The following is a 55,520-nucleotide window of genomic DNA, read 5'->3' as shown; positions in this document are numbered from 1 at the left end:
TCTTCTACGCCACCCAGTGGTGGAGCAATTTCAACCCGAGCTATCCCGACACGTACACTTTCGAGAAGCGCAATGTCTCCGCCGGTGAGCAGGTCACCGCCGGCAGCGGCACCGACACGGCCAAGACTTGCGGCAATTCCGGCATCGCCCAGGTGGCGGCGGATCTGATCGACTTCAACGTCAATCAGAACGCCTGGGTCTCGTCGATGATCCTTTACAAGTTCGGCCTGTTCGGCATCGACTGGGACGACACCCCATGGATGGACAACAAGGCCTCGTTCCAGCGCGGCATCAACCAGGCGGTGCGGCGCACGGCGACCGAGCTTGCCGACAACCTTGGCCGTGTGCGCACGACCTCGCAGATCGACACAAATCTCCAGGACGCTCGCGGCCAGCTGCAGTACGACGAGTCCATCTGGTACATCAGCCGCAACGGCATGACCGCGACCACGCCCAGCATGTACCGCCGAGCGATGGGCAATCTGCGCTCCTTCAACGCCCGCCTCGCCACCTGCCAGGCGACCTTCGATGCCCGCGCCGACAATCTGAAGCAATATATCGACCGTATCGCCAGCGATATCGGCTCGACCTCGGCCATCCTCAAGGAGCGCGCCGAGAACCACAACAATGGCTGGTTCGACTTCCGCGCCGATGACCGCTACTGGTTCGCCTATGGCCAGCTCTATGCCTATTATGGCCTGATGAAGGGCGCCCAGGCCGACTTCGATGACGTCCTCAAGGAAAAGCACCTGCAGAGCCTGTGGGACACCATGGACGCGCAATTCGTCTCGGCCTTGCGCATCCAGCCTTTCATCATCGCCAACGGCCGCGAGGACGGCTGGCTGCTGCCGACGCATCTGACGACGATGGGCTTCTACGTGCTTCGGGTGCGTTCGAACATGGTCGAAATCAGCAACGTGCTGACGCAGTAGGGCAGTTCAGCCGCAATGCATTTCGCCCAAAAGTGGTTCCGGTTTTGGGAGAACGACATGCATAAAGCAAAAGGCAAAAGCGCGATGCGCTTTGGCAAGCCGATGGCGAATTTGCGCCGTCGCCTCTGTCGCATTCCGTGCATTGTGCGGCTGTTTTGAGACGGCGGAAGCGCCCCTGCTCTGGCTTCTATACGGCGCGGCAAGCGGAGCCAGTAAGAACCGAGGACAGGTCGGCCGGCCGCAGAGGAATTTTCTCTAGAGGAAACATAGTTGCATGAAAGTTGACGCCATGGCAGCGACAGGGTTAGAACTGCCCGCGCGCCCGGTTCCAACCCGCTTGCGATAGAGATCAACCCGTCCCCTCCACCGTCCAATCCAGAGGAAAGCCGTCATGGCCGAAGTGAAGTCCGACATCGAGATCGCGCGCGGCGCCAGGAAAAAGCAGATCCAGGAGATCGGCCAGAAGATTGGCATCCCGACCGAACACCTGCTGCCCTATGGCCACGACAAGGCCAAGATATCAGCCGAATTCATCAAGTCGGTGAAGGGCAACAAGGACGGCAAGCTGATCCTGGTCACCGCCATCAACCCGACACCGGCCGGCGAAGGCAAGACCACCACCACGGTCGGCCTCGGCGATGGCCTCAACCGTATCGGCAAGAAGGCGATCGTCTGCATCCGCGAGGCTTCGCTCGGCCCGAATTTCGGCGTCAAGGGCGGTGCCGCTGGCGGCGGCTACGCACAGGTCGTGCCGATGGAGGACATGAACCTCCACTTCACCGGCGACTTCCACGCCATCACCACCGCGCACAATCTTTTGTCGGCGCTGATCGACAACCACATCTACTGGGGCAACGAGCTCGGCATCGACACCCGCCGCGTGGTGTGGCGCCGCGTCATGGACATGAACGACCGCGCGTTGCGTGAGATGATCTGTTCACTCGGCGGCGTCGCCAACGGCTTTCCGCGCGAGGGCGGCTTCGACATCACCGTCGCCTCGGAAGTCATGGCGATCCTTTGCCTGTCGACCGATCTGAAGGATTTGGAAAAGCGCCTCGGCGACATCATCGTCGCCTACCGCCGCGACAAGTCGGCTGTCTATGCCCGCGACCTCAAGGCCGACGGCGCCATGGCCGTGCTGCTCAAGGACGCCATGCAGCCCAACCTGGTGCAGACGCTGGAGAACAATCCGGCCTTCGTCCATGGCGGCCCGTTCGCCAACATCGCGCATGGCTGCAATTCGGTCGTCGCCACCACGACGGCTTTGAAGCTCGCCGACTATGTCGTCACCGAAGCCGGTTTCGGCGCTGACCTTGGCGCTGAAAAGTTCTTCGACATCAAGTGCCGCAAGGCTGGCCTCAAGCCGGCAGCCGCCGTCATCGTCGCCACCGTGCGCGCCATGAAGATGAATGGCGGCGTCAAGAAGGAAGATCTCGGCAAGGAAAACGTCGAGGCGGTGAAGAAGGGCTGCGCCAACCTTGGCCGCCACATCGAGAACATCAGGCAGTTCGGCGTCCCGGCGGTGGTTGCCATCAACCACTTCTATTCCGACACCGACGCCGAAATCCAGGCGATGAAGGACTATGTCGCCTCGATGGGCGAAGAGGCGATCCTGTGCAAGCACTGGGCCAAGGGCTCGGCCGGCATCGAGGAGCTCGCCAACAAGGTGGTGGCGCTGGCCGAATCCGGCGCCTCGCAGTTCGCGCCGCTCTACCCCGACGCCATGCCGCTGTTCGAGAAGATCAACACCATCGTCCAGCGCATCTATCGCGGCTCGGAAGCGATCGCCGACAAATCGGTGCGCGACCAGCTGCATGCCTGGGAGCAGGCAGGCTATGGCCACCTGCCGGTCTGCATGGCCAAGACCCAGTATTCGTTCTCGACCGACCCGAACCTGCGCGGCGCGCCGACCGGCCACACCGTGCCGGTGCGCGAGGTCAGGCTTTCGGCCGGTGCCGGCTTCGTCGTCATCATCTGCGGCGAGGTGATGACCATGCCCGGCCTGCCCAAGGCGCCGTCCTCGGAAAAGATCTTCCTCAACGAGGCCGGCCAGATCGAAGGCCTGTTCTGAGATCTAGCCGTCTCGACGATTAGAGAAGGGCGCCGCAGCAATGCGGCGCCCTTTCTGTTTTTGGCTTTATGCCGCGTTGCGCGCCAGCGCCCGCTGATTGGACCCATAGATCGTATCGCGCTCCGGCAGGACGCCGGTCTTCAGGCATTCGATCCATTCGGCGGTCTTGAGCACCGCGGCGAAGCGCGATTGCAGGATGATCGTGACCACGCGGTGGATCTCTTCGGCCGAGGCGTAGCCGGCGCTGTTGGCGTAAGGCACCGAGCCGGTCGCATCCGACAGGAACTCGACAGCAAAACCCATATGCACGGCGTGTATGATGGTCGACAGATCGCAATTGTGCGTCATGTACCCGACGACCGTGAGCGTATCGATGGCGTTGGAACGCAGCCAGTCCTCAAGGTCGGTGCCGGTGAAGGCGGAGGGTAGCGTCTTCTCGACATAATGGTCGCGGCCGCGCCTGGCAATCTCGGGGTGCAGTTCGCCGCCATGGCTGCCTCTGGCGAAGATCGGCGAGGTCTCGGGCGCCATCTGCTTGACGACCACGACCTTGATGCCGGCAGCGGCGGCGGCATCCATCGCACGCGCCACATTGACGACGCTGTCGCGGAACGGCGGATGCTGGATGGCGAGATTACCGCCATCGTAATCGTTCTGGACGTCGACGACGATCAGCGCCCGGCGCGGCGTGGTGTTGGCTGGGTCAGACATGGTGTTTCCTTTCTGGCTTGAATGCGATGGGACGAAAATAGGCCGGCCGGCGAGCAGCCAAAAGTGGCCCGATTGACATCATTCGAAAGAATTGGGACAATCTCATTTCACTTGCTAGGACCAGCCCATGACCACGCCGATCATTGCCGTCCTCGCCTTCGATGGCATCAGCCCGTTCCACCTGTCCGTGCCGTGCCTGGTATTCGGCGAGGACAGGACATCCCTTGGTCTGCCGCGCTTCGAGTTCCGTATTTGCGGGATAAAGGCCGGCCCGATCCACACCGAGGCCGGACTGACTGTTGCCGCGCCGCACGGGTTGGAAGGCCTCGACGGCGCCGACATGGTCATCATTCCCAGCTGGCATCATCTCGGCGAGCCACCGTCGCCGCTGCTTGTGGAGGCGCTGCGCAAGGCGCATCGGCGCGGCGCCTTGATCGTCGGCCTGTGCCTTGGCACGTTTGCCATTGCCGCGGCCGGGCTGCTCTCCGGCCGCACTGCCGCCACGCACTGGGCCTATGCCGAGCAGCTTCAGGAACTCCATCCCGACATCCATGTCGATCAAACGGTGCTCTATGTCGACAATGGCGATGTCGTGACTTCGGCGGGCGTTGCCGCCGGTCTTGACTGCTGCCTTCACATCGTGCGGGCGCGCTATGGCGCGGAAGCAGCACTCCGGCTCGCCCGCCAGATCGTGCTGTCCCCTCACCGGCAGGGCGGACAGGCGCAATTCATCGAGCGCCCGGTGGCGAAGAGCGCGAATGCCGACCGCTTCACCCAGGCTCTCGACGCGGTGCGCGCGACGCTCGGCGAAACGCACAGCCTCGACAGCGTCGCCGAAGCCGCCGGCCTGACACGGCGCACCTTTACCCGCCGCTTCCAGAAATCGATCGGCACCAGCTTCGTCGAATGGCTGGTCGGCCAACGGATCGAACTGGCGCAGCGCCTGCTGGAAGCCACGGAGAAATCGATTGACATCGTGGCCTTCGAGGCCGGCTTCGGCAGCGCCACCTCGCTGCGCCAGCATTTCGCCGCGAGGCTCAGGACATCGCCGGCGCAATACCGGCGCGAATTCTCAAGGCGGACCGATCAGGGCGAGCGCATGGCGCTGTCGTCCTAGATCGTAGGCTGGACCACGCGCGCCAGCCAATGTTTCAGCTGGCTGATGGGGCATTGATTGCAAATTGCGCGGCGAAAGCCCTGACATAAGCGGGCCGGGTTTCCCCGCGAGCCACATAGGCAGCCAAGTTCTGATATTCATCCAAAATGCCTGACATTCTTAGCCGCAGCAGCACTGACACCATCAACAAATCGCCAGCGCTGAAAGTTTCATCGAGCCAGTCGGCGGCGCCCAAGCGAGCCGAGAGCCTGTCCAGCCGGGCGCGAATACGGTCCTTTACCAACGGCAAGCGCTCCTCGGCCCACGGCTTGTCGCCCTCGATTATTCTGGCGGTTGTCAGTTCGAGGATCGGTGGCTCCACGGTGTTGAGCGCGGCAAACATCCACGTGATCGCGCGCGCACGCGCATCGCGATCCCCGGGCAGCAGGCCTGAATGCTGCTCGGCAAGATGAAAGACGATCGAGCCGGTCTCGAACAGCGACAGAGAACCTTCCTCATAGGTGGGGATCTGGCCGAAGGGATGAATGGCAAGATGGTCAGGCGCCTTCATCTCCTCGAAGGAAACAAGACGGACCTCATAGGGCTGACCCACTTCTTCGAGCGCCCAGCGAACGCGGGTATCGCGCGCAAGTCCCTTGCCGCCATCGGGCGATCGTTCATATGCTGTGATGATGATCGTCATCGCATCCGTTTCCTTGCTTGGGCGAATTTCTTCGGCTTCCTATCGCGAGGACGAATGGGCCTCCCGGAAATCGACATCGGTCTTGAACTATTTTCATTGCTGGGCTCGGATCGCGAATACCCGCTTCCGACCAAATTCGGTCAATCCCGATTTATCCGTTTCCGCCGGGTGACGTCAGCGGCGCTTGACCACCCGGGCCGGATTGCCGACCACCGTGGCATTGGCTGGCACGTCGCGCGTCACCACCGCGCCGGCGCCGACGATGGCGCCCTTCCCGATGCTGATGCCGCCAAGGATGATCGCGCTGCCGCCGATCCAGGCATTGGCGCCGATCGCGACCGGCCTGGCGATCTCCAGTCCCGCTTGCCGTCCTGCAGCCTCCTTGTGGTGTTCGGCGCAGTAGATCTGCACATTGGGACCAAGCAGGGTTCCGTTGCCGATGCGCACGTTTGCCGTGTCGAGGATGGTGCAGCCGGCATTGAGGAAGACGCCGTCGCCGAGAAAGATGTTGAAGCCGTAGGCGCAGTGGAACGGCGCTTCGATGCGGGCGCCCTCGCCCACGCCGCCGAGCAATGCCTTCAAGCCCGGTCCGAGGTTCCCACGCTGCCGCGGCGGTAGCGAATTGTGCGCGAACACCGCGTCGCGCGCCGTGACGCGCAGAGCCTCCAATTCGTCGTCAAGACACGTGTACCATTCGCCGGCCGCCATCTTCGCGCGCTCGCTTTCAGCCATGACGTGGTCTCCAATTGACACCATTGCAAAGCACAAGTGCGGCCAGCAGAAAGGCGCCGATCCAAGTGCTGGTCAAATATTGGACCTATGGTAGCCTGCCCTTTCGCGGCTGTCCTGGCCCGGGGATCGAGGGGGATCGACCATGCTCTACATTCTTGCACTTCTGATCGGCGTCATTGCCGGCCTGCGCGCCATGACCGCGCCGGCTGCCGTCGCCTGGGGCGCATATCTCGGCTGGCTGCCGGTCGCCGGCACATGGGCGAGTTTCATGAGCCACTGGGCCGCCGTCGGCATCTTCTCCATCCTGGCCATCGTCGAACTGGTCACCGACCAGCTGCCGTCGACGCCTAGCCGCAAGGTGCCGCAGCAGTTCGGTGCGCGCATCCTGCTTGGCGCCTTTAGCGGCGCGGTGATTGGTGCCACCGCCGGCGCCACCATCGTCTGCCTGATCGCCGGCGCCATCGGCGCGGTCATCGGCACGCTGGGCGGTGCCGAAGCGCGCGGCCGGCTGGCGGCCGCCTTCGGCAAGGACCCGCCCGCCGCCTTCCTCGAGGACGCGGTGGCGATCATCGGTGGCCTGCTGATCGTGGCGGCGGTGGCATGACGGCGAAAACCTTCGACGCCATCATCATCGGCGCCGGACAGGCGGGGCCGCCATTGGCCGGACGGCTGACGGCCGCCGGCATGAGCGTGGCGCTGATCGAGCGAAAGCTGGTCGGCGGCACCTGCGTCAACACCGGCTGCATACCGACTAAGACCATGGTCGCCAGCGCCTATGCCGCGCATCTGGCGCGGCGCGCGACTGATTATGGCGTGACGCTCTCCGGCCCCGTCGGGGTCGACTATAACAGGATCAAGGCGCGCAAGGACAAGGTCACGAACGACGCCCGTGGCAATCTGGAGACCTGGATCGCCGGCATGAAGGGCTGCACCCTCTATCGCGGCCACGCGCGCTTCGAATCCGCCAACACCGTGCGTATCGGCGACGATCTTCTGACCGCCGACAAGATCTTCCTCAACACCGGCGGCCGCGCTTCGGTGCCAGACCTGCCGGGCATCCACGACATCGACTACCTGACCAATTCCTCGATGATGGATCTCGACGTGCTCCCGCGTCATCTCATCGTCGTCGGCGGCAGCTACGTCTCGCTCGAATTCGCGCAGATGTTCCGGCGCTTCGGCTCGGACGTCACCGTCATCGAGAAAAGCCCGCGCCTGACCGGCCGCGAGGACGAAGACGTCTCCGCCTCCATTCTGTCGATCCTCGAAAACGAAGGCATTGCGGTTCATCTCGGCGCCAACGACATAAGCTTTGCCAAGCAAGGCAACGATATTGCCGTGACCTTCTCGGCCGGCAAGCCGCCCGCGGTCGGCTCGCACGTGCTGCTGGCGCTGGGACGCAACCCCAATACCGACGATCTCGGCCTCGACAAGGCCGGTGTGGAGGTCGACAAGCGTGGCTTCGTCACCGTCGACGACCAGCTGCGCACCAGCATGCCCGGTATCTGGGCGATGGGCGACTGCAACGGCAAGGGCGCCTTCACCCACACCTCCTACAACGACTATGAGATCGTCGCCGCCAATTTGCTCGACAACGATCCGCGCAAGGTCAGCGACCGCATCGAGGCCTATGCGCTCTATATCGACCCGCCGCTCGGCCGCTGCGGCATGACCGAGGCGGCGGTAAGAAAGTCCGGCCGCCGCGCGCTGGTCGGCCAGCGGCCGATGACCCGCGTCGGCCGCGCCGTCGAGAAGGGCGAGACGCAAGGCTTCATGAAGATCCTGGTCGATGCCGACACCAGGCAAATCCTAGGCTGTTCGGTGCTTGGCCCTGGCGGCGACGAAGCGGTGCATTGCGTGCTCGACCTGATGTACGCCAAGGCGCCGGTCGACACGCTGGCGCGCGCCGTGCACATCCATCCCAATGTCTCGGAACTGCTGCCCACCATCGCGCAGGAGCTGAAGCCGCTGGCCTGACGCGCTCATCGTCAAGCTCCCGGCTTTCTGCATTGCTGCATTGCAGCGATGTGCATTGCGCATGCCTCGGCTCCGCGCGCAGTCTGAATTGAACCGATTCAGTCTGGACGCCCCATGCCTTTGCCGATCCTTGCGCTTGCCATTGCGTCCTTCTGCATCGGCACCACGGAATTCGTCATCATGGGCCTGCTGCCGGAGGTCGCCGCCGACCTTGGCGTGACGATCCCCGCCGCCGGCCTTCTGGTCACCGGCTATGCGCTGGGCGTCGTCTTCGGCGCGCCGATCGTCGCCATGGCCACCGCGCATCTGCCGCGCAAGCCGGTGCTGGTCGGGCTGGCCGCTCTGTTCGTCGTCGGCAATCTGTTCTGCGCCATCGCGCCCAATTACTGGCTGCTGATGGCCGCACGCGTCTTCACCGCCTTCGGTCACGGCGCCTTCTTTGGTATTGGCTCGGTCGTTGCCGCGAGCCTGGTGCCGCGCAACAAACGGGCCAGCGCCATCGCGCTGATGTTTGCCGGGCTGACGCTGGCCAACATCCTCGGCGTTCCGGCCGGCACGGCGCTTGGCGAGGCCTTCGGCTGGCGCGCCACATTCATCGCCGTCGTCGGCATCGGCCTGATCTCGGTCGCCGCCATCGCCTGGCTGGTGCCGTCCGACGTCACCGAACCGAGCGGCGGCGGCCTGCGCGGCGAATTGCGCGTGCTGGGCAAATTGCAGGTGTGGCTGGCGATGCTGATCGCGGCCCTGGCCTCGGCCAGCCTGTTTGCCGTCTTCACCTACATCAAGCCCTATCTCACCGACGTCTCCGGCCTCTCCACCTCTGATGTCACCTGGGTGCTCTTGCTGTTCGGCGCCGGCATGACAATCGGCAACATCATCGGCGGCAGGCTGGCCGACTGGAAGCTGATGCCGACCGTCATCGGGACGCTGCTGTTGCTGGCGGTCCTGTTTGTCGGTTTCATGCAGTTCGGCGCGATCGCCAGCGTCGCCATCGGCATCGTCTTCCTGTGGGGCCTGCTGATCTTCGTCGTCGTGCCGCCGCTGCAGATCCGCGTCGTCGAGGCGGCGTCCGAAGGACCAAACCTCGCCGCCACGCTCAACCAGGGCGCTTTCAATGTCGGCAATGCCAGCGGCGCCTGGATCGGCGGCGTGGCCCTTTCGGCAGGCGTTTCCTATGCCCACCTGCCCGTGGTCGGCGCGGTGCTCGCTTTGCTCGCGGTCACCGTGGCGGTGCTGTCGCAGGCCCTGGACCGGCGGATTCCCGTCGCACAGCCCGCCGAGTAGTGCGCCCATAGCGCGACAAATTGGACCAATCGACAATGGCCTCGCCGACGGGCATGGCTTTCCGCCTGCCGAAGGAGAAAGTCATGCAGAAATCGATCGAACGCATCGCCGGCGACAGCGAGGGCGTTTCCTACGAATTCCCGGTGTTCCGCTTCGCCGGCGCGGACAAGGCGGCATCCTCGGCCTATCTGCAGGCGGCACTCCATGCCGGTGAATTGCCGGGCGTCGTCGCCATCGACGCATTGGTGCCGATGCTGGCCAAGGCCGAAACCGAAGGCCGCATCAAGGGCAATATCACCATCGTGCCGTGGGCCAACCCGATCGGCCGCGCCCAATATCATTTCGGCGAACATCAGGGCCGCTTTCACCTGGGCACCCGCACCAACTTCAACAGAGGCTTTCCGCTGCTTGCCGCGCCCGACGCCAAGCTTTTGCCCGACACAACGTTCGGCGGCGCCGACCAGCGGCTGAAGTCACGCCTGGTGCAGCTTTCGCTCGGCCACGACATCGTGCTCGACCTGCATTGCGACGACGAAGGTCTCGCCTACCTCTACGTCCACACCAGCCTGTGGCCGGCCATGGCCGATTGCGCCGCCGCCATGGGCATCGATGCGGTGGTGCTGTGGAGCGAAGACACCGACGGCACCTTCGAGGGCGCCTCGATCATGCCCTACCAGAATGTTCCCGCCGACGTGGCGAAGCTCGACCGCCGTGCCGCCACCACGGTCGAATATCGCGGCATCCTCGATGTCGATGCCGCGCTCGCTGCCGCCGACGCCGCGGGCCTCTACCGGCTGCTGGTGGCGCGCGGCGTGATCAGCGATGCCACGCTCGCCGCGCCCGGCCCTTTCAAGGGCGTCGTCGCCCCGTTGGAGAACATCGACATGATGCCGGCACCCCGGGCAGGCGCCGTGCTCTACGACGTCAAACCCGGCGACCGTGTCGCAAGGGGCACGCGTCTCGCCACCATCGTCCATGCGCCGGGCGAGACCGAAGGCCGCACGGAGGTGTTCGCGCCACAGGACGGCGTCATCCTGACCCGCCGTTCGCGCCGCATCATCCGCGCCGGCGAGGACCTCCTGAAGCTGGTGGGCGACAGGAAGAGCGCCGATGCCAGGTCAGGGACGCTGGAGGATTGAGGAAGCATTTGCTTGGTGTTTGCCGAAGCACCCACCGCTTCGTCATCCACGGGCGGAGCAAGGAGCGTAGCGACGCGGCGCAGACCCGAGGATCCATGCCGCGACTTCAGAGCGCTGCTGCGGTGCAAAATTCTGCTCCGCTGCACCTCCGGCCAGGTCGCGGCATGGATCCTCGGGTCTCCGCGACGGAGCTTCGCTCCTGCTCCGCCCGTGGATGACGTCGGGGAGGCTTCAGTCTAACCCGAGATCGCCTGCCGCGCTTTCGCTTCCAGCCATTCCGCCATCTGCCGGTATGGCACCGGGCCGTGGCTGATGCGGGCGACGCCGAGTTCGGCCAGCCGCTGGCGGGGCGGCACATGCGCCAGCGCTATGATGTTGACCGGCAGCGCCGTGGCTTTGCACAGCGCCTCGATCAGCCCCTCATCGCCAAGGCCCGGCGCGAAGAAGCCGCTTGCTCCGGCCTTTTGATAGGCCTGTGCCCGCTCGATCGCCTGGTCGAGCAGCGCCTTGTCATGCGCATCGGGCTTGGCCTTGAGGAAAATATCGGTGCGGGCGTTGAGGAAGGCCGGGATGCCGGAGGCCTTGACGGCCGCTGCAGCGGCTTCGACCCGCTTCACCTGCACGGCGATATCGTGCAGGCCGGTGCCGCCGACGATCTGGTCCTCGAAATTGAAGCCGATGGCGCCGGACTGCAAGGCGCGCGTCACCGTTTCGGCGACGGTTTCAGGCTCGACGCCGTAGCCGCCCTCGAGGTCCATGGTCACCGGCAGGTCGACCGCGGCCACGATGCGCCTGATGTTGTCTAGCGCCAGCTCCAGCGGGATTTTCTCGCCATCGGCGTAGCCGAAGGCGGCCGCGACCGGCCAGCTTCCGGTGGCGATCGCCTTGGCGCCGGCTTTCTCGACGATCTTGGCCGAGCCCGGGTCCCAGGCGTTGTAGAGGACGATCGGGTTGCCCTTGACGTGGAGGGAATGAAACGTCCGCGCGCGCTCGATCTGCTGGGTCATTGATGTCTATCCCGTCTTCTCGATGTTGGACGCGCAGTTTAGGCAGGACCACCGGCGGTGGCGATGTGCCATGAGCCTGAGAAGCGGCGGCCACCGAACAGACTTTTCAAATCAGTTGCGTATCTGGTTTTTCGCCGCTATGGATTTCGCCATGAACATGCGTTCGACCAAGACCATTTGGTGGTGGGCCTGCTGACAGCGGCCTGTTCGAACGCGCGTGCGTGAAAGAGAGGGTGGCCGCAACGGAATGTCCGGGCGGCCATTTGTTTTTCCAAAGCCAGTCCCGGGTCCGTTGCCCCAACAAGCTGATGGAGACGGCAATGACGATGAAGGTTCTGGAAAACGGCGCTGAAAGCTTCGTGACCGCGGGTGGCATCACCATCACCCGCGAACGCCACGATCGCCCCTATGCCGGCGCGATCGACGCTTACGTCGACGGGCTGAATTCGCGGCGGGGTGCCGTGTTTTCCTCGAATTACGAGTATCCCGGCCGCTATACGCGCTGGGACACCGCCATCATCGATCCGCCTTTGGTGATCTCCGCACGCGGCCGCGCCATGCGTATCGAGGCGCTGAACGGCCGCGGCGAGGCACTGTTGCCGGTCATCGGCAAGACGATTGGCGGCCTGGCCGACATCACCATCGCCGAGGCATCGAAGAAACTGATCCGCCTCGACATCGCAAAACCCGGTCGTGTCTTCACCGAGGAGGAACGCAGCCGCGTTCCCTCGGTGTTTACGGTCCTTCGCGCCATCACCGCCTTGTTCAAAACCGCGGAAGACGCCAATCTCGGCCTCTACGGCGCGTTTGGCTACGACCTTGCCTTCCAGTTCGATCCGGTTGATTACAAGCTCGAGCGCAGAGAGAGCCAGCGCGACCTTGTGCTGTTCCTGCCCGACGAGATCCTGGTGGTCGATCACTATTCGGCCAAGGCTTGGACCGACCGCTACGACTATGCGGGCGACGGGTTCTCGACCGAAGGCCTGCCGCGCGATGAAATCGCCGAGCCGTTCAAGACCGCCGACCGCATCCCGCCGCGCGGCGACCATGAGCCGGGCGAATACGCCAACCTGGTGCGCAAGGCGATGGACTCGTTCAAGCGCGGCGACCTGTTCGAAGTCGTGCCAGGCCAGATGTTCTATGAGCGATGCGAGACGCAGCCCTCCGAGATTTCGCGCAAGCTGAAGTCGATCAACCCCTCGCCCTATTCCTTTTTCATCAACCTCGGCGAAGGTGAATACCTGATCGGCGCCTCGCCGGAAATGTTCGTGCGTGTCAACGGCCGCCGCGTCGAGACCTGCCCGATCTCCGGCACCATCAAGCGCGGTGACGACGCCATTTCGGATAGCGAGCAGATCCTCAAGCTGCTGAATTCGAAGAAGGACGAGTCCGAGCTCACAATGTGCTCGGACGTCGACCGCAACGACAAGTCGCGGGTTTGCGAGCCGGGTTCGGTGCGCGTCATCGGCCGCCGCCAGATCGAGATGTATTCGCGCCTGATCCATACCGTGGACCATATCGAAGGCCGGCTGCGCGAAGGCATGGATGCCTTCGACGCGTTTCTCTCGCACGCCTGGGCGGTCACCGTCACCGGCGCGCCGAAACTGTGGGCCATGCGCTTCATCGAGCAGAACGAGAAGAGCCCGCGCGCCTGGTATGGCGGCGCGATCGGCATGGTTAATTTCAACGGCGACATGAACACCGGCCTGACGCTGCGCACCATCCGCATCAAGGACGGCATCGCCGAGGTGCGCGCTGGCGCCACGCTGCTTTTCGACAGCATTCCCGAGGAAGAAGAAGCCGAAACCGAATTGAAGGCATCCGCCATGCTCTCCGCCATCCGCGACGCCAAGATGGGCAATTCCGCCAGCACCGAGCGGACCACCGCGCGCGTGGGCGACGGCGTCAACATCCTGCTGGTCGACCACGAGGACAGTTTCGTCCACACGCTCGCCAACTACTTCCGCCAGACCGGCGCCAATGTCTCGACCGTGCGCACGCCGGTGCCTGAAGAAGTCTTCGACCGGCTGAAGCCCGACCTTGTCGTGCTGTCGCCCGGCCCCGGCACACCGAAGGATTTCGATTGCGCCGCCACCATCAGACGAGCCCGCGCCCGCGAGTTGCCGATCTTCGGCGTCTGCCTTGGCCTGCAGGCGCTGGCGGAAGCCTATGGCGGGGAGTTGCGCCAGCTGCATATTCCCATGCACGGCAAGCCGTCGCGCATCCGCGTCTCCAAGCCCGGCATCATCTTCTCCGGCCTGCCCAAGGAAGTCACCGTCGGCCGCTATCACTCGATCTTCGCCGATCCGGTTCGCCTGCCTGACGATTTCGTCGTCACGGCCGAGACCGAGGACGGTGTCATCATGGCCTTCGAGCACCGCAAGGAGCCGATCGCCGCGGTGCAGTTCCACCCGGAATCGATCATGACGCTCGGCCACAATGCCGGCATGCGCATCATCGAGAACATCGTCGCCCACCTGCCGCGCAAGGCCAAGGAAAAGGCGGCCTGACCTCGATGGCCGAAGCCGAGAACAGGATGGCGATCGCGGCCAAGGCGGCCGCGAAGCGCAAGGTTGCGAACCTTGCCTTCTGGTCGATCGTGGTCGCCTTTGTCGTGCTCGCGCTCAAAGCCGCCGCCTGGTACATCACCGGCTCCGTCGCGCTCTATTCAGATGCGCTGGAATCGATCGTCAACGTCATTGCCTCGGCCGCCGCCCTCTGGGCGATCCAGGTCAGCTACAAGCCTGCCGACCAGGATCACCCGTTCGGCCATCACAAGGCGGAATACTTCTCCGCGGTGCTCGAAGGCGTGCTGATCGTGCTGGCAGCGCTTTTGATCCTCAACGAAGTCTGGCGCTCCTGGCAGACGCCGGCGCCGCTCGAACAGCCCTGGGAAGGCCTTGCCATCAACGGCGTCGCCACCCTGATCAATGCCTTCTGGGCCTGGACGCTGATCCGCGCCGGCAGGGCCGAAAAGTCACCGGCGCTGGTCGCCGACGGCAATCACATCATGACCGACGTGGTCACCTCGGTCGGCGTGTTCGGCGGCCTGGTCGGGGCGATCCTGACCGGCTGGCAGATCCTCGATCCGGCGCTCGCCGTCATCGTCGCGCTCAACATCCTGTGGCAGGGCTGGCATGTCATCGGCTCGTCCATGAACGACCTGATGGATCGCGCCGTCGATACGCAAGAAAACATGCGCATCCGTGACATCATCTCGGCCAACTGCAAGGGCGCGCTGGAGGTGCATGATCTCAAGACCCGCATCGCCGGCCGCGCCACCTTCATCGAGTTCCATCTGGTCGTCGACGCCGACATGTCTGTCGGCGCCAGCCATGTCATCTGCGACCGCATCGAGGACGCGTTGAAAGCCGAAATCCCCTCGGTGCGCGTCACCATCCATGTCGAGCCCGACGACGAGGCCAAGCTGCCGAAAGGCACGACGGCTGTGCCTTTCGCGTGATGTGGTTCGCCGTCACGACCTTGGAAAATTAGCCGAAGACTCTCGACTTCGTCATCCACGGGCGGAGCAGGAGCGAAGCTCCGTCGCTGAGACCCGAGGATCCATGCCGCGACCTGGGACGAAGTATGCAGCGGTGGAAAATTCTGCACCTCAGCAGCGCTCGGATGTCACACAGGATCCTATGGTCTACGCCGCCTCGCTTCGCTCCTTGCTCCGCCATAGCATGACGAGGCGACAGGCTACCGCGAAACTTCTGTGCCGATGAACTCGTCGCTACCGCCTTTCTAAGACCGCCTCGACAAAATCATCGTCAAGCGGCCCAACCAGACGGTCGAGCCAGTCCCAATCCTGCGCCAGCGGCTCAAGGATGACGGTTCGGCCTTGGCGGCGGATTGATACCTCGCCTGCTTCGAAACGATACTCCTTGGGCAGGCGCACAGCCTGCGATCGACCTGACCAGAACACCTTTGCCTTATCCATTAGCTCTCCACCAAGCCTAAGTTTACGGCGCGCAGGCTGATTGCGGCATCGGCTCCAGCCGGTAGACCTTGTCGTCCGATTTCGTCTTGCCGTCGGCCGCCTTCGAGCAGAGATCGACGATCGCCAGGCTGCTGTTGGGATTGGCCAGCACCATCGTGCCGTTGGCGCCTCGCTTGAGGAAGATTTCCTTCTGCGCGATGTCGCAGGAGAAATCGCTCAGCTTGGAATTCGCGGCGCAACGCCACTGGTCGGCCTCGCCCTGGCAGGAATAGGTCTGCGTGACCTTGCCCGACTTCTGCCGCGTGGTGACCGAAACCGCTATATCGGCGCCGTCGGGCCAGTTGGCAGCGTCCCCGCCCGAGGCGAAGGATGCCAGTTCCACCGGGCCCCGGAAAACCCGGATCGACTGCGTCAGCTGGTTGGGATGCGATGCCAAATGCGACGCGTCATAGTCCCGGCCGTAGCAGAACGCCTGGTCGGGCTTCAGCCGTTCGCGCAGCGGTGCCCCGAGCGCCGGATCGATCGGATCGATGCGCGCGAACTCCGCCTTGCAGGTCGCGGCCGGCATCGCGTCGAGGCGGAAATTGTCGTCTTCCGAGCCAAGCGCCTGCCTGTCGTATTCCGCCGTGCCGAGTTCCTCTTCCGATCCGGCATCGAGATAGATATCGGGCGACAGGTCGGACAGCAGCAGCCGGCCCTTGTCGTCGAGCTTCAGCGACGCCAGCGTGCGGTCGCAATCCATGCCGCAACGGATCGGGCCTGATTTGCCATCCTCGGACTCGTGATTGCACCAGCCGCCGGCCCATTGCGGCGCCTTGGCGCCGCGCACCGTGGTGGTGACGAAGCCATTGTATGACGTGTCGGAATTCGCGGTCGGTTCCTCGTTCGGCCTGCTGACCGGGTCATGGCCATAGTAGAAGAAGATCCGCGCCACCTTCTGCTTCGGGTGGGCCTTGAGGTCGCCAGCGTCATAGACGCGGCCGAAACAGGCGTCGGCGCCGTTCGGGCTGAGTTCGGTGAGTTTGGGCCTTTCGTCGGCCACGGCAGTGCCTGTCAGCAAACCAAGCAGCACAACGCCAAATCCGGCGCCGGCAACTGACTTCCATTCCCTTGCCCCGAACGCCATGTGACCTCTCCCCGCATCGACAGGACGCAACGTCAATTTATGCTAGAGTCGGATGATTTCAGGTCGAATCGACCTGAAATCTGAATCCGCCTCTAAATCAAAGAGATAGAGCATGATGCCTGGACAAACGGTTTCCGTTTGTCCGCGAAAACCACTTCACACTTTTCGGCATCATGCTCTAGTATTCCCGTCTGAGCCACGCAAATCGCGGTGAAACCTGAGGAGGATGCCATGCGCCGGCGCGACATGTTCCGCGCGGTCCTTGCCGGGGCCGGAACGCTTCTTGGCCTGCGGGCGGTGCAGGCAGCGGCCACCGAACCCGCACGGCTGAAGGTCGCCTACCACCTAAGCGATCTCGACAAGGTCAATTTCGTGCTCGGCAACATCAACAACCACTATGAGGGCACAGTCGGCAATGTCGACATCGTGCTCGTCGTGCATGGCCCGGCCTTGGCCGCCTTCAAGTCGAAGGGCATATCGGCCGCGGTCTCCGGCCGCTTCGCCGGCCTGGTGCGGCAGGGGCTCGAACCGCAAGCCTGCGCCAACACCATGCATGGCATGGACATTTCGCCCGCCGACCTGCTCGACGGCTTCCATGCCGCCGACAAGGGCGGCGTCGTCAAGCTCGCGGAACTGCAAAGCCAGGGCTATGCCTATCTCAGGCCATAGTGCACAGTCTCGGCCACAGGGCCAGGAACGGCTGGTCCCGTTGAATGCTCCGGAGGACCAGCAGTGCCACTCACGACCGCGCTTACCATCCCCGATCTCGCCGGCAAGGCGGTGCTGGTCACCGGGGCATCGACCGGCATCGGTGCGGCGCTTGCGCTCGCCTATGCAGAGCAGAAATGCCAGGTGGCAGTGCATTACAATTCGAGCCGCGACGCCGCAGAGAAGTTGGCCAGGACAATTGCCGACAAAGGCGGCGAGGCGTACCTCGTCCAGGGTGATTTTTCGCTTCCCGCCGATGTCGAGCGTGTCGTCCAGGAGAGCGCCGAGAAATTCGGCCGTCTCGATGGGCTGGTCAACAATGCCGGCGGCATGCTTGGCCGCATACCTTATGCCGAGCAGACCGAGGCCCATTATGACGCGGTGATGGACCTCAATGCGCGCTCGGTGCTGACCGCTTCGCGCAAGGCGATCCCGTGGCTGAAGAAGCAGGGCGGCTTCATCGTCAACACCTCCTCGATCGCCGCGCGCAACGGTGCGGGCGGCGGCGCCGGCCTCTACGGTTCGGCCAAGGCCTTCGTGTCCAATGTGACACGCGGCATGGCCAAGGAACTGATCAGCTTCGGCATCCGCGTCAACGCCGTGGCGCCCGGCACGATTCTCACCCCGTTCCACCAGCGCTATTCGACCGACGAACAGATGAAAGGCATGGTCGCCACCATTCCCCAGGGACGCGCCGGCACCGCTGAAGACTGCGTCGGCGCCTATCTGTTCCTCTCGTCGGACCTGCTGAGCGGCTACATCACCGGACAAGTGATCGAGGTGAATGGCGGCCAGTTGATGCCTTGAGCGGCGACCTGCATACTGGCGATCTGCATATTCTTGTCGAAAACCTCAAGGGAGACAAACGAATGTACGGACTGATCGGCAAGATGCGGGCGGCGCGCGGCCAGCGCGACGCTGTCATGGACGTCCTGCGCGCCAGCACCGGCGCCCTGCCCGGCTGCCTCAGCTATATCGTCGCCACCGATCCGGCCGATGCCGATGCAATCTGGGTCACCGAGGTGTGGACCGACGCCGAGAGCCACAAGGCCTCGCTGCAGCTTCCAGAAGTCCAGGCGGCGATCGCCAAGGCGCGACCGTTCATCGCCGGCTTCGAGTTTCAGGTGGAAACCCACCCTGTCGGCGGCTTTGGGTTGGCCGACGGCAAGGCTGGCTGACCAGGGCACCACCGCTCCCCCCGACCTCATAATTTGACCGGCCGGATCCGAACCAGCGTCGCCGCTGTGCGACAGCATCCGGAAGCTGGACACAGCCTTAAAAAAATACTTGACTCACACACTCATATTTGAGAGCGCGAGAGCGCAATCCTGCATGAGACAGTGGAGACGAGTTGATGCGAGCACGGCCGACGACATGGCGCCCAGGACTGTTCTTGCTGGGCGGCGCTGCGATGCTTTGCCAACCCGGCACGGTCTATGCACAGGACGATGGCGAGGCCCCTGTCCTCGGCAAGATCGAGGTGACCGCACAGAGCAACGATATCCTGGTGCAGGATGGCTACGTCGCCAAGAAGGATCGCATCGGCACCAAGACAGACACGCCGATCGCCAAAATCCCACAGGCCATTTCGGTGGTGACGCAAAAGCAGCTCGAGGACCAGAAGCCACGTACGCTGGACGAAGCGCTCGGCTACACGGCCAGCGCCAATCCCAACAGTTTCGGCTTCGACACCCGCTATGACGCCTTCTTCCTGCGCGGTTTTCCGGCCTTCTACAACGGCATGTTTCGCGACGGGCTGCGCCAGTACAACGGGCCCTCCGCCTGGTTCAAGACCGAGCTCTACGGCATTGAGGGCGTCACAATCCTGAAGGGACCGGCATCCTCGCTCTACGGCGTCAGCGGCCCCGGCGGCATCGTCAACGTCGTCACCAAACGCCCCAAGGATGAGCCGTTCCACGAGATCGAACTGCTCGCCGGCGAGCACAACCGGTTTCAGGCGGCCCTTGACGCTTCGGGACCGGTGAATGACGACGGCAGCATCCTCTATCGCTTCACCAGTCTTGGCCGCCTGAGCGATACCGATCTGCCGGCCTATCCCGACGACAAGCTTTATTTGGCGCCGGCTGTCACCTTCAAGCCGGACGAGGATACCAGGTTCACCATCCTCGGCGAATATTCGAAATCCGTCACCGGCGGCACCGCCGCCTTCTACAATTCAGGCTACGGCGTGCTGTCCAACATCTATGAGGGCGATCCGGCCTGGAACGATTTCACCCAGAGCCAGGGCCGCATCGGCTATGAGTTCGAGCACCGTTTCAACGATGTGCTGACGGTGCGCCAGAACCTGCGCTACAACGCCGTCGACAGCGACATCGAATACAGCGGCCATTATTTGCCGGGTGCCGGCCAGCCGCTGGAACACTACTGGGGCCACTACACCGAGACCATGAAGAACTTCGTCGTCGACAACATGGCGCAGTTGGAGTTCGACACCGGCCCGGTCAAGCACACCGCCGTCGGCGGCATCGACTATGCCTGGTCCGACTATGATGCCGCCAGCGGCCTGTCCTATGTCTCGGTCGACGACATCAAGGCGATACCGGTTCCCCACTCCGGCGGGCAGCAGATGAACCAGCTCGGCGTCTACCTGCACGACCAGATGGAGTGGAACGACTTCACCCTGTTCACCAGCGGCCGCTACGACTGGGTCGACACCACCTCCACATCAGCCGACTTCAGCCAGTCGAAGCAGAAGGACAGCGCCTTTTCCGGCCGGCTTGGCCTGTCCTACCGGACCGAATGGGGCATCATCCCATACGTCAACTATTCGACCTCGTTCTCGCCCAACATCGGCTTCGTCTATGATGACGTGACCAGCGCTGTCGGCCGCGTCGCCCGACCGACCATCGCCAGGCAGAAGGAGATCGGCGTCAAATATGAGATTCCCGGACACAACGCGACTGTCAGCGCCGCCCTGTTCGACATCGGCCAGAAGGATGGCGTCGTCTTGGACGCCTCGACCAATGTCAACAAGCAGCGTCAGCTCGATCTCAATTCGCGCGGTCTCGAACTGGAAGCCAGCGCGTCGCTCGACAATGGATTCAGTTTTATCGCCTCCTATACCTATCAGCGCGTCAGGATCGAGCGCGGTGCGGAAGGAACCGATGGCAAGGAACTGTCGGCGACGCCCAATCACATCCTGTCGCTGTGGGGCAACTACCAGTTCGAGAACGGCACGCTGGAAGGGCTGGGGCTGGGCACCGGCGTGCGCGTTGCCGGCTCGAGCTATGGCGACGACGCCAACAGTTTCAGGAACAGCGCGCGCGCCTTCGTCGACGCGTCGCTGTCCTATGATTTCGGCACCCGCAATCCGAAGCTCGAAGGCGTCAAGCTGCAGGTCAACGCCAAGAACCTGTTCGACAACCAGAAAACCATCTGCTCGGCCGGCTATTGCTATCGCGACGAGGGTCGCTCGCTGGTCGCCAGCCTGCGCTACCGTTTTTGAGGTGGCATCAGGCGGCAAGGACAAATCCACGCTCGTGGATTGCCCTACCCCTCGCCGCCGCCATTTTCGCCTTGCGCGCCGCGGCGCCAATAGGCGGTGACCAGATGCCTGTCGCGTGGCAAGCCCCACTCCTTGCGCACTATCATGCGGATCTCGCGGAAGTCGGTGAATTCGCATCCGGCCCAGACATGGAAGCCGTCGACAAGCGCGGCGTGGCTGCGCTCCCGCAAGGCGGCCGGCAGAAGGCCGGCAGTGCCGGCCTCGCGGCCGTGCCGGTAGAGCCAGGTGACGTCGATGTTCTCGCCTTGCGGCAGCGCGATCCGGTCGTCAGGACCATCGACCTCGATGAGCGCCTCGGCCCGGGTCGACGGCGGCAGATGCTCAAGGATCCTGCCGATGGCGGGCAGCGCCGTGTCATCGCCAACCAGAAGCAAGGTCTCCGCAACTGGCGCCTCGCCGCCACCGGGCCCGATCATTCCGATCACGTCCCCCGCCCGCGCGTTCTGCGCGAAGGCGGCGGCAGGCGTGTCCTGGCCTGGATGCAGCACGAAATCGACATCGAGCCAGCCGCCTGCCGCATCCACCGCCCGGATCGTATAGACCCGCACGGTCAGCGCATCCTCGCCCGAAGGCCAGACAAGCAGCCCGTCGGCGCCCACGGAGGGCCAGACCGGCCGCCGGTCACGCGGCGGCAGCAGCAGGCGCATATGCAGGCCGCCATGGATGAAGCGGCCAAGATGGGCGCCGGCAAAGCGCAGGCGCTGCATGTGCGGAGAAATCCGCGTCGACGACATCACCGTGATTTCGCGGAAGAAGACCGGCGTGCCGGCATCGCTGCCGTCACCCTCCCAGCGCAGTCCACTGGTCGTGCCGAGATGCCGGGCGACATGGCCGGCGACTGTCATCTTCATGTAGGAGAGGCAGGTCTCATCGACCGCCGCGACGCGGATCAGCACGGCATCGCGCTCGAGCGTGGCGCTCAACGACCCGTAGTGCAGGCGAAGCTCCCATCGATCGGCAGCGCAGGTTGTGACCTCGAATTCGCCGTGTTCGGCGCGCAGCAGGTCCATCGCCGACCGCATCGCCCCATCGCTGATCCGGGTTTGCGCACTCAACTGATCCATGGCTCAACTCCTTCGATAGCGGTTCAAACGAAGCCGCATCGTCGGACATGCCACAGCGCTGCCGGGGTTTCCACAATAACTTGACTTACGTAATCATATTTTACGTGGAAGGCGATGTCTGGCCTGCTGGCTCGGCTTTGCCATCATCGAGGTCGAAGTGGAGACGCCCGCAATCGATGCGCATGCGCAAGCGGCGATACTTCACCAGGTAGCGCACGCCAACGATCGCGGCCGCGAAACCGGCCAGCGCCCCGACGCCCAGCGCCCAGCGCGGGCTGAAACTGTCCGCCACCCAGCCGACGATCGGCGCGCCGACAGGTGTGCCGCCAAGGGCGATGGCAAGCAGGATCGCCATCACCCGCCCGCGCATCGCGGGCTCGGTGGAGAGCTGCACCAGGCTGATCGTCGAGGTGGTGACTGTCTGCGCCGAGATGCCGATGACGATAAGCGCGAGGCCGAACAGCCAGTAGTTTGGCATCACCGCAGCCAGCGCGAAGCCAAGGCCGAAGATCGCGGCACCGGCCAGAAGAAACGCTAGGCGCGGTTGCTCGCGCCGTGCCGCCAGCAGCGCACCGACGACCGATCCGATCGCCATGGTCGACGTCAGCAGACCGTATTGGCCGGCGCCCGCGTGGAAGACGGAGACGGACATGGTCGAGATGAAGATCGGAAAGTTGAGCCCGAACGTGCCGATCAGGAACAGCATGAGAAGAATGGCTCTGAGGTCGGGGCGCTTCCACACATATACAAAGCCCTCGGCAAGGCTGCCCCGGCTGCTCTGCGGCTTGTCTTTCAGGTGAAGCTCGGTCGCACGCAGCAAGCCAAGTGAGGCAAGGACGGCGGCAAACGAGGCGGCATTGATCAGGAAGACCCAACCGGTGCCGACGGAAGCGATCAGGGCGCCGGCGACGGCGGGACCAATCATCCGCGCCGCATTGAACGAGGTGGAATTCAGCGCCACAGCGTTCGACAAATCGGCCTCGCCGACCAGATCAGAGACGAATGTCTGACGCGCAGGCGCATCGAACGCGGCTGTGCAGCCGAGCAGGAATGCGAACACGTAGACATGCCACAGTTGAACAAGCCCGGAGACGGTAAGCAGGCCGAGGCCGACCGCAAGCAGACCCATGACGCCTTGCGTGGCGAGCAGCAGCTTGCGCCGGTCGAGGTGATCGGCGGCAAATCCGGTCCATGGCAGCAGCAGAACCTGCGGCACGAACTGCAGCGCCATCACAAGGCCCATGGCGGTGGCGTTGCTGTGGGTCAACTGGGTCAGCACCAGCCAGTCCTGGGCGGTACGCTGCATCCATGTCCCGACATTGGAGACGATCGCGCCGCCGGCCCAGATCCGGTAGTTGAAATTGGCCAGTGAACGAAACGTGCCTTTTGCCGGGCCGCTCATCCGTCGGCCGGGGAATTGCCGCCGTTGAAGCGGCCGAACATGCGTGCCGTCACCACGCCCATGAGGAGGGTGCCTAGCCCCACCGCGACGACATCGGCCGTGGATCGCAGGTCGAAATCTCCAACACGCACCACCAGGAGATAGCCGATCGCCAGGTTCAGGAACCCCCACAGAACGTTCACCGTCGAGGAGGAATGTCCTTGGCCGCGCGGTGTGGCGAACGGGCTTTGAAAGGGCCGCCCCATGACGCCACTGACGAAGTGCGGCACGGCGTTCGTCAGCACGGCGCCGCCGAACAGGTAGGACACACAGTCGATCCATTGCATTTTCAGGCACTCCTCGTCGCCAAGAGATCAAGGATGTCCCGTGTCGTGCCGCTTTCGCCCAGCCTCGGGAAGACATTCGCGATGCTGTGGGTGTGGGCATCGAGGCTCATGTCGGTCATGGCATCGACAGCCAGGGTGACGTTGAACCCGAGATCGCGGGCATGACGCGCCGTCGCCTCGACGCCCATGCTGGTGGAGACGCCGGCGATCACGACCTGGGTGACGTCCTCACTCCTCAGCCGGGCTTCGAGATCAGTGTTGACGAAGGCGTCCACCGTGCGTTTGGTCACGATGTGGTCGCTCGGCTGCTGGTTCAACTCGGGGACAAGATAAGCCCAACCGGCGGGAAATTCCCGCACGCGAGGCGCCTGCTCGGTTCGGCCTGGGGGTGCGCCGATAACGTTGACGAGCACGACCGGCAAGCCGCGAGCGCGGAACGCATCGGCGAGCGCGCTGGCCCGCTGCACGACGTCGCTGATCGGATGGGCAGCGGGCAAGGAGACGACGCCTTTCTGCAGGTCGATGACGACGAGTGCCGTTTTCGGATCGAGCATAGTGACTGCCACGTGTTTTTCCTTCCGATGATCGGGACAGCGGCGCCGGACGATTGGTCAGGAGTCCGCGAGCCGTTTCAACAATTCGACGGCGCCCGCGAGTTGCTCCTGCTCCTGGCTGTCAAGGTTCGTCTGGATGGCGCGGAACAACCAATCCTGCCTTGCCGCCCGCCCGGCTGCGATCATGTCCCGGCAGGCGGGCGTAAGCGACAGAAGGGTCTGGCGGCCATCGGCCGGATCCGGCGCACCTGCCACCAGACCGGCGACCTGTAGCGCTGAAACAATGGCGCCCATCGATTGTGGTCGCATATCCTGCGCGCGCGCCAGCGTCGTGACCGTTGCCGGACCCTCGCGCTCAAGATGCAGCAGCACCGACTTCTGCGACGTGGTTAGGTCGCCGGTATCAGCCTGCTCGCGCAGGCGCCGGATCAGCCTGCCGGCCACAACCCGAAGCTCGGCCGCCAGCGCCAGCGCACGCGCGGCTTCGGGGTCGTTCTGCGGGGACAATTGATCTTTCATGGCTGTGATGTAATAGATATGAAGTTAAACTTCAAAGTTTAACTTCATATCTGGAGTCACAAGACCGTGACCGGCGGCCGGTCCGAGGCCGTAGCCCGCTGGCTGGCCCCCACTGCAAGGCGTTCGGGAAGGAAATCGACGAAGACCCGCACCTTGGGCGAGAGATGGCGATTGGAGGGCCACAGCATCCGGAACTGGCCCCGGCCGTCGATATGATCGTCGAGGATAGTCCGCAGCGTGCCCTCGCGTAGCGCCTCCCGCACCAGGAAATCGGGCATGCAGCCGATACCGAGGCCAGCCACCGCCGCACCTTTCAACGCCTCCATGTTGTTGCAGGTCAGCATGGAGCGCGGCTCGATGCCGCCGGCAAAGAGCGGCCACTCCTGCAGCTTGCCGCTGTTGGGAAAGCGGAAGCGTATGCCGAAATGCTGGGCGAGATCGCCCGGCACGGCGGGCGTGCCGTGGCGATCGAGATAGGAAGGGGCAGCGCACAAAAGCAGCCGAAAGGGCGCAAGCGGCCGTGACACCAACCGTGAATCCGGCAGCTCGCCGTTTCGGATCGCAACGTCGATACCGTCTTCGATGACATTGACGATGTGATCGTTGAAATCGATATCGAGCTCGATCTCCGGATAGCGGGCCATGAAGTCCGACAGCACCGGCAGCAGCAGATGATAGGTGACGATCGGGGTCGTGACGCGAAGCCGCCCGTGCGGCGTTTCCCTCGTCCGCGACAGCATCGCCTCGGCATCGTCGATGTCGTCGAGGATGCGCCGAACCCGCTCGTTGAAAAGCTTGCCCTCCTCGGTCAGGCCGATGCGCCGCGTGCTGCGCTGGAGGAGGCGTACGCCGAGTTCCTCTTCGAGCCTCGCGACGCTCTTGCCGACGGCGGAAGCCGAAATGCCGAGCGCCCGGCCGGCAGCGATGAAACTGCCGAGTTCGGCGGTGCGGGCGAAGGCCATGAGGCCGTTGAGGCGATCCATCGCATTTTTCCCATTCGAGCGTTTCAGTCCGGTATATCAGGAGATATAACACCATTTTTCCGGAAATGCCGCCGACCTATCTTGTCGTTGCGACCGGCGCCCCATCACGCGGCTCACCGGCGGATGCTGCTACAGATAGGAAAATCCATGACCTTGAAGACCCCAATCGGCTCGGCCGAGAGATGGCTTGTGCTCTTGTCGGTATGCCTTGCCGCCATGACGATGCCGTTGACCTTCACCGGTCCGGCTGTCGCGCTCTCCCGCATAGCCGCCGATCTCGGCGGCAGCCCGATCGCGCTCAATTGGGTGACGAATGCCTTCATGCTGACCTTCGGCGCCAGCCTGATGGCGGCAGGAGCGCTGGCCGACAATCATGGCCGCAAGCGGATTTTCCTCGCCGGCCTCTGCCTCTATGTCCTCGCCTCGCTCGGCGCGATGCTGGCGCCCGACATCGTCTGGTTCGACATGTTCAGAGCCGCGCAAGGGCTCGGCAGTGCCTTAGCCTTCGCCGGCGGCGCCTCGGCACTTGCCCAGGAGTTCGAAGGACCGCTGCGGCTGCGCGCCTTCTCCTTCCTGGGCACCAGTTTCGGCATCGGCCTCGCCTTCGGTCCGATCGCCTCGGGCCTGCTCATCTCCGCATTCGGCTGGCGGTCGATCTTTCTTCTGGTCGCAGCGCTCGCGGTTGCCTCGGCAATCCTCGGCCTGCGCACCATCGGCGAATCGCGCGACCCGGATGCGACTGGGCTCGACTGGGTGGGAGCCGGCACCTTCACCGTCGCGCTGGCTTCGCTGACCTATGGTGTCTTGCAGGCGCCGCAGAGCGGTTGGGCCGATCCCCTCGTCGTCACGCTTCTGGCAGCAGCGGCCCTCTTCTTCGCCGCCTTCGTTGTCGTCGAGCGGCGCGTGCGGCGGCCGATGCTCGATCTCACCCTTTTTCGCTTTCCCCGCTTCGTCGGCGTCCAGTTCCTGGCGGCGGCACCCGCCTATGGCTTCGTCGTCTTGCTCGTGCTTTTGCCGATCCGTTTCATCGGCATCGAGGGGATGAGCGAGATCAAGGCCGGGCAATTGATGATCTGTCTCTCCGGGCCGCTGCTGATCCTGCCTTTGCTTGCCGGCCAGCTGGCGCGCTGAATCGCGCCGGCCACGATCTGCGGCGCCGGCCTGCTCATCGCCGCGGCCGGCCTCGTCTGGCTGAGCCTGACACCGCCAGTTGCCATCGCCCTGGTGGCGCCGTTGATGTCGATCGGCGTCGGCATCGCCTTGCCCTGGGGGTTGATGGACGGGCTCGCCGTCAGCGTCGTGCCGAGGGAGCGCGCCGGCATGGCGGTCGGCATCTTCAACACCACCCGCGTCGCTTGCGAGGGCGTGGCGCTGGCCATCGTCATGGCGACCCTGTCAGGCTTCTCCGCCGCACAACTCGCCACTCAGGGAACGTCTTCCAGGGATGCGGCCGCCGCGGCACAGGTGCTGGTGACCGGCAATGTCGGCGAAACCGCGCAACATCTGCCGATGGCCAGCACCGCCGTCCTGGTCCAGGCCTACGAGACGGCGTTTGACAGGCTGCTGATCGTGCTGGCCATGATCACCGTCGTCACCGCCCTTGTCGTCTTCCTCGGCCTGCGTCGCGGATCGGCGGCGGAACGTGAGGCCGTGCCTGTGCCGGCGGGCCAGGAAGGGTAGCTCAGTGCATGTCGCCGAAAGTGTGCCGCGGTTTTGGGAAAACGACATGCACGAAATGAGCGGATGTCAGGTGATGACAAGGCTCACTATGCGATCGTCATCCAACGTGAAGGTCATGTCGCCCTCGCCGTTGAAGCCGTCTCCGGTGACAGCGATGCGGACGCGATAGGTGCCGTCCGCTGGTGTGATGCTGACGATGCGCAGATGGGATTTCACCCCGATATTGTCCGACTGGTTCCAGCGCGCGATCTGTTCGCGGCCCTGAAAAGATCGTCCCCAGTCGCTCAGCAACGCGTCGTCGGTGAATGTGCCAAGAAAGGCTTCCGTGTCGCCGGCATTGGTGGCTTCGACGAAACGGCGGATAGGTTCGGGTGTAGCCATCAATCCAACCGGTGCATCAGGTCGAAGTACGTGAGCACCGGAAGCGCAGGAAACCTTCGTTTGCAGACCGGCATCACCTGAATATCAATGCACCTTAATCCAACCGGTGCATCAGGTCGTCATCCAGCCAGCGGCCGAAGAAATAGACCAGCTGCTTATGCCACCATGGCCAGTCATGACTGACGTCGCCGCCCCAATAATCGACCCAGGCGGGAATGGATTTGTCGCGCAGGATCTGTTCCAGCTGGCGCGTCTCAACCAGCATGCGTTCTTCCCAGGCACCTTGCCCGCAGCAGAAGATCAGCCTGAGCGCCTTCAGCCGGGCCAGCAGTTTCGGATCGACGATGCCGGGCAGATAGTCGAGCGGCGAGTTGTAGAAGATGTCGCCGTCGAGCGCTTTGCCGAAGAAGTCGCGGGCCGAATAGACGCCCGACAGCGAGATGACGCCGCTGGCGAGTTCGGGAAAACGGAAGACGAAATTCGAGGAATGGTAGCCGCCCATCGAACAGCCCGAAAACAGCGGCTTCAGCTTGCGCCCGCCATTGGCTGCCGAGGCCGTGGCGAGGAACTCCGGCAGCGCCTCCTCGCGCAGATAGCGGAAATAGGCCTCGTGCCGGACAATGCGGTGCGCGGCGTCGACATGCTTGGCGAAGAAGGATTCCGAATCGATGCCGTCGACCGTGAACAGCTGGATGCGTCCGGTGTCGATGAACTCGGCCAGTGCTCCCACCCCGCCGGAATCCTCGAACTGGTAGAACCGCCCCTGCGAGGTCGGGAATACGACGACCGGACGGCCGGCATGGCCGTAGCGCTTGTATTCCATGTCGCGGCCGAGATTGCGGGCAAAATGGTTGTGATAGGAGATGTCCATGGCCTCAGGCCTTTTCCGCATGGATATAGGCCACGGCCTCGCGCAGCGCCGCCTGATCCTTCGAACGCATCTGGTAGGCGTAGTTCCCCATGGCGCGGCTGAAGACCTCTTCTATTGGCTGATGGTGGACGATCTTGTCGCGGTGCGCCGCTAGCACGTCCTCATGGCTGTGCAAATAGTGGAGGTGTCGCTTGCGGCTGGCATAGGCGGTGAAATACTTGCCCTCATAGGGACCTCCGGCGGCGTCCTTGACCACCATGTCAGCCCATGCCGCATAGACATCGATGTCGAACGTGTAGTTGATCGCGTCGGTCATCCAGGCGCCGGGCGGCCGCATGTTGACTTCCAGTGCGATGATCCGGTCGTCCCTGGTCTCGAACAGTTCAATGTGGAAGAAGCGCTCGCGCACGTCGAACGCCTTCAGGATCTTGCGGCCGGCCGCCTCGACAACAGGCCGGATCCGGGGAAAGCAGGTGTAGCTCATGTGGCGGTCCTTGTTGACCACGTCCATGACGCTCTGGTCGTAGCGGTGGCTGGCCGCCAGCACCACCTCGCCGTCGCGGTTGACCAGTCCGTCATAGGTCACCACCAATCCCTCGATGAACTGCTCCATGACGAAGGTCACGTCGTCGGGCTTGTCTCGGAAGAACTGATCGAGTTCCTTGGCGTTGGAGATCTTGAAGGTGTTGGAAGCGCCGGAGCCTGAATCCGGCTTCACGACCACGGGATAGCCGACGCGGCGGATGAAGGTCATGGCGCCGGCACGGTCGGAGCATTTGCGCTGCGCGATGGTCTCGACGCCGCTCTTGCGGAAGAAGGCGCGCATGCGGCTCTTGCGCTTCAGGTTCTTCACGAAATCGAGCTTGGTGCCGTAGATGTTGAAATCGGTGCGGATGTTGGCTTCCAGCTCCAGCCAGTGCTCGTTGAGCGATTCGAACCGGTCGATGCGACCCCATTTGTGGATGAAATGCCCCATCGCCCGCAACACCGGATCGTAATCCTCCATGTCGGCGACGCGGTAATATTCCGAAAGCGCGGCCTTCAGTCTGCCGTCCAGCGCGTCATAGGGCGCGTCGCCAATGCCGAGCACCGTGGCGCCGGCCTTCTTCAGCCGGTCGCAGAAATCGGCGCCGTTGGCGGGAAAATGCGGCGAGAAGAACACGAAATTCATGGACACCCCCTCCCGGCGGCAGCGCACCGCAGCCCCGCCGGCGCTCAAGTCTGGCGCATTTGCGCTGCGCGTGGAAGAGCATCGGCATCACGGATAATATTCGACCGATCCCGCCCGGCTTGCCTCTCACAGGCCGCTCCTGTATGAGAACCGGCATGAACGCGCGCGCCACCACCGCTTCCCGTCAGACCGGTTTTGCCGACCAGACCGTGCGCGCGCTTGCCTCGACCCTGCTTCTTCTCGGCCTTATCGGCGATCGCCGGGTTCGCTGAAGGAGCGCCCGGCGGTCGAACCGCCGCGCAAGCGCACGCTCCTTGGCCAGTCTCAAAATTGGCAAGTCATATCAAGCGAACGAAAATCTGGTAAAGGCGCCACTCGCCATCAATCCGTGCAAGACGGATCCGGGGGCCGCCGGGAGAATAAGACGATGAACGCACGAGAAGAAATCCGCCCTGATGCCGCTGTAGCCGGCAAGGATGCGGCAAGCCGGGGCATGCCGGACGCGGCCCGCAAATATCAACCCTACCCCACTGTCGGCCTCACCGACCGCACATGGCCTTCCAAGGTCATCGACAAGGCGCCGATCTGGTGCTCGGTCGACCTGCGCGACGGCAATCAGGCGCTGATCGACCCGATGGGCCATGAGCGCAAGGCGCGCATGTTCGCGCTGCTGCTCGACATGGGCTTCAAGGAGATCGAGATCGGTTTCCCCTCGGCCTCGCAGACCGATTTCGACTTTGCCCGCTGGTGCATCGAGGAAGGCAATGTGCCCGCCGATGTCTCGCTGCAGGTGCTGGTGCAGTGCCGGCCGGAGCTGATCACCCGCACCTTCGAAGCGCTGAAGGGCGCCACCAACCCGATCGTGCATTTCTACAATTCGACCAGCGAATTGCAGCGCCGCGTCGTCTTCGAGAAGGATGTCGGCGGCATCAAGCGCATCGCCACCGACGCGGCCAAGATGATCACCGACATGGCGGCCAAGGCCGGCGGCGGCTACCGTTTCGAATACTCGCCGGAGAGCTTCACCGGGACGGAACTCGAAGTCGCGCTGGAAATCTGCAACGCCGTCACCGAGATCGTCAGGCCGACAGCCGACAACAAGCTGATCATCAACCTGCCCTCGACGGTCGAGATGTCGACGCCCAACATCTATGCCGACCGCATCGAATGGATGTGCCGCAACCTGGATAGCCGCGAGAACCTGCTGATCTCACTGCATCCGCACAATGACCGCGGCACCGGCATCGCGACCACCGAGCTCGGCCTGATGGCCGGCGCCGACCGCGTCGAAGGCACGCTGTTCGGCAATGGCGAGCGCACCGGCAATGTCGACATCGTTACGCTGGCGCTCAACATGTACACGCAAGGCGTCGATCCGGGCATCGACTGCTCCGACATCAACCGGATGAAGGACGTCTATGAATATTCGAACCAGCTGAAAATCCCCGAGCGTCACCCCTATGTCGGCGAGCTCGTCTACACCGCCTTTTCCGGCTCGCATCAGGATGCCATCAACAAGGGTATGAAGGCCTTGAAGAAGGCTAACAAAAGCCTGTGGGAAGTACCCTATCTGCCGATCGATCCGGCCGATGTCGGCCGCAGCTACGAAGCGATCATCCGCATCAACTCGCAGTCGGGCAAGGGCGGCATCGCCTATGTGCTGCAGGCCGATTACGGCCTCAACCTGCCGCGCAACCTGCAGATCGAGTTCAGCCAGGCCATACAGGCGATCACCGATGCCGAAGGCAAGGAGGTTCCGGTCAGGCGCATTTATGAGCGCTTCCTCGAAACCTATGTCGATCAGCCGGGCGCGCGCCTGAAATTCCTCGATCACCACACTTATCCCGACACCGCGGTCAAGGGCCGGCGCGTGATCGAGGCGGTCATCCTCGACAACGGCAAGGAAGTGACGATATCCGGCACCGGCACCGGGCCGATCGACGGCTTCGTCGATGCCCTGTCGCGCCATGTCGGCGTCGAGATGTCGGTGCTCGATTATTCCGAGCACTCGATGCAGCGCGGCTCGAATGCCTCGGCCATTTCCTATGTCGAAATGGAACATCCTGGCGGCAAGCTGTTCGGCGCCGGCATCAACACCAACATCGTCGCCGCCTCGCTGGAAGCGGTGACTTCGGCCGCCAACCGTATCGTGGGCCGCAAGGCGCGCTGATGCATCTCGCCCAAAAGTGATCTCGGTTTTGGGCGAACGACATGCACAAAAAGACCTGAAGTGCGTCGCATGAATCCGTTTCGACGCGACGCGCTTTAGCGTCCTCCGGTCGTCGGCGCGAGAGGTCGACCGGCTCTCGCGCCACATTTTTCGAGCCTGAACAAAGGCTTGGCGTTGATGGTCCACTTCGGCGCCGTCCCGCGGCCGGCGTCGGCCGGCCATTAACCACCGGAAAATTATCCAGTTAGGTACGCGATCGCATAAGGGGGTGTGTACTTGTATGGCGGTGCGGGCCCTATATGATCATGCCTCAACCTGTGCCGACTTCGAGAGGATCGACACTTGCAGCATGCCACGCCTGCCGCCCCCGCAGTGCGCGAGACACTGGAGCGACTGCTCGCCAGCGAAACGTTCGGAAGATCCGAGCGGGCGCGCAAACTGATCCGTTATCTTGTCGAACGCGAGCAGGCTGGCGAAGCCGACAGGCTCAAAGGCTTTTCCATTGCCATGGACGTCTTCGGCAAGGACGGCGATTTCGATCCGTCGACGGATGCCGTGGTGCGGGTGCAGGCAGGCAGGCTGCGTGAGTTGCTGCAGCAGTATTTCGCCAATGAAGGCGTCGCCGAGCCCGTCCGCATCGCCATTCCACGCGGCGGCTATGTCCCGGCCTATGAACTCAACGCGATCCGTTTGCCGGAAGCGGCCAAACCCACCGGGCAGACCGAAGCGGCAGCAGCTCCATCCGAGCAACCAAGCGCCGCCGACGATGCCGCCGCGGCCGCTGCATTGCTGGCGGTGGCCGCGCCGGTGCCTTCCGTGGCGCGCCATCTCAGGTTCTTCTGGATGGCGATCGTCGTGGTCATCGCCATGCTCGGCGTTCTGATCCTGCGTCAGGGCAGCGGCACTCTGCTGGCAGGCGGTGACATGCCGGCTACGCTCGAGACCGCCGGCCTGACCGGCAGCATCGCACCGTCCACCGCGAGCGAGGCCCTGCCGCTCGTCTACATCGCCGTCGAGGCCAGCGGCGCCGATGCCAGCCGCGTCGCCGCGTCGCTGCGTGCCGGCCTGAGCGGCTTCGATACGATCGACTTCATCGGTCGCGACACCGTCGACAAGACCGATCCGGTCGCCAGCGCGACGAGTTTCATCTTCGATATCCTGCCTGGACCCGATGCTGGCGACATCACCATCGAACTGCAGAGCGTGGCGACCGGACGGGTGCTCTTGTCGCGCAACCTGACCGCCGACGACAGCGCGCCATCGGCCGTCGAGGACCGTATCGCCGACATCCTGAGTTCGGCGCTGCCCGCGTCGGGCACGATCTACAGCTATATCGAACAAAGCGACATTCAGAACGGCCTGACGCAGTGCCTGCTGCTCAACGGCAAATACTATCTCGACCAGAACGCCAGAACTCACGAGGCCGCCTATCGCTGCCTGGAAACGCTCGCCGACAACGGCGCAAAATCGTCGCTGGTTTATTCCGAACTCGCCTCATTGCACCTCGAGGCCATCAACGACCGCTACGCCTATCCGCCGGATGCGACCATCGAGAAGGCGCTGACATTTGCCCACCGCGCCGTGCAGATGGGGCCGACCAGCCCTAACGCGCATCGCGCCTATGGTTACATCTATTCGCGGCTTGGCAACGCCGACGAGGCGCTGCGCTGGATGCGCAAGGCCTATGACCTCAACCCCTATGATGTCTCCATGGCCGCCGCCTACGGCTACGGGCTGATTTTCGCCGGCCGCTACGCCGAGGGAACACCGCTTTTGGCCCATGCCGTGGATGCCTCGAGTGGCCACCCGACATGGTGGGATTTCGGGCTCTTCGCCGGCGAATTCATGCTCGGCGACATGAACAAGGCGACCATTGCCAGCAACGCCTTGAGAACGACTGCAACAAAATCACACTATCTTGCCGCACGGCTGATCGGCGCCAAGATCGCCGGCCAGGACGATCAGGTGCGCAAGCTGCTCGATGAACTGACCGCGAAGTTTCCGAAATTCGCCGCCAATCCGCGCGCCACTTTCGTCGATCGGAAATATCCGGCCGACCTGACCGAGCGACTGGTTGGCGCGTTGCGCGCCGCCGGGCTTGGGAGCGCCAGCTAATGCCAATCGGCAGCCACGGCTCGGCACTGCGTTATGGTCGGTTTCGTACGCTCCGATCGTCAAATGCCGGTTAGCCGCCAAGTTCTGCCTTCAACCGCACAAATCGCGAAAATTTTACTGGTCATCACGCCAGGCAAGGAGCAATTCAGCCACAATTGGCGTCGCGCATCCTGCAAAAACAAAAACCTTCAGCATTCATGATCTCATCGCTTCATGCCGCCGAACAAGGTGCTGGTTCGAAGACCATCGTTTTGCTGCATGGTTTCGGCGGGTGCCATGACGTCTGGGGCGAGGTGATCTCTCCCCTGTCGGCTTCCGCGCGCACGCTGGCCTATGATCTGCCGGGACACGGCTTGTCGCTCGATTTCCCGGATGCCGGTCCGGCCAAGGTGGCGGCAAGGGCCATTCTAGCCGATCTCTCCAAGCGGGCACTGAAGCGGGTCCATCTGGTGGGCCACTCGATGGGCGGCGCCGTCGCGGTGCTGATGGCGCTGGCCGAGCCGGAAAAAGTCGCCTCGCTGACGCTGCTGGCGCCCGGTGGCCTCGGCCCCGAGATCAACGGGCCGCTGTTGCGCCGCTTTGCCGCTGCCAGCGAGTTGTCCGAGATCCTCGCCTGCCTTGCCGCCATGTCGGGTCCACGGGCGCGGTCTTTTGATCATGCCGCCAATACGCTCTGTCAAATGCGCGGGCGGCCCGGGCAGCTGGAAAAATTGATCGAGATCGCCGCCGCCATGACCAGGGACGACCGGCAAGGCGTCATCCCGCGCGACCTGCTGGACAGGCTGGCCATGCCGGTGATGGTGGTTTGGGGCAGTGATGACCCGGTGCTGCCCTTCACCCATGCGGATGGCCTGCCGGCGCGCTTTCATGTGCATCATGTGCTGGAGGCCGGCCACATGCTGATCGAGGAAGCGCCCGATCTGATCGCCAGGATCATCCAGCGCAACATCAGCCGTCGTGCGAGACCCGCTCGCCCGAAACTGGCCGCCGCGGCCGGTTGAGTTCCTTCCAGCGCGGCATGCCCTGCGCCTCGATCCCCGATCTCGCCAGTGCATTTTGCCGGCGGCTGTGTTAACTGCATGTTAACCAAACCGCGAGGCCACGCCGATGGACGCAGGCGAAAAGATCGATCCGTCAAACAAACTGTCCGATGCCATCCGTGATGTGAAGAACGCCTTCGCCGACCGCGACGATGTCGTCGTCGACATGCGCGAGGCGCATCGCATGCGCCTGGATCTCCTGGCCGCCGAACTCGCACCCGTCTTTGCCGATGTTCCGGCCGACATGGACAGTTTCGACTTCGTCGTTTCCTCGGGGCTGCAGCCGCGCCTGTGGATCGATGCGGTCAGCCATGTCGCAATGGGGCGCGACCGCCGCACCTATCGTTTCCTCAAGGACACGCGCATCGGCCGCGTGGTGCTTGCCGAATCGACCGAGATGAAGCTGGTCGCCGATTCCGTGACACGTTATGTCGCCGAACGCATCGTCGAACGCCAAAGGATGATGGAAGGCGGCGTCGAACCGGCCGTCGCCGGCATGAAGCGCGCCGAGGTGGCGGAAGCCGAACCGCCGCTGCGCTCGCCGCAAGGCAGCAATGGCTGGTCGGCCTTCCTGTCCGGCCTTGGCCTCATCGCCGCTGGGGCCCTGGTCGGCCTGGCGGTGTCGATCGCCCTGTTCTGGGACCGCCTCGTGGCAATAGCGCTCAGCTTGCGGCCATAACCTCTCCGGGCTCCACGCCAATCTCCAGCGTCTGAAGATCGGCTGGCGGTATTGCTGGCCCGGTCAGGCCACGCCGCGTCAGGCGGATGCGCCAATTGCCCTTTTCGCCGTCAATGTCGAACAGATTGTATTGTGCTGCCGGATGTTTGCTGCCCGGCGCCTGGCCGGCGGCGGCGACACCGACCACAGGGACCTTGACACCGCGGAGCCCGATCTGGAACAGCGACGGCCGGTGCGAATGACCATGCAGGACAAGCTCGGCACCGTGCCGGCGAATGATCTTGTGGAAGCGGGCGATGCCGAACAGCCGTTTGTGCTGCGGGACGGCCCCGCGCACCGGCGGATGGTGGATCATGATCGCGCGAAACAGGCCTTGTCCGGCGGTGTCGCGCAGGATCTTGCCGAGCCGGTCCGCCTGCGCTTCCATGAAGAAGCCGTTGGCCATGAAGGGTGCCGTGGCGCGCGCCGTCGAAATGCCGATCAGCGCGACATTGCCGCGCACGCGCAGATAGGGGAATGCGTTGCGGTCGACCGGCGTGTTGACGCCGTCGCCGCTCATCCACGCCGACCACGAGCGGCAGACCTTGTCGAAGGCGCCCGGCACATAGGCGTCATGGTTTCCCGGAACCACCGACACGTCGTGCGGCGATCCCAATGTCTCCAGCCAGTGCCTGGCCATCTCGATCTCGCCATCGAGCGCCAGATTGACCAGGTCGCCGGTGACCGCGAGATGGTCCGGATTCTGCGCCTTGATATCGGCGACGATGGCGTCGATGACCGCGTCATGCATGTGGCGGCGGCGGTTGCGCTGCCAGTTGACGTAGCCGAGCACGCGCTTGGAGGCGAGATCGCGATAGGATACATCGGGGAGCGGCCCCAGATGGACATCGGAAATATGCGCGAGCCTGAACATCCATCCCTCATAGGCGACCAGCGGCCCGCTTTCCACTCAAGGTTTCCTTACCACCCAAGCTTTCCTCGCCACCCATGGTTTCGCTATCGATGACGAGCCCGGAAGATGCCTTTCGCCAGACCGGCTGGGCGGGCCTCAGGGGCCGGCTGTTCCATCTCTATTTCGTGCTGCGGCGGCCAATGACGCTCGGCGTGCGCGGCCTGATCCACGACACCGCCACGAATTCCGTTTTCCTCATCCGCCACACCTATGTGCCCGGCTGGCAGCTTCCCGGCGGCGGTGTCGAAGTCGGTGAGACCATGGTCGAGGCGCTGGCGCGGGAACTGGCCGAGGAAGGCAACATCGCGCTGACCGCCCCACCGGTGCTGAAATCGATGCATTTCAACCGCCGTTCCAGCCGCCGCGATCATGTCGGTTTCTACCTGATCGAGCGGTTCAGCCAGACAGCGCCGAAGCAGCCGGATCACGAGATCGCCGAGGCCGGTTTCTTCCCCCTCGATCGCTTGCCGGAAGGCACGACGCCGGCGACGCTGCGGCGGATCGCCGAGGTTTTTCAAGGCGAACCGCCCTCACACCACTGGTAGATCAGGCCGCCGCTCTCGCGAACCGCGCCCGGTCATGCGGCGCGCCATAGTCCAGGTCCGGCCCGACCGGCACGATCCGCGTCGGATTGATCGTTTCATGGCTGCCGTAATAATGCGCCTTGATGTGGTGCAGGTTCACGGTGCCTGCGACACCGGGCACCTGATGGAGATCGCGCAGATAGTTCGACAGGTTCGGATAGTCGGCGATGCGGCGCAGATTGCATTTGAAATGGCCGACATAGACCGGGTCGAAGCGCACCAGCGTGGTGAACAGCCGCCAGTCGGCCTCGGTGATGCGGTCACCAATGAGATAGCGCTGCCCCGAAAGGCGATCTTCCAGAGTGTCGAGCGCCGAGAACAGCTCGCTGAATGCTTCCTCATAGGCGGCCTGCGTGGTGGCAAAGCCGGCGCGGTAGACGCCGTTGTTGACGGCGGGATAGACCAGCGCGTTGATCGCATCGATCTCGCCGCGCAGCGCCAGCGGATAGAAATCGCGGCCGGCGTCACCCCATTCGTCGAAGGCTGAATTGAGCATGCGGATGATTTCGGAGGACTCGTTGGAGACGACGGTCTGCTCTTTTTTGTCCCACAGCACCGGCACCGTCACCCGGCCCGAATAGGCGGGATCGGCCCTGGTGTAGATCTGGTGCAGGAATTCGAGGCCGTAGAGCGTGTCGCCGGTGGCGCCGTCCGCGGCCAAGAATGTCCAGCCATTGGCGCCCATGAAATGGTGCACCACCGACACCGATATGACGCGTTCGAGCCTCTTCAGCGCGCGAAAAATCAGCGTCCGGTGCGCCCAGGGACAGGCGAGCGAGACATAGAGATGATAGCGGCCGGGTTCCGCCTTGAAGCCACGGCCGCGGCCTTCGGCCGGTGTACCGTCACGGGTGATCCAGTCGCGCCACCGCGACTGCGTTCGCACGAACTTGCCGCCGCTGTCCTTGGTGTCGTACCAGCGGTCCTGCCATTTGCCGTCGACCAGCAATCCCATCGCATGTCCTTTCGCGTCTCCACCTCATGTAGAGCGCGAAGCGACAAGTCGAAATCATCTGACGTTGAACAGATCGTCAATCGATAGAGCCAGCGCAACGGTCGATTGCAGCGGTCGAAAATTGATGCTAGCGGACACTTCGCATGTTCGACTTTGCTTTGATCCGGTTTGACCGACGACGAAAGGGCGCCCGCGCTTGATGAAGCGCTGATTGGCGAATGCTGCCGTTTGCAGCAACCTTTCCTCTTTACCGGAACGCAAAGACCATGAGCCTTGCCGACGTGAAATACCTGCCGGAAACTCCGGCGCACGACCCTGAAATCGAAGCCATCAATGACGAGGCCTTCGGGCCCGGCCGTTTCGTGCTGGCCGCCTACAAGATCCGCGAAGCCGGCGGCCACGAACGCCCGCTGTCCTTTGTCGCCGTCGACGGCGCCATCGTCGTCGCTTCGGTGCGCATGACCCGCATCGCCGCCGGCGCCGGCCGCGCGCTGATGCTCGGGCCCCTTGCCGTGCGGCCTGCATTCAAGAATCTGGGCATCGGCCGCCGCCTGGTTGCGATCGCGCTGGAGGCGGCTGCCAAGGCCGGCGCGCCCGCCGTCATACTGGTTGGTGACGAGCCCTATTACGGGCCGCTCGGATTCAAGCGCATCCCGCGCGGCCAGATCTCGATGCCGCGCCCAGTCGATCTCGACCGCCTGTTGTCGCACGAGATCACGCCGGGGGCGGTTGCCAAGCTCACGGGCGAGGTCGGTCATGCCAGTCAGGCCAGGGTCGGCGAGCACGTCTAGGCGACGGCTTGACCTTGGGCCGTCGATCCGGGCCTGATCCGTCCCTGTTTCATAGGAAAGGATGACGCATGAATCCGAACGGCCAGATCGCGATCGTGACCGGAGGCGGCTCCGGCCTCGGCGAGGCAACGGCGCGTGCGCTTGCCGCCAAGGGTGCCCGCGTCGCCATCTTCGATGTCGGCATCGACCGCGCCGCCAGGGTCGCGGCCGAGATTGGCGGCATTGCCGTCCAATGCGACGTCAGCAGCGCCGACAGCGGCAGCGCCGCCGTCGCCGAGACGGCGAGCAAGCTGGGCGAGCCGCGCATCCTGGTCAACTGCGCCGGCATCGCCATTGGCGTGAAGACGATCGGCAAAGATGGGCCGCATCCGCTCGACCAATACCGCAAGGTGATCGAGGTCAATCTGATCGGCACCTTCAACATGATCCGCCTCGTTGCCGACCGCGCCGCCAAGCTCGAGCCGCTGCAGGGCGGCGAGCGCGGTGTCATTGTCAACACTGCCTCTGTTGCCGCCTATGACGGCCAGATCGGCCAGGCCGCCTATTCGGCATCCAAGGGCGGCGTCGTCGGCATGACGCTGCCGGTGGCCCGCGACCTTGCCCGTTCCGGCATTCGGGTCTGCACCATCGCACCCGGCATCTTCAAGACACCGATGATGGCCGGCATGCCGCAGGACGTGCAGGATTCGCTGGGCGCCGCCGTGCCCTTCCCGTCGCGCCTCGGCGAACCATCCGAATATGCCGCTCTTGCCCTGCACATCGTCGAGAACCAGATGTTGAACGGCGAGACCATCCGCCTCGACGGCGCCATCCGCATGGCGCCGAAGTGATGCATGCCGCCCCGGGGCGCGAAAGCAGTTTTGGATAGCGACATGCATGGAGCGCTTGCCCATTGCCAACATCGGCATCACCGTCCGATAAGTGGAATAGGACAATCAACTTAGAAGGGCGAGACCCTTGAGCGATCGAAAGAAGGACGTGATCCGCGAGACCGATGCCGAGGCGATCCGGCTGGCGAAAACGCTTCTGCGCAGTGCCCGCTTCGGCGCACTGGCGGTGCTGGAGCCGCAGACCGGGTCGCCGCTGGCGAGCCGGGTCGGCGTCGCCACCGACATCGATGGCGCGCCGCTGATCCTGGTCTCGATGCTCTCGGCGCACACGCCCGCCATGCTTGCCGATCCGCGCTGTTCCCTGCTTCTCGGCGAGCCCGGCAAGGGCGATCCGCTGGCGCATCCGCGCCTGACGCTGATCTGCCAGGCTTCGCGGCTCGAGCGTGGCTCGGACGCGCAAGCTCGCGCCGAGCGCCGCTATCTCAACCGCAATCCCAAGGCGAGCATCTATGCCGGGCTCGGCGATTTCTCGATCTTTCGCCTCGAGCCGCAACGCGCCAGCCTCAATGGCGGCTTCGGCAAGGCGTATCTGCTCGATCGCTCCGATCTGGTCACCGGCGGACCCATCGTCGAAGAGCTGGCGGCGAGCGAACAATCCGCCGTCGAGCACATGAACGCGGAACATCTCGGCGCCATAGCCGTTTATGCACATCATTTTGCCGGGGCATCCGGCGACGGCTGGAGCATCACCGGTTTGGACGCCGACGGCATGGATTTGGCGTCGAAAGACAATGTTTGCCGGGTATTCTTTCCGCAACCTCTGGTTTCGGCACGGGGATTGCGACCCGTTCTGGTGGATATGGCCAAGCGCGGCCGGGCTGCCGGGGATGCAAATAATGAGACTTAATTGCGTTTGATCGAAAGCAACCCTTGAGATTTGAAAGAAATGTTCTACGCTTCAGGGAAGGCGCTGACTCGTCAGTGGCCTAATGCAAGTGAATTTATGGATTCAGGCGCCATTGCCCCCATGGTGCCTCGATGAGCAAAAAGCATGGGGCATTCATGGTCTCGACAAAGCTAATCGCCAACGCCGAATCGGCGGCCGAATTTTTGATGCTGATGGGCAACGAAAAACGGCTGTTGATCATGAGCTATCTGATCGACGGTGAACTGTCGGTCGGCGCCATCGCCGAAAAGGTGATGCTCAGCCAATCCGCGCTCTCGCAGCATCTGGCCAAGTTGCGGGCGCTCGACCTTGTGGACACCCGCCGCGACCGTCAGATGATCTACTACTCCTGCAAATCCGATGCGGTGCGCGAGTTGCTTGTCGTGCTGGATGGTATTTTCGGCACCGGCAAGGAAGATCTATCCCAGATGGCACAGAGATTGCGCCGCGCCGGGACTTGACCGGACGCTCCAGCGGCCGTTTACCTCGCTGACGATTCCAGAGCGTGGCTTGTGTGTCTCTCGATGCACGAACCACGCTCTCGATTTTGAGCGCAGGACATGGACCCAATTCGCATCGACGACCCGCTCGATCCCAGCGTCGCCGCCTATCTCGATATCCGCGAACGCGATCTCGCCGGCCGGCAAGGCCGTTTCGTCGCCGAAGGCAAGGTGGTGCTCGATCTGCTTCTGTCGTCCAGCCGCTTTGGCGCGGAATCCGTTCTTGTGCTGGAGAACCGTCTCAGCGGCCTGAAGGACATCCTGCACAAGGCGCCCGCGGACCTGCCGATCTACGTCGTCACCAGTGCGGTGATGGACGCGATCGCCGGCTTCCACATGCATCGCGGCATCCTGGCCATCGGCCGCAAGGAGACGCTGCGGCCGGCCGGGCCATTGCTGGATGCCTTGCCAGACCAGGCTCTGGTCGTGGTGCTGGTCGGCATAGCCAACCACGACAATATGGGCTCGATCTTTCGCAATGCCGCCGCCTTCGGTGCCGATGCGGTGCTGATGGACGCGACATGCTGCGATCCCCTGTATCGCAAGGCGATCCGCGTTTCCGTCGGCGCTGCGCTCAAGATCCCGTTCGCATCCTTCACCGACACCCCCGGCTTCACGGCGATGCTCGCCGAACGGGGTTTTGAACAAGTCGCCCTATCGCCAGGCGGCCAGATCGACATACGCGATGCAAAACCGGCTCGGCGCCTGGCGCTCTATCTCGGCACCGAGGGAGAAGGCCTGCCAGAAAGCCTGCTCGCGCGTCTGCAAACCGTGCGGATCACCATGTCGAAAGGCTTCGACAGCCTGAACGTCGCCGCCGCCTCGGCCATTGCCCTGCACCATTTCTCGCAGCGCTAGAGCAATTCCAGGAAAAGTGTGAAACGGTTTTCCGTCCGGAATTGCGTCAAAACAAAGAGTTAGAGCGATCCACCGTTTCCGTGAAACGGTGGATCGCTCTAATGCCTGTCGCCCAAAAGTGACCTCGGTTTGGACAACGACATGCATTAAACAAATACCAGCACGATGCGGCGCCGCCGCTTCAGTTCGCGGCCGCCTTCTGCAAGGCCCGCACGCGGTCGGCGAGGCTGCGGTCGCCGCTGTCGGAGCGGCTATCCTGCGGTGCCGCCAGCGCCTTGGCGATCGGTGAATCAGGTCCCTCGAGCTTGGCCGTCAGGTGGACGACTTCGGCCGCCAGTTCGTTCATCTGCTCGCGCAGCGCCGCACTGCCATTTGTCGAGCCCGACGATGCCACCGCGCCGAGATCCGCCTTGAGCCGCTTGTTCTCGCGCGCCAGCGCCGTCAGCCTGGCTTCCAGACGCTCGCGATCGCTGTCGAGCTTGGCGATCGCCCGGTCCAAATCATCGCGCCTTTTGGCCTCTTCCTGCCCGCCAGCTTCATCCGGCTTGCCGACCAGCCGCAAGGCCGGTCCGCCGTCCTCGGCCTTCACCTTTTCGCGCAGCCGCGCCAGCTCCTTTTCGCGGCGATCGAGCTTGTCCTCGCGATCGGCGAGCGTTGCCAGCAGCCGTTCGACCTTCCTGTCCAGTTCGGCCGCCCTTTTCTTCTCGGCCTTCAGGGCATCGCGCGCGGCCTTGCTTTCGGCCGCGATCTCCTGATGGCGGTGGTCCGCTTCCTTGCGCTGGCCGCGCAGCAGAGAGATATCGCTGGCGAGCTTCTGCAATTCGGATTCGCGCGCGACAAGCTCGATCTGACGGCTGCTGGAGGAAAAACTGGCATCGTCGTACATGTGCTCAAGCTTTTCGAGCTCGAGCGCCCGCTTCTCCAGCTTGCGTTCGGTTTCCTTGAGCCGCTCCGAAAGCTGATGCAGTTCCGTTTCGCGCTGCCGCAGCGCCTCGCTCTTGGCGCTGAGTTCGGCGAGCGCGTGGTTCTTGTCCGTGCGCTCGACCGCCAGCCCCTTCAACGCCTCGCGGCCGCGATTGATCTCGACGAGTTGTTCGGCCGCCTTCTCGCGCAGCGCCTTGACGTTCATTTCGAGGCGACGTGTCGCCATGGCGTACTCGGCGCGGATCCGGTCCTTATCGGCCTGGATCTCGGTCCGCGTCAGCGGGATAGAGGCCTCGATGCGTCTGCGGGTCAGGGTGACGGCACGGCGCCAGACGGCCGGTGTCACCATCAGCGCCAGAAAGCCGGCACAGAGAAAGCCGAGGGCAAAGAACAGGACCGACTGAACCAAAGGACAACCCGCTATCGGCGGCCTGGACTTGACCGCATCATATTGGCATGGCGGAAATCCGGCGCCGCGGCAAGAGCTGCCGCAGCGCATGGCCGGTCATGGGCCCGCAACTTTCATCGAGAAGTCGGCATTGCGGCCATGACGGGTTGGAATCAGAACGGGTTCCAGGTCGCCCGCTCGGTCAGCTTCAAGTAGCCGAGATTGACGCCGAGCCGGGCGCCGACGCCGGTGCGGATCGGCACCAGAAGCACATTGTTGTTCTTCAGCACATTGAAGCCTATCCCCGCCACCACATAGGCCGAACCGGCCACGCCGCCATAGCGGTTGTAGAGGTTGCCGACATCGTCGAGATTGTAGACCAGCATCATCACCCGGGACCCCTCGCCGCCGAAATCCCAGCCCAGCGACGGGCCTTGCCAGAACACTTTGTGGTCGCCGGCATTCTTGGTGTAGAGCGTGCCTTCGCCATAGGTCAGGCCGCCGATCAGCGCACCCGACCCCTCCTCACCAAGCAGATAGCCATTGGGCAAGCCGTAGGAGGCGAAAATCTTCTCGACGACGGTGGCGAGCCCACCCGATGTCGCGCCGAAGAATTTGTGACCGGAATCGACAATCTCCTGAGCGGTGTATTCCTGGGCTCGCAGGGCTGAAGTCGAGAAGACGAGGACGCCCATCAGCGTGATCGCCATTGAGAGGACGCGGAGGACACTCCGGTCATAGAATCGGGAAAACATGCTTCCAATCTCCGTCATGAAGCACTTTCGCCGACGCCTCGCATCCGGTCCGGCTCTTTAGGCGGCCGTTAAGGATGACTGTTAGGGGCAAACTATGCCGTAATTCTTTTTCAACCATTAACTCCCACAGGAAGATGGCGGTTCGAAGGCTGGTTTTGGGGTCGCGCGGCGCTAACAGCCTGCGCGAAAACGCCATTTCCCTGACGACGATTTTGGATTTGTTGCTGTATGTACGAGTGCTGTGTATTCAGAAAGCCTCGGGTTGAAGCGTGATTCGTGTGGGCAGGCGCGGCAATCAACGCTCGGCCACGCATTGTGGATTTTTGCAGGGATTTTCACCGATGGCCGAACTGTTCACCCTCTCCGCGCCTGACCTGGCGGCGCTTTTGTGCAGTCGCGTCTGCCACGACATCATCTCGCCGGTCGGCGCGATCAACAATGGGCTTGAACTGCTTGACGAAGGTGGCGCCGACGAAGACGCCATGCGGCTCATCCGCCAGAGCGCCAGGAACGCCTCGGCCCGGCTGCAGTTCGCCCGCATCGCCTTCGGCGCGGCCGGCTCGGCCGGCATGCTGATCGACACCGGCGACGCAGAAGCCGTCGCAATCGCCTTCCTCAAGAATGAAAAGCCGGAACTGACCTGGAACGGGGCACGCGCGCTGGTGCCCAAGAACAAGGTCAAGCTGCTGCTCAATCTGATCCTGGTCGCCAATGCCGCCATTCCGCGCGGCGGCAAGCTGGTCGTCACCCTCGAGAACCTCGAAACCGAGCCCCGCATTTCAATTTCGGCAAGCGGCCCGATGCTGCGCGTGCCGCCAAAATTCCTCGAACTGCATTCCGGCCAGAAGCCGGAAGAGCCGATCGATGCGCATTCCGTGCAGCCCTACTACACGCTGCTTCTGGCCCGCGAGGCCGGCATGACCATATCGATCCATGCGACGGCGGAAGAAATCGTGCTTTCGACAGCCTGAAGCGCGTCGCGTCGAAACGGATTCAAGCGACCCGCTTTTGGTGTTTTAGGCATGTCGTTCTCCCGAAACCGGGGGGCACTTTTGGGCGACATGCGTCACGCATCCGGCCGACTTGCCAGAGCAAAGTATTTCAGCAGCGTAATATTGCCGCGATGGCTCGGCTGGAAGCGTTAAGCTTCGCCCAATCGGCCGCATCGAAATATCTGCCAAGAAGAGCCTCCCAAACGGCATCTTAGCGAAAACTTTACCTAACCGCTTTTCGGGTTCTTTACCAGATCGGTCTATGGTGCGCAGCAGATGCCCCGCACGACCGGATTGCCCAAGGGCAAAGAGGACCCGGAATGAAACGCTGCATGTTCGTCGACGATTCAAGCGTCATCAGGAAGGTTGCAAAACGCATCCTGGGCGGATCCGACATGGTGGTCATCGAAGCAGCCAGCGGGCTTGACGCACTGGAGATGTGCGCCGCCGACATGCCCGACATCATCGTCGTCGACGGCGCCCTGCCGGACGTGCAGGCCGTTGACCTCATCCGCCGCGTGCGCGCCATGGAAAGCCCGACAAGGCCGCAGATCCTGATCTCGCTCGTCGAGCTCGACATCGCGTCGATCATGCGGGCCAAGCGTGCCGGCGCCCAGGGCTATCTCTTGAAACCCTTCAATCGCTCGCAGCTGCTCGAGCGCTTTCGCGCCCTGAAGATCGCCGCCTGAGACGGTATCGGCCCCTCCTCATTGCTGGCCCGTGACGCAAAAAACCCGGCCAGAGCCGGGTTTTTTTTCGAAGATGCAACAATTCGGGCGGTGCTCGCCGCTCAGGCGCTGACGCGGATGTCTTCGGGTTCGCGCAGGACATAGCCGCGGCCCCAGACCGTCTCGATGTAGTTCTGGCCGCCGGACGCCGCGTCGAGCTTCTTGCGCAGCTTGCAGATGAAGACGTCGATGATCTTCAGTTCCGGCTCGTCCATGCCGCCATAGAGGTGGTTGAGGAACATTTCCTTGGTGAGCGTGGTGCCCTTGCGCAGCGAGAGCAGCTCCAGCATCTGGTATTCCTTGCCGGTGAGGTGCACGCGCTGGCCGCCGACTTCAACGGTCTTGGCGTCGAGGTTGACCACCAGATCGCCGGTGGTGATGACCGACTGGGCGTGGCCCTTGGAGCGCCGCACGATGGCATGGATGCGCGCCACCAGCTCGTCTTTGTGGAACGGCTTGGTCATGTAGTCATCCGCGCCGAAGCCGAGGCCGCGTACCTTGTCCTCGATGCCGGCCATGCCGGAGAGGATGAGGATGGGCGTCTTTACCTTGGAGAGGCGAAGCGTTCTCAGGACCTCGTAGCCGGACATGTCGGGCAGGTTGAGATCGAGAAGGATGATGTCGTAGTCGTAAAGCTTGCCCAGATCGACACCCTCTTCGCCGAGGTCCGTCGTATAGACGTTGAAACTTTCCGATTTCAGCATCAGTTCGATGCTTTGTGCGGTTGCACTGTCATCTTCTATCAGCAGAACACGCATTTCATTCCCCTTTTCTGCCGCCGGACCATTTCACGACCCGTCCTGCCCCGGAGCAGTGGTTGCCTTGTGCAGAGGCTGCCATTGAATGGTTAACAAAACCTAATTTCCCGTCGACTACGGTATCAGATTTTTTAACCTCTTTCTACACCCTCTTGAATCTAATAACGAATCACAGACCCAAATTCCTAATGCAACACATTAATAACCTGGACTAAGCGACTCCAGGGACTCATCGACGCGCCTTCGCTTCGGCGGCCGGAATTTTTACCCGGCCTTAAGCCCTGACCCGTATGATTAACAATGCCCGTAAACGAATGGTTACCGCCGGCAAAAAACTTTAGGGTTTTGTTTCCCATAGTTCGGGGAAAGCCGGTGGACACGGGCAGTGCCTGGGCCTTTCCAGGTGGTTTTGGACGATATGTGCGGGTGTGCGTTTCCGGGAGTACCGAATCATGAAGTCACGTGAAAACCTCGTTCGGCTGAAACAGTTTCAGGTGAACGAGAAGCGGCGGCAGCTGCTGCAGCTCGACATGATGATCGCCGAGTTCGAACGCATGGCTGTCGAACTGGAGCTTCAGATCACCGCCGAGGAAAAGAAAGCCGGCATCACCGACATCAATCATTTCGCCTATCCGACCTTCGCCAAGGCAGCGCGCTTGCGCCGCGACAATCTCAGAAATTCGCAAAGCGACCTCGCCCAGCAGCGAAGCGCTGCCGAATCATTACTCGGCGAAGCTGAAGCGGAGCTTTCCAAGGCCGAAATGCTGGAATCGCGCGACACCAAGATTCGCGAGGCCGAAACCGGCGGCCGCAGCGCCATGATCGGCTGAGCCGGCCGAGATCCACGTCATGGCGTGCCCGCGCAATGCAGCAGGCGATTGCTCGAACGGCTCGGGCCGATTTGCCGTGAAGGTCGCCGGCCTAAGCGGCCAACTCGTCTTCATTTGCGATAGACGCCCTGGCACGGGCATCCTTGATTTCAGGGGCGTGCTGTTCGGCCCATGACCTGATCTGGGTGAGCAGCCCCGCCAGATTCTGGCCGAGATCGGTCAGCTCATATTCGACGCGCGGTGGAATGACCGGATAGACCTGTCGCCGCACTAGGCCGTCACGCTCCAGCACCCGCAATGTCTGCGTCAGCATCTTGGGCGTGATGCCTTCGAGCTTGCGGGCAAGCGCGCCGTTGCGCTGCCGGCCTTTGCGCAACGCGCAAACCACCAGATAGACCCATTTGCTGGCCAGCATCTCGAGCACCGTGTGCGACGGACATGTCCGTCGGAACGCGTCATAGCCCAGACATGAGTTTTCTTCACTATCCATAAGGTGCCTATATATCAAAAAGGTACATACTGGACAAGGGGATATTACTATCCAAATGATAGTGGCACCAACCAAGCAGGAGACTCCAATGCGTGCCGCTATCCAGAATACCGTCGGCGGACCCGACGTCCTCGTCATCGCAAACCAGCCCGACCCCTCGCCCAAATCAGGCGAAGTGCTGGTTCGCATCAAGGCCGCCGGCCTCAATCCGGTCGATGGCGCCGTGCGCGCCGGCTACTATCCCTTGCTTGGCGAGCCGCCCTTCATCCTCGGCTGGGACATTTCGGGGACGGTCGAGGCGCTGGGCGCCGGCGTCACCGGCCTCAAGGTCGGCGACGAGGTGTTCGGCATGCCGCGCTTCCCCAAGCAGGCGGCGGCCTATGCCGAACTGGCCGCGGTGCCTGCCGATGAAATCGCGCCGAAGCCTAAGGGCGCGGATCACATCCAGGCTGGCGCGTTGCCATTGGCCGGCCTGACCGCCTGGCAAGGTCTTGTCCGCCACGGCGCATTGAAATCGGGCCAGCGTGTGCTGGTCCATGCCGGGGCCGGCGGCGTCGGCCACATGGCGGTGCAGATCGCCAAGGCGCGCGGCGCCTGGGTCGCCGCCACCGCCAGCCCGGACAAGCTCGATTTCGTGCGCAAGCTCGGCGCCGACCAGGTCATCGACTATACCAGGGGCGATTTCGCCGAAGAAGTCCGCGACATCGATCTGGTGCTGGAGCCGATGGGCGGCGAGCATGCCGAACGCTCGCTGAAGGTCGTCAAACGCGGCGGCGTGCTGGTGTCGTTGCTCGATGTCAGCGATGCCGCAAAGGCCAAGGCCAGTGCGCAAGGCATTCGGGTCGAGCGCATGTCCGTCGTGCCCGACCGCGAAGGCCTGCTGGAACTCAGCCAGCTGGTCGAGGCGAAGAAGCTCGTCGTCCACGTCGCCAGGAGCTTTCCGCTCGATCAGGCGGGCGCGGCCCACGCCTTTCTCGCCACCAAGCCGATCGGCAAGGTGGCGCTGACGATCTGACGGCCAGGCGCAACTCTCAAACCGAGAACCCGCTTGGAAAGCAAAAGAGGGCGCGGGGTGCCGCGTCCTTTGATTGTGGCCAGGCCGGCTAGTGCCGGTATTGCTGGATGCGCGTGGTGCGCAGCCCGGCAAGACCATATTCGTCGATCGACGCCTGCCAGGACAGGAATTCCTCGGTGGTCAGCTTGTAGCGCTGGCAGGCCTCTTCGAGGCTCAAAAGTCCGCCGCGCACCGCCGCAACCACTTCCGCCTTGCGCCGGATAACCCAGCGACGCGTGTTCGTCGGCGGCAGATCGGCAATCGTAAGGGGGCTGCCGTCAGGCCCGATAACATACTTGACTCTAGGTCTAACCAGATCGGTCATCGTACTCTCTACAAAAAACTCAAAGACCCAATCCCCGCCACGTTACCGCCACAGCTTTAAAAATTGCCTAAGCAGACCCTAATGACTAGGTAAGGATCGTGAACGGCGCGTTAGTCTTTTCGCAGGCATTTGAAATATCCGGCTGCGGGCCTTGAATTGGCTGGGAAAAATCCGGCCGATCGCGGATCGCCCGCAATCCGTCAATCGCCCTGCAAGCTGGCGTCGCCGGAAAGCTTGACCTATATTCTCGACATTGGCATTCAGACGCCGCGCAGAATGAAAGCATCATGAACAGTCTCGACCTCCCCGGACGTCCCGAAAACACCCGCATCGTCGTTGCCATGTCCGGCGGCGTGGATTCGTCCGTGGTCGCCGGCCTGTTGAAGCGCGAAGGCTATGATGTCGTCGGCGTCACCCTGCAGCTTTACGATCATGGCGCCGCAACCCACCGGGCCGGCTCATGCTGCGCCGGACAGGACATCGACGATGCCCGCCGCGTCTCCGAGACGCTCGGCATCCCGCATTATGTGCTCGATTATGAGGAGCGCTTCCGCAAGGCGGTGATCGACCCCTTTGCCGAAAGCTACGTCGCCGGCGAGACCCCCATCCCTTGCGTCTCCTGCAACCAGACGGTGAAGTTCGCCGATCTCCTGGCCACCGCCAAGGAGCTGGGCGCCGACGCGCTCGCCACCGGCCATTACATCCGCTCCGGCGCCAATGGCGCCCACCGTGCGCTCTACCGGCCGGTCGATGCCGACCGCGACCAGAGCTATTTCCTGTTCGCCACCACCCAGGCGCAGATCGATTATCTCAGATTTCCCTTGGGCGGCCTGTCGAAGCCGCAGGTTCGTGCCATCGCCGAGGAGATGGGGCTGACGGTCGCAGCCAAGCAGGACAGCCAGGACATTTGCTTCGTTCCGCAGGGCAAATATTCCGATATCATCGCCAAGCTGAAGCCGGCCGCCGCCAATCCGGGCGACATCGTCCATATCGACGGCCGCGTGCTCGGCCGCCATGAAGGCATCCTGCGCTACACGATCGGCCAGCGCCGCGGCATCGGCATCGCATCCGGCGAGCCGCTCTATGTCATCCATCTCGACGCCGAACGGGCCCGCGTCGTGGTCGGCCCGCGCGAAGCGCTGGAGACGCACAAGATTTATCTGCGCAACATGAACTGGCTCGGCGACGGGCAGCTCACCGACATTCCCAAAGGCGGCATCGAGCTGTTCGCCAAGGTGCGCTCGACCAGGCCGCCGCGTCCGGCCGTGCTGCGCCACGAGGCAGGCGTGACGTCGGTCGAATTGGCCGACGGGGAGTCCGGCATCGCGCCCGGACAGGCTTGCGTGCTCTATTCCGATGACGGCAACGAAGCCCGTGTCTTCGGCGGCGGCTTCATCGAGCGCTCCGAGCGCGGCGCCGAGGCCGAGGCCATGCTGAGCCGGCTTGCCGCCAGGCCGGCGCGGATTCCCGCCGAGTAGACCCTTCTCTGGGCAGAGTTTCCCAGCAATCTCTCACGACGTGGTGTGGGTAACTGTTCCCGCCGTCAGGATGCGCAGCACCCGGATCGCTTCCTCGCCGCTGGTGCGCGGTTCGGCGCGCGTCTCGATGCACTGGATGAAGTGCTCGAGTTCGCGCGTCAGCGGCATGCCCTGGGCGACCGCGACATAGGACGGCTCATTGGTGGTGAACGCCCATTGGCCGCTGTCCTGCCAGACCGCGTGGCGGTAGACGGCGAGCTTGCGCTCCCATGGCTCGACATCGTCGAACACCGCCATCGCCTTGGTGCCGACCACGGTCAGCCGCCGCTCACGATAGGGGTTGAGCCGCGAGGTGAAAAGATGGCTGCGCAGACCGTTGGGAAAGCGCATGTGCAGATGCGCGAAGTCGCTGAGGTTGTCGAGCAGCGCTGCCCCTTCGCCGCGCACCTCGATCGGCTCGGTGCCGGTGATGGCCAGGATCATCGACAGATCGTGCGGCGCCAGATCCCACAGCGCATCATTCTCGGTGTGGAATTTGCCGAGGCCAAGCCGGTGCGAGTGGATGTAGCGGACTTCGCCGAGCTCGCCCTTGTCGATCAGCCCCTTCAGCGTCTCGAAGGCGGGATGGAAACGCAGGACATGGCCGACCATGAAGACGCGGCCATTGTCCTTGGCCGCCCGCACCGCGCGCTCGGCATCCGGCACCGTGAGCGCGATCGGCTTTTCCACCAGCAAATCCTTGCCGCTCTCGGCAGCGCGCACGGAAAGATCGGCATGGAACTGCGGCGGCAAGGCCATGATGATGGCGTCGATGTCATCCCGGACGAACAGTTGGTCGGGCTCGATCGCCAGGCAATCCTGTTCGCTGGCAAAACCTTCGGCACGGGCACGGTTGGCGTCTGAGACCGCGTGCAGCGCGCCGAGCGCCTTGAGGGTGCGGATGTGGTTGCTGCCCCAGTATCCGCAACCGAGGACTGCAATGCGCGGCTTCATCTGTTTCAAACTCTAAAAACTCGTGGCCGAGACATAGCGACGTGCCCCTTCGAACTCAACCCCGGCGGTTGCAACCAAATGTCCGCGCGGCAAAGCTTTTTGGGCAATGAGAATATGCGCCGATATAGAATGCTTCGAAGCTTGACAGGCTCGCCCTCCCAACCTTATATCCGCGCGACCTTGGCGAACGCCTCGAAATGCCTTTCGGTTTAAGGCGGATTTCGGGCCTTTCGCCGCCCTGGCGGGGTAGCTCAGTTGGTTAGAGCACGGGAATCATAATCCTGGGGTCGGGGGTTCAAGTCCCTCTCCCGCTACCAAAATCCATAACCCACTGAAATGTATAAAAAATCTTCCTTTCTGTGGTAGCGCTCCCGGACTGAATTTCACAATGAAATCAACGGAGCATGCACTCAGAAGTAGCCCTGAGCTCACAAGTTGTGCCTCGATGATGTGAAGGGGCGGCCATTGCCCTGACGCTCTCCGCATTTATGGAACTTGGCGGAAGATCAAGTGCTAATGCATGTCTCCCAAGAAGCGCGCAGAGGTCTTGGGATAATGACACGCGGGTCAGGATTCTTAAAATTCCCGCATTATTCCGTATGGCTTACGGCAATCGACTTGTGCGAATGCAAGCGAAGGCTTTCGCGAGGTTCTCGGCCATCGGATTGAACGACGAAGGTGCAGCGCTGCCGTGCGATGAACACCCACCCTGCCCGGCAGACAGCGCCCTGAGTGACACCCAACTCTCCCAAACGCAACGCGGAAATTGAGCTGGGGCGCTACGCTCTCTCATATGTGCAGAGATTTAGCGTAGCGCAAGCCGCGATAATCTTGAGAAAAATCCGATACTAGGGCACAATTTGTGAACGGAAGTGGACAGCTATCTCAAGTCCGGCCCTGTCGCGCCGAGTGACAGTTCGCAACGGAGGAGCGGCGTCGATGGATCAGGGGTTCTTTCTTCTGTTCGCTGCGGCGTCCGTGGTCACGGCACTGACCTTGGTCCTGGCGCGCAATCCTGTTCATAGCGCATTGGCGCTGATGGCATGTTTCCTACAGGTATCGGCAATCTTCGTCTTGCTCGAGGCGCCGTTGCTCGCGGTCATCCAAATTTTCGTCTATGTCGGCGCGATCATGGTCCTGTTCCTATTCGTGATCATGATGATTGATGTGCGTGAAGCGGTGTTGCAGCGGTTCTTGCCGGGCAGCAACCTGCCTGTTCTGGTGCTGCTCGTCCTGCTTGCGGTCGAGATGCTTGTACTGGTGCTCAGGAGCGACCGCTTTTCGGTCGCGGAGCTCGTCGCAACGCGCACCGGCGGTGAGGTCAGGCACCTCAGCACGACGCTTTTCGCCGACTATCTCCTGCCGTTTGAAGTCGCCTCCGTCATCCTGCTGGCGGCCCTGGTAGGCGCCATCGTGCTGGCGCGGAAGGAGCCGGAGTGATGGTGCCGCTCTGGTGGTATATCGTGCTCGGAGTGGTCCTGTTCGTGATCGGTGCGGCGGGCGTGCTGCTCAGACGCAATATCCTGGTCGTGCTGATGTCGCTGGAACTGCTGCTCAACTCGGTCAACATCAATTTCATCGCTTTCGGGCATTACTACGACGACTTCCGCGGGCAGATTTTTGCAATCTTCGTGATCGCAATCACTGCGGCGGAGGTTGCCGTTGCCCTCGGCATCTTGGTCGCCCTCGCGAGGAACAAGTCCACCCTCAAGGTCGACGAAGTGACCATGATGAAAGGATAGCCGGTGATATCGATCCGGCCGCTGCTCGCCGTTGCCGTCGCCGTTCTGGCGGCCCTTGCAGTTCTCCTTCTAAACAAACGCGAGAACCTTCGCGATGCCGTCTCGCCGTTGGCCGCGATCGCCATGTTCGCAATTGTCGCCTCGATGGCGCCCACGGTGCTGGCGGGCGGGACAGTCGATTTGCGCCTGTTCGAGATTCTGCCGGGGATCGACTTCGCCTTCCGTGTTGATGCGCTCGGCATGGTGTTTGCCACCGTCTCGTCGCTGCTGTGGATCGTGGCGTCGATCTACTCCATCGGCTACATGCGGCACTTGAATGAGCATGCGCAGACCCGGTTCTTCGCCTGCTTCGCCGCCAGCCTCGCGGCCGCCGCCGGGGGCGCCTTTGCCGCCAATCTGTTCACGTTGGTGATCTTCTACGAGGTGCTGAGCCTCGTTACCTATCCGCTTGTCTACCATCACGAGGACGAGGAGGGATGGACGGGCAGCCGCAAGTACCTTGTCTATTTGATGGGCGCGTCGAAAAGCGTGCTTCTGGCCGCACTGGCGTTGACTTACCAGATTGCGGGGTCGCTCGACTTTGTGCCGGGGGGGCTGCTGGCGGGGGTCGACGCCTCGGCGCCGCTGCTGACCGTCGTCTATTTCTGCTATCTCTTCGGCTTCGCCAAGGCCGCGGTGATGCCGATGCACGCCTGGCTGCCTGCCGCGATGGTGGCGCCGACACCGGTTAGCGCGCTCTTGCATGCGGTTGCCGTCGTCAAAATGGGTGTGTTCTGCGTGCTGCGCGTCGTGTTCCACGTCTTCGGCGCAGGGCTGGTGGGCGGGCTGGGGCTCGGCATCGCTACGGCCTATGTGGTCTCGTTCACGATCCTGATGGCGTCCATCTACGCCCTGACGCGGGACGACCTGAAGGCGCGGCTCGCCTATTCGACGGTCAGCCAACTCTCCTACATCGTGCTGGGCGCGGTTCTGCTGTCGCCCGTCGCGATGGTTGGCGGGATCATCCACATCGCGGCGCATGCATTCTCGAAGATCACGCTCTTTTTCTGCGCCGGGTCGATCTATTGCGCGTCTGGCAAGCGGAACATCAGCGATATGGCCGGCATCGGCCGCAGGCTGCCCTGGACGATGGGGGCGTTCTTCGTCGGCTCGCTCAGCATGATCGGGGTGCCGCCGACTGCGGGCTTTATCAGCAAGTGGTATCTGGCGCTCGGCTCGGTGGAGGCCGGGGAGACCCCGTTCCTTATCGTGCTCTTGGTAAGTTCGGTCCTGAACGCCGCCTATTTCCTACCGGTCAGCTATGTCGCTTTCTTCGGGACGGAGGCGCAGGAATGCCCGGCGACCGTTCGTGAAAATCCGATTTTGACGATTCCGCTGGTCGCGACCGCCATGCTGTCGGTGGCGATGGGCATCTTCCCGGACTATTTCCTCGCCCTGGCGGAAAGGGTCGTCAGATGATCAAGCGCGTCGTCGATTTCTTTGGCGATGAGAGACATGCGAAAAGGCGTCGCCGGCTATTCTATCTGGTGCTCGTCCTGATCGTCATCGCCGACTTTCTGGTCTTCCGCGAACACGCCGAGTACCTGTGGGAGCGGCTGCCTGGCTGGTCTGCCCTCTACGGCTTCGGCTCCTGCGTGCTTCTGATCTTCGTGTCCAAGTTTTTTGGCCATCAGTGCCGGCTGATGCGGCGCGAGGACTATTATGACTGACTTCGTCCATCCCGGCCTACTGTTCATT

General features: G+C 63.1%; 56 protein-coding genes, 1 tRNA gene and 1 pseudogene (2 of these 58 cut by a window edge). 35 read left to right on the top strand and 23 right to left on the bottom strand.

Features of this window, described 5'->3' with window-relative positions; genetic code table 11:
- Together JT360_RS14215 and JT360_RS14210 are read left to right on the top strand one after the other, a co-directional pair.
- Positions 1-932, top strand: the 3' portion of a protein-coding gene (locus tag JT360_RS14215) for a DUF2333 family protein (protein ID WP_214472273.1). 187 nt of this gene lie to the left of the window's left edge; the window shows 932 of its 1,119 coding nt (coding positions 188-1,119); its start codon lies off the left edge, out of view; the stop codon is at positions 930-932.
- A 391-nt stretch (positions 933-1,323) separates the two neighbouring features.
- On the top strand, positions 1,324-3,003 hold the full coding sequence (locus tag JT360_RS14210) for a formate--tetrahydrofolate ligase (RefSeq protein WP_214472272.1): 1,680 nt from the start codon (positions 1,324-1,326) through the stop codon (positions 3,001-3,003).
- Between the two features lie 66 nt (positions 3,004-3,069).
- Here JT360_RS14210 and JT360_RS14205 read toward each other — a convergent pair whose 3' ends face one another.
- Entirely contained in the window at positions 3,070-3,714 is a 645-nt protein-coding gene (locus JT360_RS14205) for a cysteine hydrolase family protein (protein ID WP_214472269.1), read from the bottom strand.
- A gap of 127 nt (positions 3,715-3,841) precedes the next feature.
- Here JT360_RS14205 and JT360_RS14200 point away from each other — a divergent pair, with 127 nt between their 5' ends.
- A complete protein-coding gene (locus tag JT360_RS14200) occupies positions 3,842-4,831 on the top strand; it encodes a GlxA family transcriptional regulator (RefSeq protein ID WP_214472267.1) in 990 nt (329 codons plus the stop codon).
- Between the two features lie 34 nt (positions 4,832-4,865).
- On the opposite strand, the gene JT360_RS14195 is transcribed toward JT360_RS14200, so the two are convergent.
- Entirely contained in the window at positions 4,866-5,513 is a 648-nt protein-coding gene (locus tag JT360_RS14195; protein WP_214472266.1) for a glutathione S-transferase family protein, read from the bottom strand.
- A 174-nt stretch (positions 5,514-5,687) separates the two neighbouring features.
- Positions 5,688-6,245, bottom strand: coding sequence for a sugar O-acetyltransferase (locus JT360_RS14190; protein ID WP_214472264.1), 558 nt, complete (start codon positions 6,243-6,245; stop codon positions 5,688-5,690).
- 142 nt (positions 6,246-6,387) lie between these two features.
- On the opposite strand from JT360_RS14190, the gene JT360_RS14185 reads away from it, so the two are divergent.
- The 4 genes from JT360_RS14185 to JT360_RS14170 all read left to right on the top strand — a co-directional run bounded on the left by JT360_RS14185 (position 6,388) and on the right by JT360_RS14170 (position 10,645).
- Positions 6,388-6,849 (top strand): DUF4126 domain-containing protein, encoded by a 462-nt coding sequence (locus tag JT360_RS14185; protein ID WP_214472263.1) that lies wholly within the window; start codon positions 6,388-6,390, stop codon positions 6,847-6,849.
- Positions 6,846-8,222 carry an FAD-containing oxidoreductase gene (locus JT360_RS14180; protein WP_214472262.1) on the top strand — a complete coding sequence of 459 codons (1,377 nt, stop codon included), beginning with the start codon at positions 6,846-6,848 and terminating at the stop codon, positions 8,220-8,222. Before JT360_RS14185 ends, JT360_RS14180 begins: the two co-directional genes overlap by 4 nt.
- 114 nt (positions 8,223-8,336) lie before the next feature.
- Positions 8,337-9,506: an MFS transporter gene (locus JT360_RS14175; RefSeq protein ID WP_214472260.1), complete on the top strand. Its 1,170-nt coding sequence runs from the start codon at positions 8,337-8,339 to the stop codon at positions 9,504-9,506.
- An 83-nt stretch (positions 9,507-9,589) separates the two neighbouring features.
- The gene (locus JT360_RS14170; RefSeq protein WP_214472258.1) at positions 9,590-10,645 is read left to right on the top strand and encodes a M14 family metallopeptidase; all 1,056 of its coding nucleotides are present in this window, start codon (positions 9,590-9,592) and stop codon (positions 10,643-10,645) included.
- Positions 10,646-10,881: 236 nt separating this feature from the next.
- On the opposite strand, the gene JT360_RS14165 is transcribed toward JT360_RS14170, so the two are convergent.
- A complete protein-coding gene (locus tag JT360_RS14165) occupies positions 10,882-11,652 on the bottom strand; it encodes an isocitrate lyase/PEP mutase family protein (RefSeq protein ID WP_214472256.1) in 771 nt (256 codons plus the stop codon).
- A gap of 320 nt (positions 11,653-11,972) precedes the next feature.
- On the opposite strand from JT360_RS14165, the gene JT360_RS14160 reads away from it, so the two are divergent.
- Both JT360_RS14160 and JT360_RS14155 read left to right on the top strand, forming a co-directional pair.
- Complete coding sequence (locus JT360_RS14160) at positions 11,973-14,162, top strand: anthranilate synthase (RefSeq protein WP_214472254.1); 2,190 nt, start codon at positions 11,973-11,975, stop codon at positions 14,160-14,162.
- Positions 14,163-14,167: 5 nt separating this feature from the next.
- Positions 14,168-15,115, top strand: coding sequence for a cation diffusion facilitator family transporter (locus JT360_RS14155; RefSeq protein WP_284731709.1), 948 nt, complete (start codon positions 14,168-14,170; stop codon positions 15,113-15,115).
- Between the two features lie 273 nt (positions 15,116-15,388).
- Here the strand turns inward: JT360_RS14155 and JT360_RS14150 are convergent, their stop codons facing one another.
- Together JT360_RS14150 and JT360_RS14145 are read right to left on the bottom strand one after the other, a co-directional pair.
- A complete protein-coding gene (locus tag JT360_RS14150; protein ID WP_214472252.1) occupies positions 15,389-15,595 on the bottom strand; it encodes an antitoxin in 207 nt (68 codons plus the stop codon).
- 22 nt (positions 15,596-15,617) lie between these two features.
- Positions 15,618-16,721, bottom strand: a complete 1,104-nt coding sequence (locus JT360_RS14145) for a hypothetical protein (protein ID WP_214472250.1) — start codon at positions 16,719-16,721, stop codon at positions 15,618-15,620.
- Positions 16,722-16,952: 231 nt separating this feature from the next.
- Between JT360_RS14145 and JT360_RS14140 the strand changes: the two genes are divergently transcribed.
- From JT360_RS14140 to JT360_RS14125, 4 genes are all read left to right on the top strand, one after another.
- The gene (locus tag JT360_RS14140; protein WP_214472248.1) at positions 16,953-17,390 is read left to right on the top strand and encodes a DsrE family protein; all 438 of its coding nucleotides are present in this window, start codon (positions 16,953-16,955) and stop codon (positions 17,388-17,390) included.
- Between the two features lie 63 nt (positions 17,391-17,453).
- Entirely contained in the window at positions 17,454-18,236 is a 783-nt protein-coding gene (locus JT360_RS14135) for an SDR family NAD(P)-dependent oxidoreductase (RefSeq protein WP_214472247.1), read from the top strand.
- A gap of 62 nt (positions 18,237-18,298) precedes the next feature.
- On the top strand, positions 18,299-18,607 hold the full coding sequence (locus JT360_RS14130; RefSeq protein WP_214472245.1) for a putative quinol monooxygenase: 309 nt from the start codon (positions 18,299-18,301) through the stop codon (positions 18,605-18,607).
- 176 nt (positions 18,608-18,783) lie between these two features.
- Positions 18,784-20,895 (top strand): TonB-dependent siderophore receptor, encoded by a 2,112-nt coding sequence (locus JT360_RS14125; protein ID WP_214472243.1) that lies wholly within the window; start codon positions 18,784-18,786, stop codon positions 20,893-20,895.
- A 44-nt stretch (positions 20,896-20,939) separates the two neighbouring features.
- Here JT360_RS14125 and JT360_RS14120 read toward each other — a convergent pair whose 3' ends face one another.
- The 6 genes from JT360_RS14120 to JT360_RS14095 form a co-directional block, all read right to left on the bottom strand.
- Positions 20,940-22,019 (bottom strand): siderophore-interacting protein, encoded by a 1,080-nt coding sequence (locus JT360_RS14120; RefSeq protein WP_214472241.1) that lies wholly within the window; start codon positions 22,017-22,019, stop codon positions 20,940-20,942.
- Between the two features lie 100 nt (positions 22,020-22,119).
- The gene (locus tag JT360_RS14115) at positions 22,120-23,421 is read right to left on the bottom strand and encodes an MFS transporter (RefSeq protein ID WP_214472239.1); all 1,302 of its coding nucleotides are present in this window, start codon (positions 23,419-23,421) and stop codon (positions 22,120-22,122) included.
- Entirely contained in the window at positions 23,418-23,747 is a 330-nt protein-coding gene (locus JT360_RS14110; RefSeq protein WP_214472237.1) for a hypothetical protein, read from the bottom strand. Before JT360_RS14110 ends, JT360_RS14115 begins: the two co-directional genes overlap by 4 nt.
- Positions 23,748-23,749: 2 nt before the next feature.
- A complete protein-coding gene (locus tag JT360_RS14105) occupies positions 23,750-24,313 on the bottom strand; it encodes a cysteine hydrolase family protein (RefSeq protein ID WP_214472235.1) in 564 nt (187 codons plus the stop codon).
- A 45-nt stretch (positions 24,314-24,358) separates the two neighbouring features.
- A complete protein-coding gene (locus JT360_RS14100; protein ID WP_214472234.1) occupies positions 24,359-24,820 on the bottom strand; it encodes a MarR family winged helix-turn-helix transcriptional regulator in 462 nt (153 codons plus the stop codon).
- A 56-nt stretch (positions 24,821-24,876) separates the two neighbouring features.
- Positions 24,877-25,803, bottom strand: coding sequence for a LysR family transcriptional regulator (locus tag JT360_RS14095; RefSeq protein ID WP_214472232.1), 927 nt, complete (start codon positions 25,801-25,803; stop codon positions 24,877-24,879).
- A gap of 147 nt (positions 25,804-25,950) precedes the next feature.
- Between JT360_RS14095 and JT360_RS14090 the strand changes: the two are divergent.
- Positions 25,951-27,483: pseudogene (locus tag JT360_RS14090) on the top strand (MFS transporter).
- A gap of 66 nt (positions 27,484-27,549) precedes the next feature.
- Here the strand turns inward: JT360_RS14090 and JT360_RS14085 are convergent.
- The 3 genes from JT360_RS14085 to JT360_RS14075 all read right to left on the bottom strand — a co-directional run bounded on the left by JT360_RS14085 (position 27,550) and on the right by JT360_RS14075 (position 29,906).
- Positions 27,550-27,864, bottom strand: a complete 315-nt coding sequence (locus tag JT360_RS14085) for a nuclear transport factor 2 family protein (RefSeq protein ID WP_214472230.1) — start codon at positions 27,862-27,864, stop codon at positions 27,550-27,552.
- A gap of 94 nt (positions 27,865-27,958) precedes the next feature.
- Positions 27,959-28,735 (bottom strand): esterase family protein, encoded by a 777-nt coding sequence (locus JT360_RS14080; RefSeq protein WP_214472228.1) that lies wholly within the window; start codon positions 28,733-28,735, stop codon positions 27,959-27,961.
- 4 nt (positions 28,736-28,739) lie between these two features.
- Complete coding sequence (locus JT360_RS14075; protein ID WP_214472226.1) at positions 28,740-29,906, bottom strand: ATP-grasp domain-containing protein; 1,167 nt, start codon at positions 29,904-29,906, stop codon at positions 28,740-28,742.
- A 427-nt stretch (positions 29,907-30,333) separates the two neighbouring features.
- Here JT360_RS14075 and leuA point away from each other — a divergent pair, with 427 nt between their 5' ends.
- The 4 genes from leuA (at position 30,334) to JT360_RS14055 (ending at position 35,910) form a co-directional block, all read left to right on the top strand.
- Positions 30,334-32,076, top strand: a complete 1,743-nt coding sequence (leuA, locus tag JT360_RS14070; protein ID WP_250888804.1) for a 2-isopropylmalate synthase — start codon at positions 30,334-30,336, stop codon at positions 32,074-32,076.
- 342 nt (positions 32,077-32,418) lie between these two features.
- Positions 32,419-34,191, top strand: coding sequence for a tetratricopeptide repeat protein (locus JT360_RS14065; RefSeq protein ID WP_214472225.1), 1,773 nt, complete (start codon positions 32,419-32,421; stop codon positions 34,189-34,191).
- Between the two features lie 197 nt (positions 34,192-34,388).
- Positions 34,389-35,192, top strand: coding sequence for an alpha/beta fold hydrolase (locus JT360_RS14060; protein WP_214472223.1), 804 nt, complete (start codon positions 34,389-34,391; stop codon positions 35,190-35,192).
- A gap of 106 nt (positions 35,193-35,298) precedes the next feature.
- A complete protein-coding gene (locus JT360_RS14055) occupies positions 35,299-35,910 on the top strand; it encodes a hypothetical protein (RefSeq protein WP_214472221.1) in 612 nt (203 codons plus the stop codon).
- Here the strand turns inward: JT360_RS14055 and JT360_RS14050 are convergent.
- A complete protein-coding gene (locus JT360_RS14050) occupies positions 35,894-36,823 on the bottom strand; it encodes a metallophosphoesterase family protein (protein ID WP_214472310.1) in 930 nt (309 codons plus the stop codon). The genes JT360_RS14055 and JT360_RS14050 overlap by 17 nt on opposite strands.
- Before the next feature lie 89 nt (positions 36,824-36,912).
- Here JT360_RS14050 and JT360_RS14045 point away from each other — a divergent pair, with 89 nt between their 5' ends.
- On the top strand, positions 36,913-37,407 hold the full coding sequence (locus tag JT360_RS14045) for an NUDIX domain-containing protein (protein ID WP_214472219.1): 495 nt from the start codon (positions 36,913-36,915) through the stop codon (positions 37,405-37,407).
- A 1-nt stretch (position 37,408) separates the two neighbouring features.
- Here JT360_RS14045 and JT360_RS14040 read toward each other — a convergent pair whose 3' ends face one another.
- Positions 37,409-38,401, bottom strand: a complete 993-nt coding sequence (locus tag JT360_RS14040; protein ID WP_214472216.1) for a glutathione S-transferase family protein — start codon at positions 38,399-38,401, stop codon at positions 37,409-37,411.
- A 266-nt stretch (positions 38,402-38,667) separates the two neighbouring features.
- On the opposite strand from JT360_RS14040, the gene JT360_RS14035 reads away from it, so the two are divergent.
- From JT360_RS14035 to JT360_RS14015, 5 genes are all read left to right on the top strand, one after another.
- Positions 38,668-39,192: a GNAT family N-acetyltransferase gene (locus JT360_RS14035; RefSeq protein WP_214472215.1), complete on the top strand. Its 525-nt coding sequence runs from the start codon at positions 38,668-38,670 to the stop codon at positions 39,190-39,192.
- A 68-nt stretch (positions 39,193-39,260) separates the two neighbouring features.
- Positions 39,261-40,022, top strand: a complete 762-nt coding sequence (locus JT360_RS14030) for a 3-hydroxyacyl-CoA dehydrogenase (protein ID WP_214472213.1) — start codon at positions 39,261-39,263, stop codon at positions 40,020-40,022.
- Positions 40,023-40,149: 127 nt separating this feature from the next.
- Positions 40,150-40,929, top strand: a complete 780-nt coding sequence (locus tag JT360_RS14025; protein WP_214472212.1) for a HugZ family pyridoxamine 5'-phosphate oxidase — start codon at positions 40,150-40,152, stop codon at positions 40,927-40,929.
- Positions 40,930-41,084: 155 nt separating this feature from the next.
- Positions 41,085-41,429, top strand: coding sequence for an ArsR/SmtB family transcription factor (locus JT360_RS14020; protein ID WP_214472309.1), 345 nt, complete (start codon positions 41,085-41,087; stop codon positions 41,427-41,429).
- A 99-nt stretch (positions 41,430-41,528) separates the two neighbouring features.
- Positions 41,529-42,326 (top strand): TrmH family RNA methyltransferase, encoded by a 798-nt coding sequence (locus JT360_RS14015; protein WP_214472210.1) that lies wholly within the window; start codon positions 41,529-41,531, stop codon positions 42,324-42,326.
- A 181-nt stretch (positions 42,327-42,507) separates the two neighbouring features.
- Here the strand turns inward: JT360_RS14015 and JT360_RS14010 are convergent, their stop codons facing one another.
- Positions 42,508-43,659 (bottom strand): coiled-coil domain-containing protein, encoded by a 1,152-nt coding sequence (locus JT360_RS14010; protein WP_214472208.1) that lies wholly within the window; start codon positions 43,657-43,659, stop codon positions 42,508-42,510.
- 152 nt (positions 43,660-43,811) lie between these two features.
- The gene (locus tag JT360_RS14005) at positions 43,812-44,348 is read right to left on the bottom strand and encodes a DUF1134 domain-containing protein (RefSeq protein ID WP_250888808.1); all 537 of its coding nucleotides are present in this window, start codon (positions 44,346-44,348) and stop codon (positions 43,812-43,814) included.
- Between the two features lie 386 nt (positions 44,349-44,734).
- On the opposite strand from JT360_RS14005, the gene chpT reads away from it, so the two are divergent.
- The gene (gene chpT / locus JT360_RS14000) at positions 44,735-45,364 is read left to right on the top strand and encodes a histidine phosphotransferase ChpT (protein WP_214472205.1); all 630 of its coding nucleotides are present in this window, start codon (positions 44,735-44,737) and stop codon (positions 45,362-45,364) included.
- A 341-nt stretch (positions 45,365-45,705) separates the two neighbouring features.
- Positions 45,706-46,074 (top strand): response regulator, encoded by a 369-nt coding sequence (locus JT360_RS13995; protein ID WP_214472203.1) that lies wholly within the window; start codon positions 45,706-45,708, stop codon positions 46,072-46,074.
- Between the two features lie 101 nt (positions 46,075-46,175).
- Here JT360_RS13995 and ctrA read toward each other — a convergent pair whose 3' ends face one another.
- Complete coding sequence (gene ctrA / locus JT360_RS13990) at positions 46,176-46,871, bottom strand: response regulator transcription factor CtrA (RefSeq protein ID WP_006203583.1); 696 nt, start codon at positions 46,869-46,871, stop codon at positions 46,176-46,178.
- A 452-nt stretch (positions 46,872-47,323) separates the two neighbouring features.
- Here ctrA and JT360_RS13985 point away from each other — a divergent pair, with 452 nt between their 5' ends.
- Positions 47,324-47,701, top strand: a complete 378-nt coding sequence (locus JT360_RS13985) for a hypothetical protein (RefSeq protein WP_056578132.1) — start codon at positions 47,324-47,326, stop codon at positions 47,699-47,701.
- Between the two features lie 91 nt (positions 47,702-47,792).
- On the opposite strand, the gene JT360_RS13980 is transcribed toward JT360_RS13985, so the two are convergent.
- A complete protein-coding gene (locus JT360_RS13980; RefSeq protein ID WP_214472200.1) occupies positions 47,793-48,191 on the bottom strand; it encodes a winged helix-turn-helix transcriptional regulator in 399 nt (132 codons plus the stop codon).
- Between the two features lie 88 nt (positions 48,192-48,279).
- Here JT360_RS13980 and JT360_RS13975 point away from each other — a divergent pair, with 88 nt between their 5' ends.
- On the top strand, positions 48,280-49,206 hold the full coding sequence (locus JT360_RS13975; protein ID WP_214472199.1) for an NADP-dependent oxidoreductase: 927 nt from the start codon (positions 48,280-48,282) through the stop codon (positions 49,204-49,206).
- Positions 49,207-49,294: 88 nt separating this feature from the next.
- On the opposite strand, the gene sciP is transcribed toward JT360_RS13975, so the two are convergent.
- A complete protein-coding gene (gene sciP / locus JT360_RS13970) occupies positions 49,295-49,570 on the bottom strand; it encodes a CtrA inhibitor SciP (RefSeq protein WP_006203587.1) in 276 nt (91 codons plus the stop codon).
- Between the two features lie 287 nt (positions 49,571-49,857).
- Between sciP and mnmA the strand changes: the two genes are divergently transcribed.
- Entirely contained in the window at positions 49,858-51,048 is a 1,191-nt protein-coding gene (gene mnmA, locus JT360_RS13965; protein ID WP_214472197.1) for a tRNA 2-thiouridine(34) synthase MnmA, read from the top strand.
- A 33-nt stretch (positions 51,049-51,081) separates the two neighbouring features.
- Here mnmA and JT360_RS13960 read toward each other — a convergent pair whose 3' ends face one another.
- A complete protein-coding gene (locus tag JT360_RS13960; protein WP_214472195.1) occupies positions 51,082-52,041 on the bottom strand; it encodes a Gfo/Idh/MocA family protein in 960 nt (319 codons plus the stop codon).
- A gap of 240 nt (positions 52,042-52,281) precedes the next feature.
- Here JT360_RS13960 and JT360_RS13955 point away from each other — a divergent pair.
- From JT360_RS13955 to JT360_RS13930, 6 genes are all read left to right on the top strand, one after another.
- A tRNA-Met gene (locus tag JT360_RS13955) sits at positions 52,282-52,358 on the top strand.
- A gap of 622 nt (positions 52,359-52,980) precedes the next feature.
- Entirely contained in the window at positions 52,981-53,481 is a 501-nt protein-coding gene (locus JT360_RS13950; protein WP_214472193.1) for an NADH-quinone oxidoreductase subunit J family protein, read from the top strand.
- Positions 53,481-53,783 carry an NADH-quinone oxidoreductase subunit NuoK gene (gene nuoK / locus JT360_RS13945; protein WP_192183168.1) on the top strand — a complete coding sequence of 101 codons (303 nt, stop codon included), beginning with the start codon at positions 53,481-53,483 and terminating at the stop codon, positions 53,781-53,783. The genes JT360_RS13950 and nuoK overlap by 1 nt, the downstream gene beginning before the upstream one ends.
- 3 nt (positions 53,784-53,786) lie before the next feature.
- Positions 53,787-55,241, top strand: a complete 1,455-nt coding sequence (locus tag JT360_RS13940) for a monovalent cation/H+ antiporter subunit D family protein (RefSeq protein WP_214472191.1) — start codon at positions 53,787-53,789, stop codon at positions 55,239-55,241.
- The gene (locus JT360_RS13935) at positions 55,238-55,492 is read left to right on the top strand and encodes a hypothetical protein (protein WP_214472190.1); all 255 of its coding nucleotides are present in this window, start codon (positions 55,238-55,240) and stop codon (positions 55,490-55,492) included. The genes JT360_RS13940 and JT360_RS13935 overlap by 4 nt, the downstream gene beginning before the upstream one ends.
- Positions 55,485-55,520 carry the 5' portion of a Na(+)/H(+) antiporter subunit D gene (locus JT360_RS13930; RefSeq protein WP_214472189.1) on the top strand. The gene runs 1,725 nt beyond the window's last position, so the window shows 36 of its 1,761 coding nt (coding positions 1-36); the start codon lies at positions 55,485-55,487; the stop codon falls past the right edge of the window. Before JT360_RS13935 ends, JT360_RS13930 begins: the two co-directional genes overlap by 8 nt.

It is taken from the genome of Mesorhizobium sp. dw_380, assembly GCF_018588885.1.
In the GTDB taxonomy this organism is placed as follows: domain Bacteria; phylum Pseudomonadota; class Alphaproteobacteria; order Rhizobiales; family Rhizobiaceae; genus Mesorhizobium.
This window is presented reverse-complemented; position numbering and strand designations above follow the sequence as displayed.

Coding starts and splice junctions, on each gene's coding strand:
- JT360_RS14210 (WP_214472272.1), top strand. CDS start 1,324: ATGGCCGAAGTGAAGTCCGACATCGAGATCGCGCGCGGCGCCAGGAAA.
- JT360_RS14205 (WP_214472269.1), bottom strand. CDS start 3,714: ATGTCTGACCCAGCCAACACCACGCCGCGCCGGGCGCTGATCGTCGTC.
- JT360_RS14200 (WP_214472267.1), top strand. CDS start 3,842: ATGACCACGCCGATCATTGCCGTCCTCGCCTTCGATGGCATCAGCCCG.
- JT360_RS14195 (WP_214472266.1), bottom strand. CDS start 5,513: ATGACGATCATCATCACAGCATATGAACGATCGCCCGATGGCGGCAAG.
- JT360_RS14190 (WP_214472264.1), bottom strand. CDS start 6,245: ATGGCTGAAAGCGAGCGCGCGAAGATGGCGGCCGGCGAATGGTACACG.
- JT360_RS14185 (WP_214472263.1), top strand. CDS start 6,388: ATGCTCTACATTCTTGCACTTCTGATCGGCGTCATTGCCGGCCTGCGC.
- JT360_RS14180 (WP_214472262.1), top strand. CDS start 6,846: ATGACGGCGAAAACCTTCGACGCCATCATCATCGGCGCCGGACAGGCG.
- JT360_RS14175 (WP_214472260.1), top strand. CDS start 8,337: ATGCCTTTGCCGATCCTTGCGCTTGCCATTGCGTCCTTCTGCATCGGC.
- JT360_RS14170 (WP_214472258.1), top strand. CDS start 9,590: ATGCAGAAATCGATCGAACGCATCGCCGGCGACAGCGAGGGCGTTTCC.
- JT360_RS14165 (WP_214472256.1), bottom strand. CDS start 11,652: ATGACCCAGCAGATCGAGCGCGCGCGGACGTTTCATTCCCTCCACGTC.
- JT360_RS14160 (WP_214472254.1), top strand. CDS start 11,973: ATGACGATGAAGGTTCTGGAAAACGGCGCTGAAAGCTTCGTGACCGCG.
- JT360_RS14155 (WP_284731709.1), top strand. CDS start 14,168: ATGGCCGAAGCCGAGAACAGGATGGCGATCGCGGCCAAGGCGGCCGCG.
- JT360_RS14150 (WP_214472252.1), bottom strand. CDS start 15,595: ATGGATAAGGCAAAGGTGTTCTGGTCAGGTCGATCGCAGGCTGTGCGC.
- JT360_RS14145 (WP_214472250.1), bottom strand. CDS start 16,721: ATGGCGTTCGGGGCAAGGGAATGGAAGTCAGTTGCCGGCGCCGGATTT.
- JT360_RS14140 (WP_214472248.1), top strand. CDS start 16,953: ATGCGCCGGCGCGACATGTTCCGCGCGGTCCTTGCCGGGGCCGGAACG.
- JT360_RS14130 (WP_214472245.1), top strand. CDS start 18,299: ATGTACGGACTGATCGGCAAGATGCGGGCGGCGCGCGGCCAGCGCGAC.
- JT360_RS14125 (WP_214472243.1), top strand. CDS start 18,784: ATGCGAGCACGGCCGACGACATGGCGCCCAGGACTGTTCTTGCTGGGC.
- JT360_RS14120 (WP_214472241.1), bottom strand. CDS start 22,019: ATGGATCAGTTGAGTGCGCAAACCCGGATCAGCGATGGGGCGATGCGG.
- JT360_RS14115 (WP_214472239.1), bottom strand. CDS start 23,421: ATGAGCGGCCCGGCAAAAGGCACGTTTCGTTCACTGGCCAATTTCAAC.
- JT360_RS14110 (WP_214472237.1), bottom strand. CDS start 23,747: ATGCAATGGATCGACTGTGTGTCCTACCTGTTCGGCGGCGCCGTGCTG.
- JT360_RS14100 (WP_214472234.1), bottom strand. CDS start 24,820: ATGAAAGATCAATTGTCCCCGCAGAACGACCCCGAAGCCGCGCGTGCG.
- JT360_RS14095 (WP_214472232.1), bottom strand. CDS start 25,803: ATGGATCGCCTCAACGGCCTCATGGCCTTCGCCCGCACCGCCGAACTC.
- JT360_RS14085 (WP_214472230.1), bottom strand. CDS start 27,864: ATGGCTACACCCGAACCTATCCGCCGTTTCGTCGAAGCCACCAATGCC.
- JT360_RS14080 (WP_214472228.1), bottom strand. CDS start 28,735: ATGGACATCTCCTATCACAACCATTTTGCCCGCAATCTCGGCCGCGAC.
- JT360_RS14075 (WP_214472226.1), bottom strand. CDS start 29,906: ATGAATTTCGTGTTCTTCTCGCCGCATTTTCCCGCCAACGGCGCCGAT.
- leuA (WP_250888804.1), top strand. CDS start 30,334: ATGAACGCACGAGAAGAAATCCGCCCTGATGCCGCTGTAGCCGGCAAG.
- JT360_RS14060 (WP_214472223.1), top strand. CDS start 34,389: ATGATCTCATCGCTTCATGCCGCCGAACAAGGTGCTGGTTCGAAGACC.
- JT360_RS14055 (WP_214472221.1), top strand. CDS start 35,299: ATGGACGCAGGCGAAAAGATCGATCCGTCAAACAAACTGTCCGATGCC.
- JT360_RS14050 (WP_214472310.1), bottom strand. CDS start 36,823: ATGTTCAGGCTCGCGCATATTTCCGATGTCCATCTGGGGCCGCTCCCC.
- JT360_RS14045 (WP_214472219.1), top strand. CDS start 36,913: ATGACGAGCCCGGAAGATGCCTTTCGCCAGACCGGCTGGGCGGGCCTC.
- JT360_RS14040 (WP_214472216.1), bottom strand. CDS start 38,401: ATGGGATTGCTGGTCGACGGCAAATGGCAGGACCGCTGGTACGACACC.
- JT360_RS14035 (WP_214472215.1), top strand. CDS start 38,668: ATGAGCCTTGCCGACGTGAAATACCTGCCGGAAACTCCGGCGCACGAC.
- JT360_RS14030 (WP_214472213.1), top strand. CDS start 39,261: ATGAATCCGAACGGCCAGATCGCGATCGTGACCGGAGGCGGCTCCGGC.
- JT360_RS14020 (WP_214472309.1), top strand. CDS start 41,085: ATGGTCTCGACAAAGCTAATCGCCAACGCCGAATCGGCGGCCGAATTT.
- JT360_RS14015 (WP_214472210.1), top strand. CDS start 41,529: ATGGACCCAATTCGCATCGACGACCCGCTCGATCCCAGCGTCGCCGCC.
- JT360_RS14005 (WP_250888808.1), bottom strand. CDS start 44,348: ATGGCGATCACGCTGATGGGCGTCCTCGTCTTCTCGACTTCAGCCCTG.
- chpT (WP_214472205.1), top strand. CDS start 44,735: ATGGCCGAACTGTTCACCCTCTCCGCGCCTGACCTGGCGGCGCTTTTG.
- JT360_RS13995 (WP_214472203.1), top strand. CDS start 45,706: ATGAAACGCTGCATGTTCGTCGACGATTCAAGCGTCATCAGGAAGGTT.
- ctrA (WP_006203583.1), bottom strand. CDS start 46,871: ATGCGTGTTCTGCTGATAGAAGATGACAGTGCAACCGCACAAAGCATC.
- JT360_RS13985 (WP_056578132.1), top strand. CDS start 47,324: ATGAAGTCACGTGAAAACCTCGTTCGGCTGAAACAGTTTCAGGTGAAC.
- JT360_RS13980 (WP_214472200.1), bottom strand. CDS start 48,191: ATGGATAGTGAAGAAAACTCATGTCTGGGCTATGACGCGTTCCGACGG.
- JT360_RS13975 (WP_214472199.1), top strand. CDS start 48,280: ATGCGTGCCGCTATCCAGAATACCGTCGGCGGACCCGACGTCCTCGTC.
- sciP (WP_006203587.1), bottom strand. CDS start 49,570: ATGACCGATCTGGTTAGACCTAGAGTCAAGTATGTTATCGGGCCTGAC.
- mnmA (WP_214472197.1), top strand. CDS start 49,858: ATGAACAGTCTCGACCTCCCCGGACGTCCCGAAAACACCCGCATCGTC.
- JT360_RS13960 (WP_214472195.1), bottom strand. CDS start 52,041: ATGAAGCCGCGCATTGCAGTCCTCGGTTGCGGATACTGGGGCAGCAAC.
- JT360_RS13950 (WP_214472193.1), top strand. CDS start 52,981: ATGGATCAGGGGTTCTTTCTTCTGTTCGCTGCGGCGTCCGTGGTCACG.
- nuoK (WP_192183168.1), top strand. CDS start 53,481: ATGGTGCCGCTCTGGTGGTATATCGTGCTCGGAGTGGTCCTGTTCGTG.
- JT360_RS13935 (WP_214472190.1), top strand. CDS start 55,238: ATGATCAAGCGCGTCGTCGATTTCTTTGGCGATGAGAGACATGCGAAA.